Source organism: Gulosibacter sp. (genome assembly GCF_052090685.1).
GTDB lineage: Bacteria > Actinomycetota > Actinomycetes > Actinomycetales > Microbacteriaceae > Gulosibacter.
In genome coordinates this window covers 57672-113153 of record NZ_JBQDBE010000001.1, presented here as the reverse complement: position 1 = coordinate 113153, position 55482 = coordinate 57672, and the positions used below count along the sequence as shown (strand labels likewise).

Below are 55482 nucleotides of genomic sequence, written 5' to 3'. Positions count from 1 at the left end.
GGAAAGAGGACAGTCGCGTGAGGTGCCGCGACAGCAACGGTACCTTTCGCGCAATCCACGCGACACCGACCACCATTGCGAGTGCACCGGCGAGGATGCCGAACTGGTTGACAAAGGCGTCGAACACATCGAGCACATACATGCCGGATGAGGTCGGGAAGAGCATGAGCGAAATAATCGCCATTGGGATGACGACGATCGTCACCGCGGCCCAGCGCTTGATGCCAAGCTTGTCGCGGACACCGGCAATGACTACCTCAATGATCGAAATCATTGAGGTAAAGCCCGCGAAGAGCAGAGATCCGAAGAACAACACCCCGATCACTGATCCGAGCGGCGCTTGCGAGATGATCGTGGGGAAGGCCACGAAGGCTAAGCCGATTCCCGCATCCACCACATCGTTGATGCCGCTACCCGCCGCGTTTGCCATGAACCCGAGGGCCGCGAATACACCGACACCGGCGAGAATCTCGAAGCTCGAATTCGAGAACGCGACAACAAGGCCCGAGCCAGTGAGGTCGGTCTTACGGCGCAGGTAGGAGGCGTAGGTGATCATGATGCCGAACCCGACCGAGAGCGAGAAGAAGATCTGGCCGACCGCGGCTGCCCACACGCTCGGCTCCAGCAGTGCGCCCCAGTCCGGAGTGAAGAAGGCGTTGAGGCCGTCCATTGCACCGGGGAGGAACAGCGATACCACGACCATCGCGATAAACATCACGACCAGTAGCGGCATGAAGATGAGGTTCGCGCCGGCGATGCCCTTGCGGACGCCGAGCAACATCACCACGAGGACTGCTCCCCACACGAGCAGCTGTGGCCAGAACACACCCGGCACGAAGTCGAAGCCGACTTGCACTTCATCCGACAACTGCAGGAAGTTGCCGAAGAAGAAACCGTTCGCATCGTCACCCCACTGCTGGGTGACCGAGAAAATCAGGTACATCGCCGACCACGCGACGATCACGGCGTAGTAAATGCCGATGATCACGCACACGAGCACTTGCCACCAACCGAGGGATTCCATCCACCGTTGGATGCGCGCGAGCGACAGCGGCGAGGACCCGCCGTATCGGTGCCCGATGGCATAGTCGAGGAAAAGCAGTGGAATACCCGCGCACAGCAGTGCGACGAGATACGGGATGATGAACGCTCCACCACCATTTTCGTACGCTACATACGGAAACCGCCAAATATTGCCGAGGCCGACCGCCGAACCGATCGCCGCGAGAATAAATGCGTTGCGCGACCCAAAAGTCTCCTTCTTGGCCGCAGTTCTTTGCTTAGCCGCCATTGGCTTTACTCCTCAAGAACTCACTGCGTACCGATGCCCGGAGCGGGCCATCGGCGTTTTATCTCCCGGATAGTAGCAGTTCCTGAGCCCGTAATAGGGAACATTGTGGCTACGGTTTAAGCGGCCTGCTGTTCAGTTTTGCGCCAGCGGATGCCTGCGGCGATAAATTCGTCTATTCCTCCGTCAAAGACCTTGTCTGGGTTTCCACTTTCGAAACCCGAACGGAGGTCCTTGACCATCTTGTAGGGCGCAAGCACGTAGGAGCGCATTTGGTCGCCCCAGGATGCGGTGATATTGCCCGCGAGTTCCTTCTTTTGGGCTTCTTCTTGCTCGCGTTGCAGCAGCAGGAGTCGCGATTGCAACACTCGCATCGCCGCGGCACGGTTCTGGATCTGCGATTTCTCGTTCTGGCAGGACACAACCACGCCGGTGGGGATGTGTGTGATGCGCACTGCCGAGTCGGTGGTGTTCACCGACTGGCCGCCCGGGCCTGAAGAACGGTAGACATCCACGCGAATGTCGTTTTCGGGAATCTCGATCTCGTCGGTCTGCTCAATCATCGGCACCACTTCGACCGCAGCGAAGCTCGTCTCTCGCGACCCGGCCGAGTTGAAGGGGCTCATGCGCACGAGTCGGTGCGTGCCCGCCTCAACCGAGAGGGTGCCAAAGGCGTAGGGGGAATCGATTTCGATGGTGGCCGACTTCACCCCGGCCTGTTCTGCGTATGAAGTGTCGAGCACGGTCACTTTGTAGTCGTGGCCCTCGGCCCAGCGCACGTACATGCGCAGCAGCATTTCTGCGAAGTCCGCAGCGTCCACGCCACCCGCACCGGCACGGATCGTGATGACCGCCGGTCGTGGATCAAACTCGCCGTCGAGCAGTGTCTGCACCTCGAGATCACCGACGACCTTCGTGATCGCCTGAAGTTCGCGGTGTGCCTCCGCAGCGGTGTCTTCGTCGTCGGCTTCTTTGGCCATTTCGACGAGCACCTCGAGGTCATCGAGTCGCTGTTCGATTTCACGGATGCGCTTGAGATCAGCCTGGGCGTGCGACAGGTCGCTGGTCACCTTCTGGGCACTTTCGGGGTCGTCCCAGAGGTCAGGTTGCGAGGCTTGAGTCTCCAGTTCGGAGATCTTGGCCTCAAGCGCATCGGGGTCGAGCACCTGGCGAATGTCGTTGAACGTGGACCGCAGGTGGGCGATGTCGTCGGCGATATCGAGGTTGATCATGATCCCTCCAGACTACCCGCCGCCCCGTGCGATTCTCTGCACGCAGTCCGCCGCCGCTAATTTTGCGCATAGCTTCCCTGCAGCCTGGTCTGCACGGGAGTGTGCGCGGGGCGCGTTGCGCGCTTCGTCCTATTTGCGATCACGGCGCCGACAATGATGAGGATGACACTCGTCAGCGCGGTGACGCCGTACACGGTGGTCGGCGCGAGCGCATCCACGTTGGTGAAGAAGTTCAGTGCCGTCAGGGGTGCTGCGTGGGCGATGGCCGCAGGCCATATGCTCCCGAACCGGAGGGTGATGGCGCTGAGGAACATTCCCAAGGCAAAGAGTCCGAGGGTGGATGCTATTGCCACGTGCCACGGCAGGACGCCTTGCAGTGCCATGGTGCCGTGCAGTGGTACGTGGAAGAGCACCCAGATCACCGAGATCGTTGCCGAGGCTCGGAGGTATCCCCAGCCCTCGAAGGCTTGCTGGAGAAATCCACGCCAGGCAACTTCTTCACCGAAGGTGCTGATCGTGAACACGAGTGCCATCGGGATGACCATGAGCAGCATCTGGCCAATTACCGGCCAGGGGTGCAGGTCGATCCAGGCAATATTCGCGTAGAGATAGGCCGCGGCAAAATTGCTGCCCACGAGTGCCGCAAGTCCTATGAGTGAGCCGAGCGCGAATCGTGCCAAGCCGCCGGGCCGCAGCTGCCACCAGCGGGCAAGACCGCCGTCAAGCTTGTAGGCCCTAATCACGATGAGGGCCACAATCGCCGGAATCCAGCGACCAACGATCACGAACCACTCGGGAATCGGCTGGTTGAGGATGAGGAACGCTCCGCACACCAGGGTGATGGTGGCGAGGATTGCGGCGATGAAAGTCCAGGCCGCACGCTTCGTTGCGTTGAGTGTTGTGGTGTTCATGGCTCGAAAGTTAGCAATCCGACACCGCTGATTTCGACCATTTTGAGCTGGACTCCGGCTTGCTGCCACGAGGTGTGGGGAAACCCCGAAGACGCGGCTGTGGGCTTGCTACTCCATCGAGGCTTGCGCCGAGACTTCGACGCTCAGTGGCACCGAAATTGGGAAGAACATCCCACCGACTTCTGCGCGCCACTCCCCTTGCACATGCAGGGTCACCGTGTCGCCGTCCACGGTGGCGCTGACCAGTTCTGCGTCGGTGGATGCGTGGGTCAGCAGATACGATTCGGCTGCCTGGACGGCGTCGTCTTGCTGGAGCTGGATGCTCAGATTTCCCTCGGTTGCGGCGACATCACCGAGCTCGAAGGTATTGGCCGCGGTGAGCGCTGCGGCATCGGCGTGGGTAAACAACTGCTTGCGCTCGAGATAGAGATCCGCCGCGGCAAACAACAGCAGCGCGGCCGCGAGCGCGATCACGGCATAAATGATTGCCAAGGGCGTGATGGATCCGGAATCGGCACGGAGGGTGCGCGCCAGCTGCTTCAGCCCGCGGATCATTCGGGTAACCCTTCGAAGCGTTCGCGCGGGAAGGTGGCGTTTGCTTCGACGGGAACCGCAAGTGCCGCCCCGGGTGTAAACGGCAATTCCACGTCCACGCGCACATTGAGGGTGAGGGTGTCGCCAAGCACTGAGCAATCGGGGTTCGGGGCACAGGTCATGGTGATGTGCGCCGCATTTGGGTCAATGCCGTGATCCTGGAGTGCCCAGGCAATCTGCTCGGCCGCGAACGACCCATCGAGGGCGGGTTGCGCATCCACCACGAGCGTTCGCGCGCCGTTTCTCGCTGCCAGTTCGACCGCGAACATGGCCTGCTCGAGTTGCACGAGGGTGAGCATCCCGTAAGCGATGGGGACAAGTAGCAGAATCCCCACGCCGAGAAACTCGAGGCTCGCCGATCCGCGGTCTTGCTGGACGAACCTGAGCCACTTCGTGACCCGCAAGTCAAGCCACTCGGCCGCCTGCACCCGCATCCGCCCCGTGACAGGCAAGCGAAGCGACTGCGCGAGCTCATTCCACCGGTGCATGCGCGGTCACTTCCACTCCGTTCGGAAATCCGAGTAGCCCGATCAGCGGCAGAGGCGCGCGAACCGTCACGGCAACGAGGGTCTCGCCCCGATCCACCCGGATGTCATCGGCGTACTCGGGCGCAATCGCCGCCTCAATGAGTTGCTCTGTGCGAAGCTGCCCGTCGAATGCGGTTGCACCGTCCAGGCCCGCTTGCCGCGCGCCCTCGGCTGCGGCGTCAATGAGGGTGGTGCGAATATGCATTGCGAAGCCGACTTGCAGCACGGTGAGGAAAAGCAGCGTGAGCAGGGCCGCGACGAGCGTCCACTCGACGGATGCGGCTCCGCGTTCGCTCCTCAGCCTCGCCTTGAGCGATTGCACGATTAGAAGTTTGCGGTCACGCGGTTTATCGCGTCCTGGAACACTTCGGTCAGCAGCGGGCCTGCGACGGTCCACAGCAGGATGACGATCCCAGCAGACATGAGTGCGACCAAGACCCAGCCCGGTACATCGCCGCGGTCTTCGCGGCGGGCTCGGTCAAGCAGACGGTCGAATTGATTCTGGAGGTTGAGCAGCAGTCGCATAGTGGGGCCTTTCTCGTGGTTGGTTGGTGGCGCGGCTAGAACGTATTGGTGAGCACGAAGAATGATGGATACACGGCGAAGAGCACGGTGATGGGAAGAATGAGCATTACGAGCGGCACCATCATCCGTACCTCTGACTTGCCCGATTCCTCAAGCAATTCGCGCTTTGACAGATCACGGGCATCCTGTGCCTGGGCCCGGAGCGCTTCGACCAGGGGTGCCCCGCGTTCCATCGCGGTGACGATGTGGTCCAGGGTGCGGGTGAGCGGCGTATAACCGAGGTCGCGGCCGAGGGTCCGCAGCGCCGTGGCGATCGAGGTGCCGGAGCGCACGCGCACCACCACGCCCGCGAACTCGCGGGAGAGCTCGGAGTGACCCATCTTGCTGAGCCGAATCAGCGCATCCACAATGCCCTCGCCCGCGGCGAGAGAGAGCGAGAGGAATTCGAGCACGGTTGGGTACTCGCTCGCGATCCGGCGGATGCGGGCCTCGGCCGCACGGCGGAGGAGAAAGTCGCGAAGGGCAACGGCGCCGGCGGCACACAGGGGTGGAAGGATGATGGCACCGAGGAGGTACTGCGCGGAGCTTCGGAGCATCAGCACTGCGCCGAGTACACCAATAATCGCCCCGACGAGTGCCCACACTGCCTGTTCGGTGCGGAAGCGTTCGAGGGTCATGGCGCTGCCCGATTGCCGTAGGCGCACCCGAACGAGGTCATTGCCCCCGACGATCGTGTTTAGCGCACCGCTTAGCCAGGCAATCACCGGAGACACCAGTGTGCCAAGCACCGGGAGCGGATCAACGGTACCGCGGTTGACGTGGTTCCGTGCCTCGTCCGAGACATCGGTCACAAAGGGTGCGACGCGGTCGATCAAGCGCGGTCGTGCCAGGCGAGGGACCACACCGACGATCGACCACAACCCGAATCCGAGGGTGAGGCCGAAGAGCACCGCGAGTCCGAGTTCGGGGTTCATGCGAACCACCGTTCTTCTTCGCGGAGCTTGCCAAGAGCGAGCATAAGTCGATAGGCGATCACCGAGATCACGAGACCGATTCCAATCACGAGCACACCGCCCGGGGTGTTGTAGGCGGCAGCTGCCTCGGGCCGGGTCGCGAGCATTACCAGGACGATCCAGGGTGCTACGACCCCGAGTCGCGCGGCATTGACCACCCAACTCTGCCGTGCTTCCGCTTCGTGCCGGACCGCCTGCTCTTCCCGTAGGAAGGAGGAGAAGTCACGCAGTACCCGGGCCAGTTCCGTACCGCCCACGTCGCGCGCCATCCGGAGCGTTTCAAAGAGGCGGTCGGCGACCGGATCGGCGAGCCGCTCCTTCGATTCGTCAACGGCGAGGTTGAAGGATCCGGTGGCGCGGTACTGCCTGGCGAAGGCATCAAACTCGGACCGAAGCGTTTCCGGACCGGTTTTCGAAAGCTGTTCAATCGCATCCGGCATCCCGAGCCCCGAGCGCACCGAGGCAATAAGGTGGTCAACCACATCAGGCCAGTGCGCGCGATTCGCGCGGCGGCGCTGCTGTGCACGCCAGCGCATGAGCGCGATCGTTCCGGCGAATCCGGCAATCGCGCCGATGCCGCCGAGCACGAGGATTCCGGTGGCCAGCAGCGATATTGCGCCGACGATGCACCCCAGAATAAAGGCGAGTGCGAGGAATCCGGCAACGGGGATGCGTTCGAACCCGGCGCGCATTAGGTCCTCACGAAGGTGCCGCACGACCGCAAGTTCTCGCGTGGATTTGGAAGTCGCGGTTGCGGCTGGTGACCAGAAGGCCATCAGGATGAGGAGGACGCCTGCTCCGGCGAGGAGCCCGAGGGTAATTCCGGTCACCATTCCGGCACCAAGATTTGTGTCGGGTCGATCCCGCGTCGCTCATATTTCTCGAGCCGCGGTGGTTTGACGCCGGTTGCGACCAGCACGCCGTGCTGTCGGTGAAACAGGGTGGATGCTTCGATCACGCCCGCATGCACCGCGCCGGTGGGTGCGAGGAGTTCGTGCACTTGTCGGCGGCCCGATGGCAAGAGTTCAAGGTTCAGCACAAGGTCAATGCTGGATGCAATGGTCGGGACGACGAAACCTGAGTCGATATTTCGGCCGGCGAGTAGCGGCAGCGTCGACAGTTTCACGAGGGCGTCGCGCGCGGAGTTCGCGTGGATGGTGCACATGCCGGGAAGCCCGGAGTTCAACGCAATTAGCAGTTCCAGCGCTTCAGCTTCGCGTACCTCACCGACCACGAGTCGATCGGGCCGCATCCGCAAGGCCTCTTTCACGAGCCGGCGAAGCGTGATCTCTCCCGTGCCTTCCAGCGATGGTTGACGACACTGCATCGCAACCACATCGCGGGCAACGAGGTCAATTTCGAAGGTTTCTTCCACCGTGACGATGCGTTCGCTCACGGGCGCGGCACCGAGGAGTGCCCCGACCATGGTGGTTTTACCCGTGTGGGTCGCGCCCGAAACCAGGATATTTGCGCCGGCCTGCACCGCGGAGCGGAGAAATGTTGCCGCCTGCGCCGTGAGTGATTCCCGGTCTACCAGCGCGTTCAGGTCACGGATGCGCCGGGCAAATTTTCTGATGTTGATGGATGGGTACCGGCGAGAAATGTCCGGAATGACGACGTGAAGTCGAGAACCGTCCGGTAGCGAGGCGTCCACAAACGGGCTGGAAATATCGAGCCGTCGACCGGTGGACAACAGCATCCGGTCGACAAGATCGCGAAGCTCCGTTTCCGGGATCACCGCGGTGGTGAGTTCAGGAACACCGTCACGCGCTACGAAGATTCGGGAAGGAGCATTCACCCAGATTTCTTCGATTTCAGGATCGTCAAGGAACGGCTGAAGTGCCCCGAATCCCGTGATGTGCGCGAGGACTTCGTTGACCGTCTGCTGTTCGTCACGGATCTGCGGCATGTCACTGACGAGAGCACGTTCCACATATGCGCGCACTTCATCGTGCACGATTTGGTGTGCTTCCGCCGCGCCCGCGGATAGCTCAATGCGATCCCGGTGGACGCGATCGCGCACCCTGGCGGTGATGGTGGTAACAGCTTGGCTCACGAACGGCATAGTGCCGCATGGATCGGAACCTAAGAAAAGTTATCCACAGCCCATTGCGTCATCCAGCAACGAGTTGCCCCGCACACGACCGACCAAACCGTAATCAGGATTGATAGTCACTTGGATATGCAGCAATGAGGTCAGCGTCTGTAAACACCTGTACCGGGTTGGCAGGTGCGGGTGCCCGTTGAGTGCCGCTCATACCGGCACGACGTACAAGTTCGACAAGCTGAGTGCCGTCAATGAGTTCTACGGCCATAGCGTTCGCATAGGTGACGGCAGCAGGCGTGAATCGACTCGAAGTCATAAAGATGGCGCGTTCCGCTTGTTCGTGCTGCTGCGCTCCAACAAGTTTCTGGATGAGCGGACGACCCACCGAATTTGCTCTCGCATAGAGCTTGCATTCCACGACGCCGAGCCGACCGCGCTCATCAAAGAATCTAATATCGATTCCACCGTCATTAGCTGCCGCCGTAACGTGGACGTTCCGGAGCCCGTTGTTTCGTAATACATTCGCGCAAAACTGCTCGAACTCATACGGATCGTGCTGAAACCGTCGGAGAATTTCTTCGATCGAATTGACTGCAGCGTGAAGCTCTTCGCGCTCCCTAAACTGTCCCAATTTCGCTCGCTCCGCACGGGCATATGGGATCTCGCAGCCCCGGGTGCGAAGCATCGAGACAAGACGATAGATGGTTTTTGGATTCCGATAACGGACCACGAATTCTCCATCACTCACCGAACTCTCTTTGGTCACTATTGCGTTGTCGTTTTTCCGCCGATCGCGTGTACCGTCTCTTTTTGCGTATCGCCAATGCGGGAATCGCAATTCGAATTGTGGCGCCGTGCTAGAGCGACGCACTCGATAGCCCCTCGGCAGGTCCACATCCCATTTTCGTTTGAATGCCGAACGAAGTAGGGCCCAATAGACTCGGAGGCCGATCACGACAATGAGCACGGCAATTAATACCGCAATAACTGCGGGGAACAGCCACTCTGGGAGGCTTTCGATTATCTCTTGGATCGGTTCCACGTCACACCACAACTAAACGCTCAAACAACACTTAGTCATACCTTACGGCTCACTCGGCTCACTCAACGTCTCCGCGGTGTCCGTGCTGGGGCTCAGATACGGCTAGACTGTTCGCTGCGCGGGCGTGGTGGAATTGGTAGACACGCAGGATTTAGGTTCCTGTGCTTTACAGCGTGGGGGTTCAAGTCCCCCCGCCCGCACCAATCCAGCCGCTCTGCCGCGCCGCCCCTCAGCGAAGCCCGAGCGCGGAGCGCAGCACCGGTGCGAGCGCATCGAACGCGCGGCGACGGTGACTCACCGCATCCTTCTGTTCCGGGAGCATTTCGGCAGCCGATCGTGTAGAGCCCTCGGGGCAGAACACCGGGTCATAACCGAAGCCGCCCTCGCCCCGCGCACCGCGCAGGATCGTGCCGTGCCACTCCCCCAACACGGAATCCTCGAGCCGCCCGGGAAGCACGAATGCCGCCGCCGCGACAAACTTCGCGCCCCGCGCAAAATCGGGCACGTCATTGAGTTGCCAGAGCAGCAGCTTCCAGTTGTCGACGTCGCCTCGATCGGGGCCAGACCAGCGCGCCGAGAAAATCCCAGGCATCCCGCCGAGCACATTCACCGAAATGCCTGAATCATCCGCGATCGCGGGCAGTCCCGTGGCCGACGCCGCAGCACGCGCCTTAATCAGCGCGTTCTCGGTAAAGCTCAGCCCCGTCTCCACCGGCGCGGGACCGTCATAGCCCACCAATTCGAGCCCGGGCAGCGACGGTTCGAGGATGCGTCGCAGCTCTTCCAGCTTGTGTTCATTTTTCGACGCGAGCACCACCCGCGTTTTCGTGTCACTCACTGTGCCAACACGCTCGATTGGATGCGCGCGAGATCCGCATTGCCCTTGATCGCCAGCGCAAGCAGCTCGTTGAGCTCAGTGCCGTCGAATGGTTCCTGCTCGGCAGTGCCCTGCACCTCAATGAACTTGCCGGTGCCGGTCATCACCACGTTCATATCGGTGTCCGCGCGCACATCTTCTTCATAGGGCAGGTCAAGCATCGGCACACCGTCCACGATGCCCACCGACACGGCCGCCACCGATTGCTTGAGCACCTCGGCCTTCAGCTGCACGTGCTTGTTCGCGCGTGCCCATTCAATCGAGTCTGCCAGCGCCACAAAGGCACCGGTGATCGCGGCGGTTCGGGTGCCGCCATCGGCCTGCAGAACGTCGCAGTCAAGGACGATGGTGTTCTCGCCGAGCGCCTTCATGTCGATCGCTGCCCGCAGTGAGCGCCCGATGAGCCGGGAGATTTCGTGCGTGCGACCGCCGACTTTGCCCTTGACGGCTTCGCGCTGCGATCGCTCATTGGTCGCACGCGGCAGCATCGCATATTCAGCCGTCACCCAACCGGTGCCCTTACCGGTGAGCCAGCGCGGCACTCCCGGAGTGAAGGATGCGGTGCACAGCACGCGCGTGCGGCCAAAGGAAATCAGCGCCGAGCCTTCGGCCTGCTCACTCCAGCCTCGTTCGATGGTGACGGGGCGAAGTTCATCGAGTGCACGTCCATCGGCACGCTTGGTCATTTGCTGCTCCTAATTGAATTGTTGCGGATGCGGTGGGGAGGCACTGCCCGGCACGCGTTTGCGGCTCGGGTCGCACGACAAGTCTCCGGTCAGTTGCGAATCTGCGGGATTCGGCCGGTCTTCAGTTGCTCAACGTGACGAATATCGGCGCCGAGGAATCGGGTGGCGAGGCGCATGAACGCTTCGGTATTCGCTCCAGTGGCACGATAACTATAGGTGGGCTGTTCATCCCCTGAATTAAGCAGTCCTCGATCGGCCAACACGCGGTAGACATCCTGAGCCGTCTCGACGTCACTGGACACAAGCGACACGTCCGGACCCATCACGTAACCAATCACGCCCTTGAGGAATGGATAGTGGGTGCAGCCGAGCACGACCGTGTCCACATCCGCGTCTTGCAGCGGCTTGAGGTACTCTTGCGCAATCGTCACGAGCTCAGGACTCGTGGTGTCACCGCGTTCGACGAAATCCACGAAAGCGGGACAAGCCTGGGCCGTGAGCTGCAGATTCACGGCAGCAGCAAAAGCGTCGTGATACGCCCGCGAGCCAATCGTCGCTTCGGTACCAATCACACCAACGCGTCCGGTGTGCGTTGCGTGAACGGCCGCGCGGACTGCCGGCACAATCACCTCGACCACCGGCACGCTGTAGCGCTCACGCGCATCCCGCAGCATCGCTGCCGAGGCGGTATTACAGGCGATAACAAGCATTTTGACGCCCTCGTCAACAAGCTCATCAAGAATCTCCAGCGAGTATTCGCGAACCTGGGCAATCGACTTGGGGCCGTAGGGCGAATGAGCCGTGTCGCCGACATACGAGATCGATTCCCGCGGCAGCTGGGCCCTAATTTCACGCGCCACGGTCAAACCGCCAACGCCCGAGTCAAATATTCCGATGGGTGCACTACTCACAATCGCTGATCCTACGCGTCTCAGATGGTTATGCTTGTGCCCATGACGCAGGATTCGACTGTCCCCACGCCCGATATCCGCCCGGCAACCGCGCCATCGACGGCACTGCTGACCGACCACTATGAGTTGACGATGGTGGATGCGGCGCTTCAGGACAACACCGCCGATCGGGAATGCGTTTTTGAACTGTTCGCGCGCAAGCTTCCCAACGACCGTCGCTACGGTGTCTCGGCAGGGATTGGTCGCGCGCTCGAGTTGCTCGAGCATTTTCGGTTTACGGATGAAGAACTTAAGTTCCTGAGTGACAACAGGGTTGTCTCGCCGGTCACCATCGACTGGCTTGCGAACTATAAGTTCTCGGGTTCAATTCGCGGCTACCGCGAGGGTGAAGTGTATTTCCCACAATCACCGCTGCTCGAGGTCCGATCCAGCTTTGCCGAGGGCGTGATTCTCGAAACCCTGTTCTTGAGCATCTATAACTACGACTCCGCCGTGGCATCCGCTGCCGCCCGCATGGTCTCGGCCGCCGGCGGACGGCCCCTCGCCGAGATGGGGTCGCGACGCACCGGGGAACGCAGCGCAGTTGCCGCCGCGCGCGCCGCGTATATTGCCGGCTTTTCCGCGACCTCGAATCTCGAAGCCGGCCGCGGCTGGGGCGTTCCCACAATGGGAACAGCCGCGCATTCCTGGACGCTGCTCCACGAGACCGAGCGCGAGGCCTTCGAATCCCAGGTTGCGGCGCACGGCCCCGGCACCACCCTCCTCGTGGACACCTACGACGTGGTCGATGGTGTGAAGCTCGCGATTGAGGTTGCCGGTACTGAGCTCGGCGGTGTGCGCATCGACTCCGGCGACCTGCCCGTACAGGTGCGCGAGGTCCGCGATCTGCTTGACGATCTCGGCGCCGTGAACACCAAAATCACCGTGACCAACGACCTCGACGAGTTCGCCATCGCGGCCCTCGCCGCATCCCCGGTGGATTCCTACGGCGTCGGCACGAGCGTGGTGACCGGTTCCGGATCGGTGGCCTCCGGCATGGTCTACAAGCTCGTTGCTCGCAAGGATGCTGCGGGCGAGTGGGTGCCCGTGGCCAAGGCGTCCCCGGGAAAACACTCGGTTGGTGGCCTCAAATTCCCGGTACGTCGTCGCGACAATGGAATTGCCACGGGCGAGCTCATCTCAGTCGGCGGGCTACCGGTGGGAGACGATGACGACCGCGCCCTATACGTGGATTTCGTGACAGATGGCGAAGTCGACCACCAGTGGGTGGGACCCGAAGGTGTCACGCTCGCGCGCGAGCACTGCGCGGCCGCAATTGCCGAGCTCCCCCGTACCGCGCGTCGTCTTGGACGCGGCGAACCGGCACTGGCAACCTACTACATCGACGAGCACGGAAATACCTCGCTCGCGTAGTCGTTTGCTGGCAACGGCTAGGAAGTCAGCGTGACGCTGCGCGCTTCAGCATCTGTGCGATGCGGTGCTGCGCCTCGTCCTTGCTGATCGTGTTCGCGAATGTAGTCGCCTCCCGATCCAGTTGCACAGCGAGTGATTCGGAGTCGACCATGAGGCCGCGCTGTGCGGCCACGCGCACACCATCGCGAGGCACCATCCTGCCACCGAGCCGCTCGATCGCCTGACGCAGTTCCGGTTCCTCATCTATCAAGTCGATGAAGCCGGCTTCCTTTGCCTCGTCCGCTGACCAGGTCGAGCCGAGCAAGAGCCAAGCGCCCGCAACCGCATCCCCCATGGCGCGCCGGAGCATGGCCGACGTACCGACATCCGATGTGAGCCCCAGCGCACCGAAGCCTGGTAGGAATCGTGCCGTGGGGACTGCGTAGCGCAGATCGCACGCGCCCGCGATCCCCAGGCTCGCGCCCACTGCGGCACCGGTCATGAGTGCCACGGTGAGTTGCGGCTGCTGGAGGATGCGCTCAATCAGGGAAGAGTTGTGCCGCGTCCGACGCGCTACTTCGCCTCGCCCCTCCTCGGAACGCGCAAGTTCGGCAAGCGCCGACACCGCCTCCATTGAGCCGCCGGATGAGAACGCCTTGCCAGCGCCGCGGATCACGACGACGGTAACGTCGTCCCGTTCGGCGACCGCATCGAGGTTAGCGCGAATCGCGACAAGTGCTTCGTCGTGCAGTGCGTTCCGCGTCGCTTCGTCATTGAGTGTGATGGTCGCGACCGCGCCATCGATGTCCAGGTCAATTTTCACTTGTCGATTCCATTCTTATTACATGCCGGGGTATTGTCTGATCCGGGCGTCGTGTGATCGGGGTCGTGTTCGATCACCCGGTGGAGGAGCCTTGTCAGCTCGATGACCTCGCCGCGCGTAAGAGCGCTGAGCCAACGTTCCTGGCGCGAGGTGGATGCGTCCATGCCTTGCTTCGTGAATTCACGCCCCGCATCCGTCACCGTGACGATCGTCTCGCGACGATTGCGCTTATTGCGACGACGCTCGATGTAGCCATCGTCTTCGAGGCGCTTCAGGATGCTCGTCACCGAACCCGGCGCGAGGCCCGTGAGTTCGCTGAGGTCACCTGGCCGCAGCGGCCCGCTGACGTGCAGCGAAAAGAGCACGCGGTAGGTCGAAAGACTCACACCGAGCGGTCGACATGCGTTCAGGTCGAGATCTCGTTCGATTCGAGCCGTCGCTCGCGAGAGCGACACCGTGAGCGCGACCGCCGCCTCCGCATCCGGCCGACCGGTGCCCGCCATCGCCGATCGGGCCGCGCGTTCGAACGCCTTGTGAGTCGGTGCCGGACGCAATCCGTCAGGCGCCGGCAAGTTTCGAGTTGCCAGTGGTGGCGACCTTCTTCGACACAACCCCATGCATCGAAAGGTATGCCACGACTGTGCCATCGTCGTCCTGCACTGTCACATCGCAAATAATGTTGCGCCCGTACCTGTGCAGAATCTTCGACGTCGCAACCAGGTACTCCCCCTTGGCAGGCGCGGTGTAGGTCGTGTTCGACTGGTGCGTCACCATCGGTGTTCCGGATGCGGTGCCGCTGAACGCAAAGGCAGTGTCGGCGAGCAAATACGGGAAGCCGCCGTGCACGATACCGAAGCCGTTGCGCATCTCGTTGCGAATGGGCAGTCGCACCGTCACACCAGTTTCTTCGACTTCAAGGAATTCGATACCGAGCCACTGCACGGCGGCGTCGTGATCGATCTGGTGCTGGACTCGTTCGCGAGGCGTCTGACCGTCTGTGGCGTCTTGAATGTTGGTGTCCGACATGATTATTTCCCCTTCCAAACCGGCGCTCGCTTCTGCGCAAACGCAAGTGGCCCTTCATGCGCGTCTTCGCTCGCGAGAACCTCTGCGAAGAGTGTATGGCTGAGCGCTGCTTGCTCCCGCTCAGTGGTGTCGATGCCGTTCTCGAGCTGTCGCGCAATGCGCTTCGAGGCCATCACTGGTAGCGGCGCGTTCGATGCGATCTTGTTCGCGAGTCGCTCTCCCTCGGCGATCGCCTCACCCCGGTCCACGAGCCGACTCGCAAAGCCGAGCTCGTACATCCGCTCTGCGGAGATCGGCTCACCCGTGAGCAGCATGTCGAGCGCGACCGCGCGCGGGAGCCGTGCCGGAAGGCGATAGGCGCCACCCGCACCGGCGAAAATGCCGACTTTCACCTCGGGGAGTGCGAATTCGCGTCCCCGTTCGACGATGACAATGTCGGCCTGCAGCATCATCTCTACGCCGCCGCCATATGCGGAACCGTTCGCCGCTGCGATGATCGGCTTCGATGTCGTTTTCTCCGTACTGCCCCCGAAACCGTACTCCTGATATGGGGCTTCCTGAGGCACCACGTTTTCACCCGCTGCCATCGCCTTGAGGTCCGCTCCCGAGCTGAGTACTCGGTCGCCGGCTCCGGTGAAGAGCACGCATCGCACCTCCGGATCCTCTTCCGCACGGATAAGGGCGGCGGCAATCCCGCGCGCAACTTCGGCGTTCACGGCGTTCAGCGCGTCTGGCCGGTTGATCGTGATTCGGAGTACGTTGTCGCTCAGCTCTGTCAGTACTGCGTCGCTCATGCGTTCGCCTCGTTTCGGTAGTCGTAAAATCCCTTGCCCGTCTTGCGTCCGAGGTCGCCCGCCGCGACCATACGCTTCAGCAATTGCGGTGGCGCAAAACGCGGGTCATTGGACTGCTCGAAGATGCTGTTGCCGGCGCGCAGCGACACGTCCACCCCGGTGAGGTCCATCGTCGCAAACGGGCCCATCTTGTGGCCGAACGCGAGCTGGCACGCGCGATCGATTTCCTTCGGAGTCGAGAGTCCCTCCTCCACGAGACGAGTCGCTTCCTGCACGATGACCGTCATGAGCCGTGAGGTGACGAATCCGGCATCGTCGCGGCTGACGAGGATGGATTCCTTCCCGAGCTGTGACGCGAGCCCGAGCGCACGATCGACCGTGGCATCCGAAGTCCGATAGCCGCGCACGACCTCGACGAGCCCCATGGCGGGCACAGGTGAGAAGAAGTGCATCCCGACGATTCGTTCCGGACCAGTCGCCGTCGCGGCGATGTCCGTAATTGGCAGGGCTGAGGTATTCGTGGCCAGCAGTGTGTGAGGGCCGGCTGCCTCGGCGAGTTCCGCGAACACTTGCTGCTTGATGTCGATGAGTTCGATCACCGCCTCGACCACGGCGTCGCCGGTCGCCGCTTCGGCGAGAGTACCGACGGGGTGAATACGCTCGATGGCGGCATCAGCTTCTGCGCGCGTCATTTTTTCGCGCGCCACGCGCTTGTCGAGTTGCTTCGAGATGCCCGCGATGCCGCGATCGGCAGCGCCCGCTTGCGTGTCGAAGAGTCGTACCGTGATGCCCGCGACCGCCGCGACCTGCGCGATTCCCGAGCCCATCAGCCCTGCTCCGATAATTCCCAGCTCCTGTACGGCTGCCCTCACGGGGGCCCCCTGATCCTCTAGCTCCATTGCCATGAACATGCTCCTGCTGTCTTTCCCACTCCGGGTTGAAGTAGCTCCGCGTTGGACTCCGCGTCGAACCGACTCTAATCAATTCCGGCAATATCCGTCAATACATTGACATTTTGAATTCAGCGCGAGTACCTTTGGCATGACCGTGCAGCGGGGCACGGAACGGCCACGCCGTTTTCGACCACATTCTGAAGGGACAACCGTGTCGAAATACCAAGACAACGATGTCGTCATCGTGAGCAGCGCCCGCACACCGATCGGGCGCGCGCGCAAGGGCAGCCTCATCGATGTGCGTCCAGAAGATCTCCTCCTCACGGCAACGCGAGGGGCCATCGAGCGCGCAGGAAATATCACCACCGCCGATTTCGAGGATTTTCACGTCGGCTGCGCCGAGCCCGATGGCGAGTCAGGCGACAATATCGCTCGACGCGTGGCGGTCATGCTCGGTGACGACTCGCTGCCCGGCACCACGATCACTCGATTCTGCGCGTCGAGCATTCAGGCCACGCGGATGGCCTTTCACGCCCTCCGCGCCGGCGAGGGCGACGCGTACCTCATCGGCGGAGTTGAGCAGGTATCTCGCTCGATTCCGAATACCGCCGAGAAGCACCCCGCATTCGCATCCGCGCCCGTGAATGTCGATGAGCAGCTAGCGGGCGACACCTGGATCGATCCACGGGATCGAAACGAGCTCCCCGACTACTACCTTGCGATGGGCCACACCGCGGAATTCGTAGCCCGTGCCACCGGTACCACGCGCGCCGATCAGGACGAATGGGCACTGAATTCTCAGTCCCGGGCCGCAGCCGCCATCGAAAGCGGCTACTTCCGGGATGAAATTGTGCCGGTCATTCGCGCGGATGGCAGCGTCGTGGATGCGGACGATTCGCCTCGCCCAGGCACGACCTCCGAGGCACTCGCAGGCCTTTCTCCGGTGTTCATTCCCCACGGCACGGTCACCGCGGGCAACGCCTGCCCGCTCAATGACGGAGCCTCGGCGCTCGTGGTGACATCCGGCGCATTCGCTCGCGAACGCGGGCTCACGCCGTTGGCCAGGATTCGATCGACCGCAGTGAGCGGCCTCTCCCCCGAAATCATGGGCCTCGGTCCGGTCGATTCCTCGAGAATCGCCCTCGAACGCGCTGGAATCACCGCGGGCGATCTCGGCGCCGTCGAACTCAACGAGGCATTCGCCGCGCAGGTCGTGCCCACGGTTCGCCAGCTCGACCTTGATCCTGAAATTGTCAATCCGCACGGCGGTGCGATCGCCCTCGGTCACCCGTTCGGTGCGACCGGCGCACGCCTGCTCGGCACACTCGCCCACGAACTCGAGGTGCTCGACCGCGAGCTGGGCCTTGCCACGCTCTGCGTCGGTGGTGGCCAGGGTATGGCCGTCGTCATCGAGCGCATCGACCACTGACAACAATGACGTTCAAGAAAGTACCCATGGATCACGACAACATGCTTCCCGGACTCGATACCGACTACTACAACTACTGGAACGATTTCACGCCCGAAGAGCAGGAGCGCCTCACCGAGCTGCGCACCCTCCTGGAGCGCGAAGCCAAGCCACGCGTCAACGAACTCTGGGCAAACGAAGAGTTCCCCTACGACCTCGTCAAGCCGCTCGCCAAGCTCGGCATTTACGGAATGCTCTTCGATGAGAGCAAGCAATTCGAGTCGACGAGTCGCTTCCGCGGCTGGGTCACGCTCGAACTCGCTCGGGTGGATGCATCACTCGCGACATTCTTCGGCGTGCACGTCGGCCTCGGGATGAACTCCATCGGCATCCTCGGCTCCCCCGAACAGCGCGCGGAATGGCTCCCGAAAATGGCACGTGGCGAAGTCATCGGCGCGTGCGGAATCACAGAGCCGCTCTCCGGGTCGGACACCGCCAAGGGTATCCAAACCACCGCCCGCCGTGACGGCGACAACTGGATTCTCAATGGCCAAAAGCGCTGGATCGGCAACGCGACGTGGTCGGACATCACGATCATCTACGCCCGTGACGTGGCGGATGACCAGGTCAAGGGGTTCATCGTCCCGACTACCGCCGAGGGCTACAGCGCAGAGAAGATCCGCAATAAGCAGTCGCTGCGCATCGTGCAGAATGCTGACATCACCCTGACCGACGTCGTCGTTCCTGAATCACTGCGTTTGCCGGAGTGCAATAGCTTCCGTGACGTCTCGCGGGTCCTGCGCCACACCCGGAGCGAGAACGGCTGGATCGCGACCGGGCTGCAAGCGGGCGCGGTCGAACTCGCGCGCGACTACGCGCTCGAGCGCAAGCAATTCGGCCGCCAAATCGGCGGCTTCCAGCTCGTCCAGGATCTCTTGGTGAAGAGTCTCTCTAACGTCACGTCCTCTCTCGCACTGCTGGAACGCCTCGCTACCGTCACCGACCGCGGGGACCGCATCGACGAGATGGCATCCCTCTCGAAGGCCTACACGTCGGTTCGTGCGCGCGAGACGGTTGCGTGGTGTCGCGAACTCTTCGGCGGCAACGGCATCGATCTCGACTACGGCATCGCACGATTCTTCTGCGACGCCGAAGCGGTGCACACCTACGAGGGCACACGCGAAATGAACACGCTGATCATCGGCCGCGACTTCACCGGGCTCGCGGCATTCGTCTAAGGAGCACCATTGATCACGCACACCAACGACACACCGTTCACCTCGGTTGGGCCAAAGCTGCTGTTCGACGGTCGCAGCGTGCCCACCGACCAGACCCTGCTCACCGTATTCGCGCGTCGCGCGGTCGAGGCAAAAGACCGCGTCGCGTTGCACTTTTTCGGTCGCGACTTTACGTGGAGCGAGCTAAATGAGTCCAGCGACGCATTTGCCGCGTATCTCGAAGTATCCGGCATCGGCTCTGGCGACCGCATCGCCGTGCAGCTGCAGAACTCACCACAATTCCTGATCGCGACACTCGCCGCTTGGAAGGTCCGCGCCGCGGTCGCGCTGATCGGCCCGATGTACCGCGTCGAAGAAACGCGCCACCTGCTGTCGCTCTCGGGCGCGAAGCTCTTCATCACCCAGATCGATAATTGGGAGACCGACGGCCGCGAGGCGATCGAAGGCACCGAAGTGCACCGCGTGGTGACGAGCGACCTACGCGATATGGCAATTACGTTGCCCGAACGACTCAACACCGGGCCTCGTCCCACCAATCCCACCGATAGCACCGACTTCCTCGAGCTACTCGACCAATACGCTGGGCAATCCCCGAAGACGAGCGGCTACGCGATGCCCGAGGATCTCGCAGTTGTCGCGTTCACTTCCGGCACCACCGGCCCGGCGAAGGGCACACTGACGCGTCACCGCAATCTGCTCCACGGCGTGTCGACGTGGACGAGCTGCTATGGGGTCGACCATGACTCGCACGTGATGCTCTCACTCGCCCCGTTCGTGCACATCACCGGCGTCGTTGGCAACATTGGTGCGTGGATCTGGTCGGGCTGCAAGATGGTTTCCCAACCGCGTTTCGACCCCAGCGAGTCGCTGAAACTGGTCGAAGAGCAGCGCGTCACCTGGACGGTGGGAGCGGCAACGGTCTACACGGCGCTGCTGCACGCCCACGGGCAGCACGCATACGACACAACGACGCTCGTGTCCCTCATCTCGGGCGGTGCGCCCATTCCGGCGACGCTCGAGCAACGTCTGCTCGATGCGTTCGATGCCGAGCTTCGTCCCGGCTACGGGATGACCGAAACCACGACCGCAGGAACGCTCACCTTTGCGGGTCAGCGCCCCAGGACAGATCCGGAGACCGGGGTCATTTCAGTTGGTCAACCCGTGACGGGCGTCTCGGTTCGCATCCAGGGCGATGACGGTGAGATCCTCGGTCCCGGTGAGTCGGGACAGGTCCTGATGAAGGGGCCGAACGTCATCGATGGTTATTGGCAGTCGCCCGAGGACAGCGCCAAGACGTTCGTGGATGGCTGGCTGCGGACCGGCGATGTCGGTTTCCTTGATGAGGACGGCTGGCTATATCTCGTCGATCGCACGAAGAACATGATCATCGCGTCCGGCTATAAGGTCTGGCCTCGAGAGGTCGAAGAGGCCATCTACAAGTACCCGAACATCCGTGAGGCAGCCGTGATCGGCGTGCCGGATGATTATCGTGGTGAAACCGTCAAGGCGTACGTCTCGCTCCGGGACAAGGACGCCGACTTCGATACCAAGGCACTCACGTCGTTCTGCCGCGAACACCTCGCCGCCTACAAGGTGCCGCGCCTCATTGAGGTGATCTCTGAGGTCCCGAAGAATTCAAATGGCAAAATCCAACACCTCGAGCTGCGCAAACTGCACGCGGAGCAGACTGCGTCCAGAGATTAGTCGCTAAAACACTCGGACGAAGCGACAGGGGCGGGACACGAACTGTGTCCCGCCCCTGTCGCACCTCGACTGCCATACCACGACGGCACTTACCGCGCGAGCGAGTTCGCCTCATCTTTGAGCTGCAGGTGATTGATCTTCCCGTTCGGGTTCTTGGGCAGTTCGGAAAGCACTTCAACGGTGCTCGGCACCTTGTATGCCGCGAGGGATGCCTTGCAATGCTCACGGAGTTCGCTCGGTGATGTTTCCTCCTTGAGCGATACGTAGGCTTTGACGCTCTCGCCTCGATATTCATCGCGGACGCCGATCACAGCGGCTTCGCGCACGCTCGGGTGCGCGTACAGCACGTCCTCGACCTGACGCGGCCAGACCTTGTAGCCGGATGCGATAATCACCTGACTCCGCCGGCCGGCGATATACAGCCACCCGTCGTTGTCGAGGAAACCGACGTCGGAAGTCTGCAGCCAGCCGTCGTTGAGGAACGCCGCGGCAGTCGCCTCCTGATCGCGCCAGTATCCGGCCGCTCGGCCTGGCCCGGAGACCTGGATGAGTCCTTCATTTCCCGGCGGGAGAGCTTCATTACTATCGTTTACCACGCGGATCTCGACACCGGGAAGCGGCCTGCCGACCGAGACGATGCCAGTCTCCCGGTCCACGCGCGTCGGCTCGCCCACTCGCGTGGTCGTCACGGCCGCGGTCGACTCGGTCAGCCCGTAGCCGGGCCCGAGTTGCACACCAAGCGACGCTTCGACTTCGGTCGCAAGCTGCGGCGGAATCGGTGACCCACCGCATCCTGCATATCGCCAGCTCGATAGATCGAACTTTTCCGCTCCTGCCTTCATCATCGCGAGGTAAGCGGTTGCGGTGCCGGTGGCCCAGGTGACCCGTTCGTCCTGGATCGTTTGCAGGAACAACTGCGGCTCGAACCGGTCGGCGAGCACGAGGCGGCAGCCGGTGGCGAGCCATGAACCGATGTGGAGTGAGAGTCCGGTGATGTGTACGAGCGGCGCCACCGCGAGCAGGACTTCGTCTGCGGCGTCAACGCCGCTCGCCTCTGCGTAGGCTCGGCCAATGCTGATCAGATTCGAATGCGGGATCACAACACCTCGTGGGCGTCCCGTCGACCCGGACGTGTAGGCAAGCACCGCTTCATCACCCGCCGAAAGTTGCGGTGACAACGGCGAGGCGGAATCTTCCCTGGATTTATCGCGCTGTTCCTCAATTCCGGCGGCAAGGCTGATGGCGTCGCGTGGACCATTGCCGTCCTCGGCATCCGCGATCCTCGCTGGCGCGCCGGCGACAAACTCACTCGTACGCGCAGTGAGCAGGATCCGGATACCCGTGCCCGTGACGGTGTCCTGCCCCTGCCCATCCCAAATTTTTGGCGTCATGAGCCAAGCCTTGGCCTCACTGTCGACGGCAATCTGCCGAACCTCCTTGGCTCGATACATCGGGCTCACCGGAACGATCGACGCCCCGAATGACCACGCCGCCAGCGCCGCGATCAGAAACTGCGGCCCATTCTGCTGCTGAACAATCAGCCGGTCCCCGCGCTGCAAGCCCACGTCCTGCAGGACCCGCGCCGCAGCCCTGATATCCCGGTCGAGTTCGGCATACGTCCACGAACGACCGAAGCTCACCACCGCGATCGCGTCAGGTTGTCTGGCAACCGAAGCGGATAGCACACCGTAGGCGGTGAGTAACTTTTCGGACGCCGCGACTTGTCCTACCGATTGACATTCGTTCAACACTCGAGATCTCCTTTGATCCTCTTCTATTGCCGCAAGGACTGTACGTTTCGCAATCTTATTAGCCTTCTAGCTAGACATCTAGGTATATTGGAAGGGTGTGACATCGCGGTCACTGAAAGGAACGATATGCAGCACGAAGATATTCGCCGTTCGCCGACCACCCTCAAATCACTCCCCGGACTCGAAACCGATCGATTCGCACGCTGGCTCGAATCGGCGCATCCCGAGCTTGGCGCGGTCGTCGGCGCGAAACGCCTGACGGGAGGCCACAGCAACCTTTCGTACCTCCTCGACACGGAGACGGGGCAGTACGTGCTCCGGCGACCTCCACTCGGCCACGTCATGGCGACCGCTCACGACATGCAGCGTGAATTTCGTGTGCAAGCGGCGTTGCACGACACGAGCGTACCGGTACCTCGGATGCACTTCCACGAGCCGGCTGATTCCGCGGGTACCGGCGTGGACACCGAGTTCTACGTCATGGACTTCGTCGAGGGGACCCCCTTCGGCGACAAGTCAGTCAACGCAGGGCTCACCGCTGCGGCAGCCCACTCGCTCAGCCTCGAAACCGGTCGCGTCCTGGCTCGGCTCCATTCGATCCGGCCAGATGCGGTCGGCCTCGCCGATTTTGGACGGCCATCCGGTTTCCTCGCCCGCCAAGCGAAACGTTGGAACCTGCAGCGCGAAGCCTCGCGTTCGCGCGAAATTCCGAACACGGAACGACTCGGTGAGCTACTCGGCAGCACCGCACCCGAAGACAGCGACTCCGCCATCCTCCACGGCGACTACAAGCTAAACAACGCGCTTGTTGATACCACTGCCCCCATCCCGCGTATCGCCGGTCTCCTCGACTGGGAGATGTCAGCACTCGGCGATCCCCTCACCGACCTCGCCGTCCTCGGCGTGTACTGGCGAATGGCCGAGATTCACCCGACCACGGCCGAAGCATTCGCGACGCCTGTGGACATTGCCGCGGGCTACGCATCCTTCGACGAAGTCTCGGCCGCGTATTTCGACGAGCGAGGCATTGCCGAACCCGAGAACATGCCGTGGTATCACGCGCTGGCCGCGTTCAAGATCGCGGTGATCACCGAGAGCCTTCACTACCGATTCGTCACCGGCAAGGCGGTGGGCGATGACTTCGCACGCATGGGCGCAATGACGGAGCCCATCGCAGCTGAGGGCCTACGACAATTCGAGACACTGAACTAGAGAGGGACATCCGTGGAGTTCTCCATCGATCACAAGACCGCCGCGCTCGCTGAGAAAGCATCGCGTTTCCTTCACGAGGAAGTCATCCCCGCGGAAGCAGAACACGCCGCGGAGATTCGCGCCGCTATCAGTCAAGACGGCGGGAATCCGTGGGCACGCACGAATACTGTCAAGAGGCTCAGCGCTCGGGCGCGGGAACTTGGACTGTGGAACCTTTTCCTCCCGGGCGAGGATGGCGCCGGCCTCACGCAGGTGCAATACGCCACCCTCGCCGAGATTTCCGGATGGAGCCCTAACCTCATGCCCGTTGCCATGAACTGCGCGGCACCCGATTCCGGCAACATGGAGATGCTCCGCGATTTTGCGGGCCCGGATGAGAAATCGCGCTGGCTCGAGCCGCTGCTGTCGGGCGATATTCGTTCCGCGTTCTGTATGACTGAGCCCGAGGTCGCTTCTTCGGATGCTCGGAATATCCAGGCTTCGATCACTCGTGATGGCGATGAGTACGTCGTCAACGGGCGCAAGTGGTTCTCGAGCGGTGCGATGAACCCCGAAGCCGAGATCTTCATCGTGATGGGCAAATCCGACCCCGATGCTGAGCCGCACCGTCAGCAGAGCATGATCTTAGTGCCGCGCGACGCCCCCGGCGTGCGCGTGCTCCGCCCCCTATCAGTGTTCGGTTATCTGGACCACGACCACGGCGGCCACGCCGAGGTCGAATTCGAGAACGTCAGGGTCCCCGCCGCCAACATGTTGAAGGGCGAGGGCGAAGGATTCGCAATCGCACAGGCACGTCTGGGCCCCGGCCGCATCCATCACTGCATGCGACTACTCGGCATGGCCGAGCGAGCACTCGACCTCGCCGGTCGACGCGCGTGGGATCGAGTCGCGTTCGGAAAGCCGCTCGCCAAACACGGCACCGTGCGAGAATTCATCGCCAACGCTCGCATCACGGTGGAAAGCCTGCGGTTGCTCACGCTCAAGACCGCATGGCTCATGGACACGGTCGGAAACCGCGAAGCCCATACCGAAATTCAGGCCATCAAGATTGCGGTACCGCGCGAAGTGCAGTCGATCATCGACGAGGCGATCCAGCTTTTCGGCGGCGCGGGACTGACCCAGGACACTCCGCTCGCGGAGCTGTTCGCCGCTGCCCGCGGACTGCGGCTCGCGGACGGACCGGATGCCGCGCACCTCGCGTCGCTCGGACGCAGCGAACTGCGCAAGTACGAACCAGGACGCGCCCAACAATAATGCGGCACGCATAAACGCGGAGGGGGAGGCAACAAATTCGTTGCCTCCCCCTCCGCGTTCACGGTGCTCGACGACTACCCCTCAGGACTCACGAGCCCCAACCCACCATCGATCGCGATGATCTGCCCGGTAACCCAGGCCGCCGCATCCGACAGTAGGAAGGAAACCGGCCCCGCCACATCTTCGGGAACACCGAGTCGATTGGCCGGATACGCCGCGGCGAGTTCCGCCTCCCGACCTTCGTACATTGCCTTCGCGAAGTCGGTCTTGATCGCCGCTGGAGCAACCGCGTTGACGCGGATCTCCGGCGCAAACTCCACCGCGAGTTGCCGCGTGAGCGCGATCAGCGCGGCCTTGGAGACGCCGTACATGCCGATTCCCGCGCTCGGACGCAGCCCCGCAAAGGAGCCGATGTTCACGATGGCACCGCGTCGCTCGCGCATCCCGAGTGCATACGCCATCTGACTGAGCCCCAGCGCGCCAACTACATTCGTGTCCAGAATCTTGCGCGCGATGTCGGAATCGAGGTCGGCGAGCGACCCGAACACCGGGTTCATGCCGACATTGTTGACGAGAAAATCGATTCCACCGTGCTCCTGCTCGATCAGCCGACGCAGGGCATCGTCGTGTTCCGGCTGGCCGAGCTTGCCAGCTACGGCCTGTGCCCGCTCCCCCAGACTGGCAAGGGCGGCGTCCAACGACGCTTGCTTCCGCCCCGTGATGATGACTTGGGCGCCATTTTTCACAAGGTCTTGAGCGATCGCGAGGCCGATTCCCCGACTACCACCGGTCACCACTGCAACCTTATTCGCAAACTTCATTCTGCACCTCCAGCTTCATTCTTCCGATTTCGTCACAACGGTGACGTTCCAACCCTGCGGATCAAACGACACCACTGCAACGAAACGGCGCCGAGACCTCGCGCAATTTGCACAGGACCACAACGCCGCTTCGTGTTCAGCGCTTAATTAGTCGTTCGTCACCGCGGGGTTCGAGTAGAGTCCGTCGACTCGCGACGCGATGCCGCCCGGTGCATTTGGATCGAGTTCGATGATGAATTCCTCCAGCGTCGGCGACTTGCCCAGCTGCGTGTAGTCCATTTCCGGCATGACACCATCAGAGGTCAGCGTGCCGAGATCGTTCTTCGCCGCAACTACGCCCTCCGGAGTAAGGTCACCAAGTTCGCATGCCCTGTCGAGGATTTGGTGCATCATGGCAGCCGTACCGTATCCCATCGGCACCTGGTTGGTCTCCGGCGTCGAACCGAACATCTCCTCATACGCCGGGAGAATCGGCTCACCGGTGGGCAGGTCGAAGGTAGTCGCCATCGAGCCTGCCGTGAAGTGCTCCTGGAGGTACTCACCGCCGGTGTTATTCATGAGCGAGGCGGTGTAGGACGGCCACGAGCCTGCCATAGCGATGTCCTGACCCGAGGCTTCGAGGACGGTGGCAACCGAGCTCGTGTGCGCCGGTACCGAAGCAATGAAGACGGCCGACGCATCCTGGTCGAGTGCGTTGTTCACCGCAGCCGTCATGTCCGAGTCGGTTGGTTTGACGAGCGAACCGACAACCGTGATGTTGTGGCGCTCGGCGAAGGCCTCGACGCCGACGTGCGCCGACTCGCCGTAGTCGCCTTCGAGGTAGACCAGACCGATCGTGTCGCCCTCGGCGATCGTGCCTTGCTCGAGCATGTACTCGAGGACAAGTTCCGCATCGAGGTTGTAAAGCATCGCAGGGGTGAGGACGACGTCGGATTGGGCCAGGTGCTCGGTCGCCGAACTCGGCACCATGAGTCGGTTGTCAGCCTCGGCCTGGTCCAGCACTGCAGCACTCATCGATCCGCCCACGAGCGCCTGATAAGCCAGCACATTTGGCGTCATCTGGTTATACATCGACACGGAGTTCTGGACGTTATAGCCGTGATCCTTTGTGTCGAACGCAACATCGTATGTGCCGCACACGCCGCCTTCGGCGTTAGCCTGCTCCCAATACAGAATGCTGCCGTTGTTCATTTCAGTGGTCAAGGCCGCGAAAGGTCCCGTCAGGTCGCCGAGCAGGCCGAGTGTGATGGTCGTGCCCGAGATTCCTGGTCCGGTAATCACCTCGTCGGCTCCGCCCGTTCCTGCGGTTTCGGCTTTGGTACTACACGCCGACATGGTCGCAACCAATGCTGCGGCGCCCAGCACGGCACCAGCTTGGCGGATAATTTTCTTGTTCATTGTCACTCCGTCGTGAATGGATGGTTGGTGAATATTGGATTAGATGATTGGTATTGAATGTGGGGACTGATTCGGCGTGGAGTCGGACCCCGCTATTTCGCGATGGCGACCACGCTCTTGGTCTCGAGATCGACATCGTCATCAGAATCTCGTTTGGACCGACGCCGGATCCATTTACCGAGGTCGTGCCAGAGTCCAGCGATACCTGTGGGCTTGAAGATGAGCACGAGGATGATCGCGGCACCGTAGATGTAGTTCGCCAGATGGGCAGTAGTGATCCCGAATTGCGTGATGAATGTGAGTGCCGCCGCATTTGCCTGCAACACTTGTGGCAGCGCGATGACAAAGGCCGCACCGACTACGGCACCACCGATCGAGCCAAGTCCGCCGATCACGATCATCGCAAAGAACTCGAGCGATAGGTTCATATCAAAGGACTGCGGCGCAATGCTTCCGATGGCGAGCGCGTAGAGGACGCCACCCATACCCGCATAGATCGACGAGAGGAAGAAGACCTTCCCCTTGTTCTCCATGACTTCCACACCGACAACCGAGGCGGTCAGAGGCGAACTATCAATCAGCTTGAGTGCGCGACCCGTTCTCGACTTGAGGAGGTTTTTTCCGAACCATATTCCGATTGCGAGTACGACCAGACCGAGGTACCAGTGCAATTCGGCTTTACCGAACGGAACACCCAGTATCACGATCGGATTCTCACTGGCACCGAAGACGAGCCCGAACAGTTCGAAGGTGGGCGCGGCCCGACCATTAAACCCGCCCGAAAGCGCGTGCGCGGTGTTGAGAACATGCACCCCGATGAAGACCAGCGCGAGGCTCGCAACCGCGAGGTAAATGCCGGAAAGTCGCGCGGAAAGTGGTGAGAAGATGAGTCCCGCGATTCCCGCAATGATTACTCCACCCACCATCGCAAGGACCGGTGGCCAGCCGAATCCGATAATCGGACCGAGCGAGGTCTCGGCGGGCTCGCCGGCGAGAACCACATAAGAGAGCGCTCCGAGGCCCATAAAGAACGGGTGCGCCATAGAGAGCTGCCCTGCCGTACCGGTCAGAATATTTAGACCGATCGCACCGATTGCGAGCGACGAGACCAAAAATCCGAGCTGTAACCAGTAGGTGCTGATGTAAAGCGGCAGGATGAGCAGAATGACTGCGAGGACGATGAGCGATCCGGCCTTCACATAGTCGAACGTGGTGCGCTTCTTGCGCAGAATGTCAGGCACGAGCTATCTCCTTACGCCCAAAGAGTCCTTGCGGTCTAATGACGAGAACGATGATCAGGACGATGAAGGGCATCACGTCACCGATACCGCGCCCTAGGAATTCCAATTGCGACTGGTAGCCGGTCGCAATGGCCTCTGTCAGACCGATGATCATGCCACCAGCCAGGGCACCACCTACCGAATCCAGGCCGCCGATGATCGCGGCGGGGAATGCCCTCATCGCGACCGCGGCCAGTGTTGGGGCCAATCCCGGTGTTGGCGCGCCGGTGAGGAAGATACCCGCTATCGCGGCAAGTGCACCCGCAATGAGCCAAGACATGATCGAGATCTTGCCCAGCCGCATTCCGAGGAGCTCCGCGGTTTCGCGGTCTTCAGCGGCCGCCCGCATCGACACGCCCCAAGAGGAATAGCGGAAGGCGAGCAGGAAGACGACGACGATGACCACTGCCGTAGCGATTGCCACCAATCGGTTCACAGGAATGGCCGCACCGAGAATCATGATGGAAGAGGCACCCCACGGTTGACCGAGCGGAAGGATATCCACACCGATCTGCCGAACGAGTTCGGTGTTCAGGATGACTTCGAGCCCGATCGTCATGATCGTCAATGAAATAATGGAGGCATCTCGAATTGGTCGGACGAGAACTCGCTCGACGATCACTGCAAGCAACGCCGCACCGAGGATGCCTGCGACCACGGCACCAAAGAATCCGAACACCTCGCTCGTACGAGCGGTGATGTAGGCGCCTGCGACCACAAACGAGCCGTGGGCGAAGTTGAGGACCTCTGAGGTCTTGTAAATAATGACGAAGCCAAGCGCGACGAGCGAATATACCGCGCCGAGCGAGAGGCCAGCAATGAGTATGTCGATCACGGCATTTCCTTCGTAGCCGGGGTGCCGAGATAGGCACCGATGACGTCAGGGTTCTCTTGGATTTCTTTCGGCACTCCGCTTGCGATACTGCGCCCAAAATCGAGGACGGTGACTTGATCGGAAATGGACATCACCATTTCCATGTCGTGTTCGACGAGAAGTATCGTCACGTCGAGGGACTCAAGCACAACTTTGAGCAGCGAACCCACATACCGCTTCTCGTTGGCGTTCATGCCTGCAACCGGCTCGTCGAGGAGGAGCAGCTTTGGTTCCATGGCGAGGGCACGTGCGATTTCGACTCGCTTCTGTCCACCGTAGGAAAGCTCACCGACGGGATTATTGAGAAAGTCGCTGAGGTCCATGAAGTCGGCTATCTCGTGGACCCGCGCACGGTGACGCTGTTCTTCCCGTACTGCCGACGGCAACCGCAAGCCATTCGCAATGAAACCCGATTTCATCAGCGAGTGGCGCCCCAGCATCAAGTTGTCTTCCACGGTCTGATCACCTGAGAGGGCGATGTTCTGGAAAGCGCGACCGATGCCGAGGCGCGTGATGCGGTCGGCTCGCATTCGCGTGATGTCTTTTCCGTCAAATTCCACCCGTCCAGCACGAGTGCGATACACGCCCGAAAGGACATTGAGGAGCGTCGACTTGCCAGCACCGTTTGGTCCGATCACTGAATGGATTGTGCCGGGCTGGACGGAGAAGGTTACTCCATCCAGTGCCTTGACCGCACCGAAGCGGACTTCGACCCCTTCGAAATCGAGCAGAGCGCTCATCGAGTTCCCTCCCACGGTGCAAGTTTCTTGTCAGCCACGGCGTTGATAGCCGTGGTGTCCACCGCAGCGTCGCCACCACCATGACCGAGATAGAGGTGCTTGATTTCATCGGTTTGACGCAATTCGTGAGTGTCGCCGTCTAGCGATACCCGGCCACCTTCAAGCACGTAGGCATAGTCCGTAACTCCCAGCGCCATGTTGGCATTCTGCTCAATCAGGAGAATTGCGGTGCCCTCGACATTGATCTTCCGGATAACTTCGCCAACCTGCTCCACGATGAGGGGAGCCAGACCAAGTGAAGGCTCGTCGAGCATGAGCAACTTCGGCTTTGCCATCAACGCTCTCCCGATGGCGAGCATCTGCTGTTCTCCACCGGACAGGAGCAGCCCGCGCTGGTTCGCCCGTTCCTGCAGTCGAGGGAAGAGGTCGTAGACATGTTCTCGCGTCTCTTCGAGTGACCTGCGGCCTTGCCGCAATCCGCCGATGCGGAGGTTCTCCTCCACGGTGAGGCGTCCGAAGATACGGCGCCCTTCCGGCACTTGGACAACTCCCATCCCCACTATGGATGGTGTGTCGCGCTTACTGAGCAGTTCGCCATCGAACCGAATCTCCCCACCGACGATTTTCCCGCTGTGTCGCTTGAGGTTGTTCGATACCGAACGCAGCAAAGTAGTTTTGCCCGCGCCGTTGCTTCCTAGCAATGAGACCGCGCCCTTCTCCGGCACTGCGATGCTCACATCCTTCAGTGCCGGAAGGGTCCCGCCGTACGTGACAGCGAGATTCGTGATTTCGAGCATGTTGCTCCCTTTCAAAACTGCATTGTTCCAAGGGTGAACTTAATCTAGTTAGACATCTAGCTAGAGTTCTTACAAGATAGCATTGAGTCGAATCGCCTTCAACCTTCCATTTCGAACTGCCTTGATGGCGCGGTGATCGACTCAACACAGCGAACACTTGCTGCCCAAGGGGGAGAATTAGCCCATGAACCAAGAATCGACAACGGCGCCGAAGAGTCGACGCATCTCGCCCGGTGAGTACGAAGCTCTCGCTCGTGAGGCAGCGCTCGACATGTCGGATGGCACGGCGGACCTCGTGATGACGAGCTTGATTTTCAACCTCATGCGCGCATCGAACCGCATCGTCCGAGATTTTGAGGTCGCGGTCTACAACACTGCCGAACTGAGCTGGGCCGGATATCAGTTGCTCTACACACTGAAATCGATCGGCCCCACGCATCCGAAATCGCTGGCACGAATCGCAGGTGTCTCAACCGCGTCCATGTCGAGCCTGCTCAATACGATGACGAAAAAGGGACTCGTGCATCGACAACCGGATCCCGATGACGGAAGACGGCAGATTATCTCCCTCACCACCGGAGGCGAAACAATTCTTCAGGTGATGTACCGCGAGAATCAGGATCGGGAGGAAGCCTGGGGCGAAGCACTCACTCGCGATGAAGCGGAGCAGATGGTGGGACTTTTACAAAAGATGCTCCTGCATCGACCTCGCCCGCACCGGCGTGCTTAGTCGGCAACCTTGCTGGAGCGGGTACTCAGTACCCGCTCCAGCAAGTGCGTAAGCTGCTCAAGTTCGCTCGGAGTGAGGCCCCCAAACCATTCTTTGGCTACGCCGATCTGACCACTCAACGATTTCTTCGCGACCTCTCGACCTCGATCGGTGAGCTCAATAACAAATGTGCGTCGGTCCTCACCGGTGGTGCGGGTGATGAAACCGTCACGCTCGAGAGTTGTGATGACGAGCGAGACCGCCTGACGGGTCACACCGATGATTCGTGCCAGGGTGCGTGCCTCGAGCTTGCCGAAGATCGACAACGCAAACACGGTCGAAAACCCAGTCCACCGCAAGTCCAGCGGTCGATGCACTTGCCGCTCCGATTCCTGTTGAAATGCGTTCGCCAAGCGGAGCACGAGTAAGCCCGACTGCAGCATGGCCTCATCGGACTCTGGAAATTCTTTGCGAAGGTACTCATTCGAGGCACGGGTGAAATCCGCTGCCCGAATTATCGTTGGTGAGACTTCTCGATTGGGGTCGTCCGTCACGACCTAACCGCGCATCCGCTCATAAATCTTCTTGCAGTCGGGGCAGATCGGGAACCGGTCCGGATTTGACTGCGGCAACCACTTCTTCCCGCACAGTGCACGCACGGGCTTACCGGTCACGGCTGCCTCGGTGATCTTTTCTTTGCGAACGTAGTGCGCGAACTTATCGTGATCGCCCTCGTCGATCTGCTCGTCTTCGAGCAGTTTCTCGAGCTCGCGGTCAAGCACATCGGTGCCGCCGGCGGGCGAATCGCTACCTGGATCGAACGTGGGGTTGTTGGGAGCCATACCCCTCAGTCTACGAGAAATCGAGTCCCGGCACGCGACCTTGCCAGGGCTCTAATAGCTCTGCGAGAACTCGAGCAGCCGCCAAGCACGCTTGTGAAACACCCAGCCGCCAACGTATAGCCCAATCATGCAAAGGATCGCACCGCTAGCTAAGCCCAGGCCAAGCGTTCCCCAAGCGAGGTTCCACTCGGCATCCCGCACCGCGAGAATCGACAGCCAAATCACCGGACCACACAGCACAATCTCGATGAGCCCGGCAAAGGGATGCGCGACCAAGGCCGGACCCCAACTTCGGATCGGTTGCGAGAACGGTGAATCACCCGGTCGGGCCACCGGATACGGCCGCCACGCGGACATGATTGCGGAACCGCCAGTGGCACTGCCCAACAGTGCTAGCGATACTCCGAGGGTGGTCACACCCGTCATGAGTTCACCCGTAAACCACACGGTCACCCCGGATCCAAGGATCACCACAATGGCGCCAAACGCGAGTCCCGGGATCGATCGACCGACCCGGTCAACCACGCCGCGCATACCGGCTGTCACGTGCAACCATAGCGCCGTCGAATCATAGGCGGTGTCGTTGTGGAGCGACCAGCCAAGGAGGAACGCAAAAATTGGCACCGGCAAGAGCGATAGCCAGGCAAGCGGGAGCCCACCAATCGCAATTGGGATCACAAACAGCAGCGGCACCACGATGACGGTCGACAGCACGACACCGTAGCGACCGTCCCGAAACCAGGCAAGCGCGATTCGGGCAGCAATGGCTCGGGTGCCGGAGCCTGCCGCATTCCGGAAGAATCCGAGCCTCGTGCTGCCGCCCGGGGTTACATCGCGCATGGCACGTCGCGCAGAATATGTTCCGACACTCACTTCGATCAGCAACAGCACGATCACCAGCGCGCCGGTGCTCAGGAAGGCAATCAGCGGCCGCGAGATTTCAGCGGCAAGCAGCACATTGGCTGGCGGAATCCACTCGATAGACTGGGTCGCTGCTTGACCACCAATCTCGAGCGCCTCCTGCCACGGCAAGAACAGGAGTGCATAGGACAATGGCGCGAGGACCAGCAGCAGGCAATAGCCCGCCAGCCTCGACGCTTCACGACCCCACCGGTGCCCGCTCATCCCCCGCCCGGTGCGCACTCCGAGCCGTGCGAGCAGCAGCCAGGTCAGCCAGACGAGCGCCACGGCCGCGGCAATCAACCCCGGCTCGGCGTCGGGCATTGAGACTGCGACCACTACCGCGGAGAGGCCTAGCAGCACCAGCGGCGCTGGAGTCAGGATGCTCGCAAGCAAGGTTCCGAAGGCAGCTCGCCCCGGGGCCTTCCCCAGGAGTGCCACCGCCCGCTCATCGAGGGGGTCGGCAGGATGCGTGATCGCTCCGGTCACGAAGCAACCGATACCGATACCCACCACGAGCCCACCGCGTAGTAATCGGTCGGTTGCAATCGGAGTGTCACGAAGCAGCATCAAGACGGCCGTAATGAATGCCGTCCCAAGCACCACGATAATCAGTCCCAGCCAGGCACTCCCGGCGACTTGAGCACGTGGCGAAAAGGACTGGGCGATGCTTCGCCAAGTCAGCGGAACGAGATGTCGAGCCAATCCAGTCCTTCCGTCTCTTCCGGACCTCGAACGATATGGCGGAAGCGCTCCTCCAGTGTGAGCTCCCCGCGGACCTCGTCCATGTCCCCCTCGGCGATGAGTTTTCCATCCACAATCACGGCGATGTGATCGCTCACTCGCTGCACGAATTCCATCGAGTGACTCGACAACAGCACGGTTCCCCCGCGGTTCGTAAAGCTCTCGAGCACCTCAACGATGGTGGTTGCCGATACCGGGTCGATTGCGTCGAGTGGTTCGTCAAGGACCAGCAGCTCCGGTTGGTGGATGAGCGTGGCCGCAAGCCCGAGCTTCTTCCGCAAGCCAGAGGAGTAGTCAACGACGAGCCGATTCGCATTGTCCCGCAAATCGAAGGCGTCGAGCAGGCTCTCCGAGCGACTGCGCACATCCTGTTTGCTGAGCCCACGAATCGATCCGACGTAGGCGAGATACTGCGCGCCGGTGAGCTGGTCGAACATCCGCAACCGATCCGGCAGCACACCAATGCGTCGCTGCGCGGCGGCGCGATCGCGCCAAACGTCATCACCGAGCACCTCGACACTGCCGGAACTCGGCGGTAGCAGCCCGGAAATCATTGACAGCGTCGTCGTCTTTCCGGCACCGTTCGGCCCGACGATGCTGGAGAACGATCCGCGGGCGACGGTATAGGTCACATCCTCAACAGCGCGAGTGCTGCCAAATCGCTTCGACAGGCCGCTGAGGCGCAGCGCGACATCGCCCTGCGCGGGCGCGTGCTTTGGCGCCTGGTCCTGCTTCGAATCAGCCTCGTCACTCATTCAGTCAACGCTAGCAATATCCGGCCAAAAACAATCTCGGCTGGCCGAGGATCTCAGTCAGTCGTGGGGATGACTCTCGCTCCGCCATATCGACGAAGGCGCAGTGCTGGATTCTGCGTCCGGGTGGCTTCCAGTACTGCCGGATCAAGCCAGGCCACCGCAATGCCGGGATCCGCACCGAGCGCGGCAATCTCGATACCGCGCGGGTCGATAATCGCAGAGCGACCGACCGCAACCGGTGGAGTCTGGTCAGCCCCGAGCACGTAGGCAGTGTTCTCGATCGCCCGGGCCTGCAACAGCGTGTTCCAGTGGAACTCCTTGAGTGGCCCGCGGACCCACTCCGCGGGAACGGCCAGGACATTCGCCCCGGCATCAATGAGCCTGCGACTCACTTCCGGGAATCGCAGGTCGTAGCAGGTTTGCAAACCCACCCGGAAGCCGGCCACCTCGACCACGACGGGCGCCGCATCCGCATCACCTGCCGCGAGCCAGTCGCTCTCCCCTGCACCAAACGCGTCGTAGAGGTGCACCTTTCGATAGCTGCCGAGCAACTCGCCCGAAGGCGCCACTGCAAACACCGTGTTGAAGGGTTTGGATGCTGTTTCATCACGTTCCAACAGGCTCGCGATGATCGTGAGACCGAATTCACGGGTGATCCGCGCCACCCCCTCGAGGAAGGGCCCGTCCAGTGGTTCCGCCGCGTCATGCATCCATTCGCCGAGCTGCTTATCGAAGGCTGCGGCATATTCTGGGGCCACTAAAAGCTTGGCCCCGCGCTCAGCAGCAAGCTGCGCGTGCTCGCGCAACGTGGCGAGATTTTCGGTGCGGTCTAGGGTCGGAGAAAACTGGCTGACAGCGCAGGCAAAGACATCGGACATGCCGCCAGGATACGCACTGGAGACTGGCCGAGCCCGAATGCTTGTCGACAGCCATTTTGCGCGCTAGCGTCAGTGTCGGGCGGTGCACGGGGCATCGCGATCGAGAGGATGCTGTCATGGCGAAATATGCCGTACTCATGCGCTACGAAATTGTCACTGGTTTGGTCGTCGAAGCAGAGAGCGAGGACGAGGCCGTGGAGCTTGCTACTCAATTCGAAGAACGCGTGCACGACACCGCGGTAGATACCGCAGCGATCGGAGTCTCCGCTCGAATTTGGGGTGGCGGTACGGTCGATCTCGAGGCAGCTGAGGATGAGGACGACGCCGAAGACCTGCTCGAAGAGTGGATCGACGAACTCGATGACATGGATGACCTCCTCGACGAAGACGAGTACGACGACTCGGATGATGACGACGAGTCGGACGACGACCAGGACGAGCAGACCCGCTAAAGGGTCGCGTTCGCCCCGCACCTAAGACTGGGCTGGGATGCACACTGTCGTGTGCATCCCAGCCCAGTCTTGTTCCAGCTGTGACGCTGAACGACGAAGATTAGCCGAGCATTTGCTTGTCCGAAAGGACCGCGCCCTTGATATTCGCGAATCGATCAAGCAGGTCGTCGACGGTGGTTTTCTTCTTCTCTTCGGCTTCGATCGTGTGAATGATCTGCCCCTCGTGCATCATGATGAGTCGGTTCCCCAGCTCAATGGCCTGCGCCATGTTGTGGGTCACCATCAGCGTGGTGAGGCCAGATTCTGACACGATCCGTTCGGTGAGCTGGGTCACGTGCGCCGCACGTTGCGGGTCGAGTGCGGCCGTGTGCTCATCAAGCAGCAGGATGTTCGGCTTCGTGAACGCTGCCATGAGCAGCGAGAGTGCCTGCCGCTGACCGCCCGAGAGCAAACCCACACGTGCAGGCAGTCGATTTTCAAGCCCGAGCCCGAGCATTTCCAATTGCTCCCGGAAAAAAGCCCGGCGTTTGGCGTTGAGCCCGAGTTTGAGGCCGCGGCCCTTTCCTCGTTCCAGCGCGAGCGCGAGATTCTGCTCGATCGTGAGGTCGGGTGCGGTCCCTGCCATCGGGTCCTGGAAAACGCGACCGTAGTACCTGGCGCGCTTGTAGTCGGGCATCCGCCGCACCGGGACGTTGTCGATGAAAATCTCACCCTCATCGATCTTGAGGCGACCGGTAATGGCGTTCAACATCGTGGACTTTCCGGCACCGTTCGAACCGATCACGGTGACGAAGTCGCCCTTTTCGAGGTTCAGGTTGAGGTTCACGAGCGCGCGACGCTCATTCACGGTGTTGGGGAAGAAGGTCTTCGAGATATTGGTGAGTCCGAGCATTAGTTCTTGCCTCCTTCCGAAGCGGTGGCGATATTCGCCGTAACGCTCTGTTCAACCGGCGCCCCGTCAGATGGTGGGGTGGTGCCCGAGCCTCCCGCGGCCCTCCGCAGGCCCGACAGTCGCTTACCGATTCCGAACCGTGGCAGTAGCAGCGCGATTACCACGATGATTGCGGTAATAAGCTTCATGTCGTTCGGGTTGAGGCCACCGTAAGTGAGCGCCGCAAAGATGATGAGTCGGTAGAGCAGCGCACCGATGATCACACCGAGGGTCGCGAGCCACACCCGACTATTGCCGAAGAATGCCTGACCGATGATCACCGAGGCGAGACCGATCAGGATCAAACCAACACCCATCGAGATATCTGCGAAGCCCTGGTACTGCGCAACGAGCGAACCACCGGCAGCAACCAGACCGTTCGACAGCGCGAGGCCGAGGATCTTCTGGTTATCGGTGTTCGCACCGAGCGAGCGAATCATTTGCTCGTTGTTACCCGTTGCCTGCAGTGCGAGGCCACGGTCCGTTGCGAGGAACCAATCGATGAGGAGCTTGAGCACAAACACACCGCCGAACAGCAGCAGCGGTCCGAACCAGGTGCCGAGCATTCCCGCCTCACGCAGCGGTGTAAAGACGGTGTCGGCCCGCAGCAGTGACACGTTGGCGAGACCGGGACTAATCCCCTCGCCGGTTTCGGTGTTGATCGTGGAGAGTCCCATGAGCCGCAGGTTGATTGACCACAACCCGATCATGGTGAGAATCCCAGCCAACAGACCGTCAATCTTGCCCTTGGTGTGGAGCAGGCCGGTCACGCAGCCGGCGAGTGCACCGACGACAAAAGCAATCAGTGTGGAAGTGATTGGGTCAAGCCCCATGGTGATGAGGGTCGCTCCGGTAGCGCCACCGGTCGTGAAGCTACCGTCTACCGTGAGGTCTGGAAAATTGAGGACTCGAAACGTGAGGTACACGCCGAGCGCCACCACGGCATAGATGATGCCGAGTTCAAATGCGCCGATCATTGCGGCTTCCTTTCTGACGACAATCAGCGCCCGGATTCAGGATCACTGTCTCCGGGCGCTGATTCACGTCACTACTCGATTACGGTGTCCGCGCGGTCCAGCACGGCCTGGGGCAGTTCGACGCCCTGTGCCTCTGCTGCGCTTGGCGAGATGAACAGCTCAAATTCGGTCTGCGACTCGACCGGCATCGATGCCGGGTCCTCGCCGTCAACCAGTATCTTGATTGCCATTTCGCCGGTCTGCTGACCGAGCTTTTCGTAGTTCAGACCGAGGGTTCCGATAGCACCGCGTTCGACGGTTGCGGTGTCTCCCGCAAAGAGTGCGATGCCATTGGATTCGGCGTGCTGCACGACAGTTTCAAAGCCAGACACGACCATGTTGTCCGTGGGCACGTAGATGGCGTCAACGTCGCCAAGCGACTGCATGGCCGTCGGCAGCTCGTTCACGGCAGTAACGGTTGCTTCCGAAATCTCAATGCCGAGTTCGTCCGCCTTCTCCTTCGCAATGTCGACCTGGATCTGTGAGTTGACCTCACCCGAGGAATAGACGACACCGATGGATGCGACATCCGGGACGATCTCCTGGATGAGTTCGATCTGGTCAGCGACGGGGTTCATGTCGTTCGTACCGGTGACGTTACCTCCCGGCGCTTCGTTGCTTTCCACAAGCTCAGCCGAAACTGGGTCGGTCACCGCAGTGAATAGCACCGGCTTGTCACCGACTGCTTGCGCCGCAGCCTGTGCCGCGGGGGTCGCGATTGCGAGGACGAGGTCCATATCCGCATCGGATGCGAAGGTGTTCGCGATCGTCACCGCGGTGGCCTGCTCACCATTTGCGTTCTGCACATCGAATTCGACCTCGATACCCGCATCCGTAAATGCCTGCTGGAAGCCGGTGGCCGCGGCGTCGAGCGCGGGGTGCTGCACAAGCTGCGAGATACCGATCTTGTAGCTCTCCCCGGTACCCCCGGCCGGGCCGGTTTCCCCGTCCTCAGTTGCTGTGGGTGAACCGCCGCCAGCACAGCCCGCAAGCGCGAGCGAAGCCGCCGCGAGCAGACCGATACCGGTGACGAGTTTAGAGGTGCGCTTCATTTGGACTCCTTTGTCAGAATGAGAAGCTTCCCAAGTTTGGAATTAACGAATGAAACTATCAGTAAGTTGCCCAATACTCATAGTCGGTTGTACATTCTTACAACACTGTTGCCAAATTGAAGTACAACGGAGTACTAAGCAAATGGACCGTCTCGACTATTCCATCATCGAATTATTCACTCGACAACCGGGTATCAGCGTGCTGTCTGCGGCCCGCGAACTCGGCGTTGCACGCCCAACTATCCAGGCTCGTCTGAATCGTATGCGCGAACGAGGACTGCTTGTAGACATTTTGCCGAAGCTCGCACCGGGGCCAATGGGCTTTCCGGTGCAAGCAATGACAATGTTACAAATTGATCAACGCGTCGGACATAGCGGATTGCACGATGAGTTGCTTGCAATCCCTGAAGTCATCGACTTCTCCACGATGGCCGGGCCGTGGGACATCCTGCTGCGGGTCGTCGCCCAATCGAATTCGGACCTGCAGCGAGTCATCGACAAGATTGCGCGACTCGAGGCAGTCTCCCGCACATCCACATCCATCGTGCTGCGCGATCTCGCAAGAGATCGGCTCATTCCGCTCATGGACGATGCGACTGCCGACTCCAAAAGGACAGCGGAGGCCAAACGGCTAAAGTAATTCCCATGAAGCAAGAGGAAGAACCGCGCTGGCTTTCCGACCGTGAGCGCGGCGCGTGGATGCGCCTGGTCGCGGTGCTAGAGCTCCTTCCCGCGAGTATCGACGCTCAGCTCCGCCACGATTCTGATCTCACGTATACGGAGTACTACGCGCTGGCCATGCTGTCGGAAGCACCGGACCGGCGGGTCCAAATGAAGCGGCTCGCGACCCTCACAAATACGACCCTGCCACGGTTGTCGCGGGTCATCTCTGGACTCGAACGTGCTGGCCACGTGGTTCGAGAACCGAATGAGCGGGATGCTCGCGCCACCGATGTTGTCCTTACCGAGCATGGCTTCAAATCGCTCGAGGCCGCTGCGCCGGGGCATGTGACGAAGGTGCGTGAATTGGTCTTCGATCCGCTCTCCCCCGACGGGCTGGAAGCCATTATTTCCTTTTCGGATGCGTGGCTCGATGTCCTCGATCCGGATCGGAAGATGGTACGAGACCCGCAAGCTTGGCCGGATCAATCGGCCTGTGAGGAGCTAGACACTGACGTGACTGACACGGCAGAGCGTTAGCCGCAAAGCGCATCCTGCGCGCACATGATGGCGGTGTCGCTGACACTTATTCGCTTGCACCCAATGTCTTATTCGCGTGCGTGCATTAACCAGATTTGCGAACTGGTGCCACAATGTTCAAGTTCCACAACAATGACGTAAACGAGGATTTGTCATATGGAATCGCCCGCAACTGGAGCCATCCCAACAGTCGATGTCGTGACTGCCAAAATGAACCAGCCCGTCCAACGCAAGTCGGCCGGGCACCTTATTGTCGACACCCTTGAAGCGCACGGTGTCAAACGGGTCTTCGTGGTTCCGGGCGAGAGCTATCTCGACGTGCTCGATGGCCTTCACGATTCCACGATTGAGACCGTGGTGTGCCGTCACGAGGGTGGTGCCGCGTATATGGCGGAGGCGGACGGCAAGCTGCTGTCTGTCCCGGGTGTCGCAATGGTGACGCGAGGTCCGGGCGCCGCAAACGCCCACGTCGGCCTGCACACCGCGTGGCAGGACTCGACGGCGATGGTGTTATTTGTGGGGTTGATTCCCTTCGAGCACCGCGAAAAGGAAGCCTTCCAGGAGTTCGATCCCAAGCAGTGGTTCAACTCGGGTGCAAAGCGAGTGATGGTGCTCGACCACCCGAACCGCGCAAGCGAAATTGTTGCTGAGGCAATGTTCGCCGCTTCGGCAGGCCGCCCCGGACCCGTGGTTGTGGGGCTTCCTGAAGACATCATTAAGGAAGTTGTGGAGGCGCAGGTGCACCCCCAAATTCCGATTGCCAACGGTGGCATGACCGTGGGTGACTGGAAGTCGCTGCGCGAATCGCTCCTCGATTCGGAACGGCCTCTGTTCGTGACCGGTGGCAATGACTGGTCGAATGCTGCCGCGGTTGAACTCACCAAGTGGCTTGAGGAACACTCGCTCCCCGCCGCCGCCGAATGGCGCACCCAGGGGACGATCCCCTTCGACTCCCCCTCCTACGTCGGGCCGCTTGGCTATGGTCGTCCCAAGTTTTCAAACCACCTACTCGAGGAGACCGACCTCATCGTGTTTGTGGGGACCGTTCCGGGCGACGTCATCACCTCGGGGTTCACGGGCCGCCAGAACTGGAATCAGCGCAACTTCATTGTCACGATCGATCCGTCCCTGCGTGGTCGTTCAGGACCGATTTCGCACCAAATCACCGCGAAGCCGCACAACTTTGTCCGCGATCTGATTCGCATGGATCTGCCCGTCCGCGAATCTTGGCGCGACTGGACACAGGGGCTCCGCGCCCGCCAAGAAGAGTGGGCGACACTTCCTCCCACCGAACCAAACGGTGGGCCCGCCTCGATGGCCTGCCTCATGGCAAACCTGGTCGAGCGGCTTCCCGAGGACGCCATGGTTACCTTCGGTGCTGGCGAGCACACGAACTGGGCGCATCGGTACTTCCCGACCCGAGGCTACGCATCCATGATCTCGGCTCGAAATGGCTCAATGGGCTATTCGATCCCCTCCGCCGTTGCCGCATCCCTGAACTATCCCGACCGCGTGGTGGTCACCATCGCGGGCGATGGCGAGTTCCTCATGAATGGCCAAGAGCTGGCAACTGCACGCCAGTACGGTGCGACGCCGCTCGTGATCGTGATGGACAATGCCGAGTACGGCACGATCCGTAGCCACCAGGAGGCGGACTATCCCGAGCGCATCTCGGGTACGCAGCTGGTGAATCCCGACTTCGCGCTCATGGCAGAAGCCTTTGGCGGCGTCGGCATCCGTGTCGAAAAGGATGCGGATGTTCCGGCCGCGGTTGAAAAGGCGCTCGCCGCCGTCCAGGAGAACAAGCAGTTCGCCCTCATCCATTTGATCGTGGAGCAGCGCGTCAAGGCGTTCTAGCCCGGATCGGTGCGTCGAACACTGTTTACCTGAAGGTGATGAACTTCCCCTCACGCGATTGCGCGACGGGAAGGCCTCACTGTGAAACTCCGCACACCGCACTTTATTGGCATCGGCCTGGTTGTCCTAGGCATTGTTGCCGTGCTCGTGGTGCAGCTGACCGGACTCGGCCGTGGTGGCACACCGAAATTCAATCTCACCACGGTCGAGGGGGTCGTTGGATCCGAGAAGGTCGCGTTCTTTGAGGACCCGGCCGTGCGCGAAATCTTCGAAGGCCACGGCTACGACGTCCAGGTCACTTCTTCGGGCTCTTGGCGGATGGCCTCGCTCGATGGCGTGACCGAGAACGACTTCGCGTTCCCCGCATCCGAAATCGCCGCCGAACACCTGTCGACCACCCACGGTGACGCGGTCGTATCCACTCACAAGCCCTTCTTCTCCCCGCTCGCGATCGCCACCTTTGAGCCGATCATGACCCTGCTCGAGCAAAATGGCGTCGCCTCGCAGGATGCTTCGGGGCGCTGGAATCTCGACATGGCGGCCTATCTCGACATGGTCGAAGCCGACACCCGCTGGAATGAGCTCGAGGGCGCAGCAAACCTGTACAACTCACCGCGTAGCGTGCTGATCACCTCAACGGATATTCGCACCTCCAACTCGGCCGGTATGTACCTCGCGCTGTCTTCCTTCGTGTTGAACGGCAACAGCGTGGTCTCGAATCAATCGCAGGCCGGCGAACACATGGATTTGCTCACGAAACTTTTCGTCTCCCAAGGCTATTCGGGCGCCAGTTCCACCGCGCCCTTTGAGGACTACCTCTCGCAGGGAATGGGAGCGGTGCCCATGGTGATGGTCTACGAAGGCCAGTTCTTGGAGGAGCAGCTCAGCGAACGCTCCCGCATCCAGGACGGCATGGTGCTTGCCTATCCGTCACCCACGATCTTTTCAGTGCACACCGGCGTGACCTTCTCGGAAGAGGGGCAGGCGGTCATGGAACTATTGGAGACGGATCCCGAACTTGCCGAACAGCTTGCCGCACACGGATTCCGGCCTCAGGGAGCCAATGGCGCCGCCTTCGACACGTTCTTGCAAGAGCAGCAAATCACTGCCTATCCGAGTACGTCAGAGTTCGTGAACATTGCCGCGGAACCGAGCTATGAGGTGCTCGACTACTTGCTGCAGCAGATCAGCGCTGCCTACGACGTCTCCGGGGCTCCGCCGCCGGAACCCGAGGGCGAGGAAGATTTGCCACCGGATGGGAATGAAAACGGCACTGAGGAAGGCACCCCGTGATCAAGACACTTCGCCGCGTTTCGAAGCAGGCTGGACTGCGACTTTCCGCCGTCCTAACGCTCTCACTCACGCTGCCGCTCGTTCTCGCCGGCTGTGGTTCCTTTGGCTCGGGAGATCCGCTTCGCATCCTGGCCGGTTCCGAGGTGCGCGACCTCGAACCAATCATTGAAGAAATGTCCCGCGAGACCGGCGTAGACATTGAGTTCGAATACATCGGTACGCTCGACGGCACCGAGGCACTCTTGGAAGCGGGCGATGACCTGCCGTGGGACGCCACCTGGTTCCCCTCAAACCGCTACCTCTCACTCTTCCCCGAGGGTGCTGATCTCGTGCAGACCAGCGAGTCGATCATGCGCTCCCCGGTGGTGCTGGGGTTGAAGGCCGAAGTCGCTGCCTCCCTCGGTTGGTCTGAGGATGCGCAGCCAACCTGGCAAGACATTGTCGATGCGGTCAATGCCGGCGAACTCAGTTATGGCATGACGAGCCCGATTTCCTCGAACTCCGGCTTCACGACGCTCGTGCAGATGGCTACTGCGCTGTCCGGTACCGGTACCGTGCTCGAGACTGCGGACATCACCGAGACCGCCGAGCCGCTGCAGCAGTTCGCCCAAGGCCAGCAAGTCGCATCGGGCTCCTCCGGCTGGCTGGTCGATAAGTTCTTGGAAGACCCGACGGTCGTGGACGGCATCTTCAATTACGAATCGGTACTTGAAACTGTAGAGGTCGATGGCGAGCCGCTGACCCTGGTCATTCCATCCGATGGTGTGATCACGAGCGACTACCCGTTGACCTTGCTCAGCGGCGCGGATGAATCCACCGCCGAGGACTTCAGCGCAATAACCGATTATTTGCTCACCGAACCCGTCCAGCAGCAGATCTCCGATGACACGCATCGCCGCACGAGCGTGACTCCCCCGGCCGCCGATGCGAACGTGTTTGAGTTGCCCTTCCCGAACCAGCTCGACACCGTCCAAACGCTGCTCGAGACCTGGCTTTCGGAAGCGAAGAAGCCCTCGAATATGGTCTTCGCGATCGATACTTCGGGGTCGATGACCGGAGATCGCATGGATGAGCTGGGTACCGCACTGGAGGTGCTCTCCGGGCTCGAAAACGACGGCACCGGCGCTTTCTTGCGGCTGCAGCCGCGCGAGCAGATCACCTTCCTGGAGTTTGCGGATGCCGTGAAGTCGAATGAGACCTTTGCGCTTCCCACCGATCCGTCGGCCTATGAGCAGGCGATGGGTGACATCGACAGCCATATCAGCGGCTTCGGTCCCGGCGGTGGTACCGCCGTCTACTCGACACTCACCGAGGCTTTCGAGATCGCCGTGAACGCGTCAAACGAAGAGACCATTTCCTCGATCGTGCTATTTACTGACGGTGAGAGCAACGAGGATATGGACTTCGGTGAGTTCGAAGATTGGTACGGAGACTTCGCCGCAAGTAACCCCGAAGCATCGACGATCCCGGTATTCACCGTCCAGTTCGGTGACTCGAACCGAGACGAAATGGAATCGATCGCGGAACTGACCGGCGGACGCCTCTTCGACGCCACCGAAGACTCTCTGGCTGCGGCCTTCCGCGAGATCCGAGGCTACCTATGAGTGCAGGCAAACGCACCCTCACGCAAATTCTGATCGGTGTTGGCGCTGGCGTTGCGACCGCCGCAGCCTGCGTGTTTCTCCTCGGCATCACTTGGCCACTCGGTGTGGGCATCGGCGCGGTATTCGGGATCGGCTGTGGCATGTTCATGGCGCCCTATGCGCCAAGCAAACTCGAAATCGAAAGCGGCGCCACGCCGATTACTGTCGAAGACTCGCTGACCGCGGTCAACCAGCGCGTGACAGCAATGGATGGCGCCATGCGTCGACTTTCCAGCCGCCCGCTGTGGACCGGCACCCGTGTTGACGAGCAGATCAACGCGCTGCTTGGACGCCTGCGATCAATGACACAGCTACCCGAAATTCGACAGCGCACCCAGATCGACGGGGATGTGCACATGCTCTACGTCCTTGCCACGGACTACCTCCCTACGATCGTGAATCACGCAATAGAAAATGACCGGATGCACACCGCCTTTTCCGGCACCGGCTCACGCAAGCAAGTTGAGCAGAACGTCCATGCGCTCGAAGATCAACTCGTTATCCTCTCTGAGGTGATGGATCGCATCGAAACTGATGTCGTCCGCGGCAAGACCCAAAGCATCCAGGAACACGCTGCATTCTTGAAGCTGCGCTTTGAACAGGCCGGCACGAACTCCGTGCTTGACCTGAAGCAACCACTTGAATAGACCATCCGACGCAATTAAGAAGTGAGTGACTCATCTATGAACCAGAAGCTGCAACCGCCGTCGCCAGAAGAGCTCGAGCCGATCGAAGCCGCTCCCCCCGTTGAGGAGGTCGAGCCGAAGTCAGCCCACGCGATGCTGCCGGATGTCAACCCGGAAACAGCCCTCGACCTTCGCCACCGAGCCGACACCTGGGTGGGTCACCTCGCTGAGCTCAAGCCAAAGACTCCCGAATACACCGAGCAGGTTCGCGCGATTTCGCAGGTGGCTCGGCAGGAGATTCAACAGACTTCGAACTCATCCGGCCGGTTCTTTGACCGCAGCCTCGCGCAGGCGAAGTCGGATGGTGACGGTGGCAACACGGTCGAGGTCTCGAAGTCGCTTGTTGACCTCCGCAATATTGTTGAAGATCTGCAGCCAAATGAGCAAGGCGCCTTTGGCCGGTTCTTGAGCAAACTGCCGGGCTCGCGCGGTGTGAAGCGCTATTTCCGACAGTACGAATCCAACCAGGAGCAACTGAACTCGGTGCTCCACGCACTCGAACGAGGGCAAGATTCCCTGCGGAAGGACAACGCGGCGCTTGCCGTTGAACGCCGGAACCTGTGGGACGCGATGATTGAGCTCAACAAGCTCAGTGCGCTGCTCACGGAACTCGACGAAGCGGTGCTGCGGAAGATCGATCAGTTGCAGGGTCGTGGGGATGCTGAGGAAGCGAAGGCGCTCGAGCAAGACGTACTCTTTGCGATTCGCCAGCGCCACGTGGATGTGCAGACGCAGCTTGCGGTGAGTGTGCAGTCCTACCTGTCGATGGACCTCATTCAGGACAATAACCTGAAGCTGGTCGACGGTGTTGAGCGAGCGAAGACCACCACCATGACGGCGCTGCGGACCGCGGTGATCGTGGCCGAGGCGCTCGAGAACCAGCGACTCGTGCTGGATCAAATTGATGCCGTGAACGCAACGACGAATTCCATGATCGAGCACACCTCGGCGCTGCTGCGCGATAATTCGGCGCGCATCCAGGAGCAGGCGGTGAACTCCGGCGTCACCATGGAAACGCTGCAGAAGGCCTACGACAACGTCTTTACCGCGATCGACCAGGTCGAGCAGTTCCGCACCACCGCGAACCAGAACTTCGCCACGAGCATTTCGGCGCTGAGCGCGCAGCTTGAGCGAGCCACCCCGTACCTTGAGCGCTCGCGCGAAAACGAGCTTGCTCGCGAGGCTGAGAACAGCGGTCAGCTCCAAAACGGCAAGCTGCCGCCCGAGTTGACCCTCTAGGCAGGCTGCCGGCGAGCCACCTGCGCTCTGTTCGTCGGGAAAATCCCGATTGGGGGCTGTGGGCTGGAGATGTCACCGAGTTAGGTGATATCTCCGCCCCACAGCCCCCAAAGTGGTTTTCGCACCAGAGCGGATGCTGCGCCGGCGCGGGTACTGCACCGGCGCAGTCGCCAGCTACACCCAGTCGCCCTGTTTCTCGGCGCCGATGGTGGTGTCCGGGCCGTGACCGGTCTTCACGACGACGTCATCGCCCAGCGAGAACAGCTTCTCGCGAATGGACTGCTCAATCGTGGGGCGATCGCTGTAACTACGGCCGGTCGCGCCGGGTCCGCCCTCAAAGAGGGTGTCGCCGCTGAACAGCACACCGAGTTCGCGTGCGAAGAGGCATACGGCGCCGGGTGCGTGCCCCGGGGTTGCGATCACTTCAAGTTGGGTGCCGCCAACCTCGATGACCTGACCGTCGGTGAGATCACCGTCGGGCTGGCGGTCGGGGTGCGTCATGTCCCACAGCACGCGATCTTCCGGGTTGAGCAAGATCGGCGCCCCGGATGCTTCCGCAACCTCGGGTGCAAAGCGCACGTGGTCATCATGGCCGTGGGTGCACACGATTGCCTTGAGTTTGCGGTCCCCCACGAGGTCGAGGATCGCCTTCGGGTCGTGCGGCGCGTCAATGATGACGCACTCGTGGTCATCGCCGACTACCCAGACGTTATTGTCCACGTCAAAGGTCTCCCCATCGAGGGAGAACGTGCCGCTGGTCACGGCGTGGTCAATGCGAGCGGTCATTACTTCGATTCCTCCAGGACAACGACGGAGCGCAGCACGTCGCCACGACCCATCTTTTCGAATGCGGCGTCAATGTCGTTGATGCCAATGGTTTCGGTGACGAACTTGTCGAGTGGGAATCGACCCTGCAGGTAGAGGTCGGTGAGCATGGGGAAGTCACGCTCGGGCAGGCAGTCGCCATACCAGCTCGACTTGAGCGAACCGCCGCGACCAAAGACTTCGGCCAGTGGCAGCGTAATTTCCATATCCGGTGTGGGCACACCCACGAGCACCACTCGACCGGCAAGGTCACGAGAGTAGAAGGCCTGCTCGTACGTCTCGGGGCGGCCCACTGCCTCGACCACGACGTCGGCGCCGAAGCCACCGGTCAGTTCGCGGATGCGCTCTACTGCGTCTTCGTTCTTCGAGTTCACAGTCTCGGTGGCACCGAACTCGCGCGCCTGCTCGAGCTTGCGGTCATCCACGTCAACCGCGATGATCTTGCTCGCACCGGCAAGCTTTGCACCCGCAATTGCTGCGGTACCGACGCCACCGCAGCCGATGACTGCGACCGACTCGCCACGGCGAACCGCACCGGTGTTGATGGCCGCACCGACTCCGGCCATGATGCCGCAGCCGAGCAGACCTGCCGCTGCGGGCTCAGCCCCAGCATCCACCTTGGTGCACTGTCCCGCGGCGACGATCGTCTTCTCAATGAAGGCACCGATACCGAGCGCCGGCGACAGTTCCGTGCCGTCTTCGAGGGTCATCTTCTGCGTTGCGTTCTTCGTGGCGAAGCAGTACCAGGGCTCACCGCGGTCACAGGCCCGGCAGTCGCCGCACACGGCGCGCCAGTTCAGGACTACGTAGTCGCCAACCTCGACATTGGTGACTCCTTCACCCACCTGCTCGACGATGCCAGCGGCTTCGTGACCGAGCAAGTACGGGTAGTCGTCGCCAATTCCGCCCTGCACATAGTGCAAGTCGGTGTGGCACACACCGCAGGCCTGGATGCGGACAACCGCTTCGCCAGGACCGGCATCAGGGACATTAATATTGACCAGTTCGACCGGGGCATCCTTTGCCCGCGAAATGACACCTTTAACCTGCTGCATCGTTGCTCCTTATATATCGTGTTGGCTGCCTATTATCTTGCAGTCGTCGCCTTAACGCCGCTTCCAAGCGATTGCGGTAGTAACGGGTCTGTACACACGAATCGGCCCCCGCATGAATGCGGAGGCCGATTCTACAATTTTATGAATTAGTCGTTCTTGCCGCGAAGGTTGTCGATTGCGTCGGTGACGCCGTCCTTTACATCTTCGATCTTGTCTTTGAATCCTGCTGAAGCCTGGTCGGCCTTACCTTCACGACGAAGCTCGTCGTTGTCGGTTGCGGCACCAAATGCCTCCTTGGCACGGCCTCCGAGGTCTTCGCCCTTGTTTTCTGCGCGGTCATCAATACCCATATGCGTCTCCTATCGGTCGAACCATCGGCGCCGTTGCGCCATGAACAAGGAATACTCTCCCATCTGCTTCTGGACGAAACATGCGGGTTGCATTAGAGAGGCTGTGACTTCCTCGCTGAGTTTTGCTTCTCAGGTTCGTTGCAGCAGGATGACACCATCTTCCAGCGTTACCGAGTCCCCATTTGGGCCGGTCGCAGCGCGATTTCTCGTTTCCGCAATGACGGTCGTCCAGGATGCGCTAGGTAAGTCGAGTGCAGCAACCTCTTCTTCCGGGGTCAAGAAGGTGTGGTGGTGAGGGTGCTCGGCGGCGTGATCGGAAAGCCACTCCGGTGCCGAAGCGTGCGTGATGATCAACAGGTAGCCCCCTGCTCCCACCAGAGTGCTGGCGCGCCGCAGAATCTCGGTGCGCGGCAACTCGACGGTTGAATGCAAGAAACTTGCGGTCACCAGGTCAAACTCTTGATCGAATTCGAAGCTGGATGGATCGGACAGGTCCGCTTGCTTGAAGCTGGCGCTGCCGTCCTCGAGCCCGGCCCGGGACGCTGCGGCTCGAGCACGCTCGATCGCGGTGGCAGAGATATCGAGTCCGGTCGCCTGCCAACCCGCTTGCCCGAGCCAGATGACATCCGCGCCCTCCCCGCATCCGAGATCCAGTGCGGTTCCGGGAAGCTCTGCACCCGATTGCAGGCGGGTCACTACGTCCACGAGCGCCGCATTTGCCTTCCCGGACCAGATGCTCTCTTTTTCGGCATAACGGTTTTCCCAATAGTCCACCGGCGCGATCTCGGGCCATTGACCCTGTGCTTCGCCCACCGCGCGGTCGAAGGCTTCCGTAACCAATGACATGTTCACCTGGGCCGCGGTGAACATCCCGTCCCCTGCCGCTTGCGGTAGCGCAGCGCCGGGATTCACCACATTGCCCACGGCCCATATTCGCTCGGCACTGGTCTTGCCAAGTGGATCCACTGCAATGAAGGATCCCATCGGAGTATCCGCGCGCTCGAGCGCTAAGGACGCAAGGAAACCATCCTGGGGCTGCGCATCCCCGAAGGTGAAGATCGCGTCGATCGGAGTGAGTGCGCCGTCGGCGGTCTTCACCATGCTGATGGCGTCACCTTCCCCAATCACCTCGGTCACTGGGGAGGCGAGGATTTTCACACCGCGAGCACGGAGCCGCTCGGCATCAGCGTCGGGCAGTTGAACTGGATTGGATGCGTTATCCGCAACAACCCCACCCGAAAACAAGGTGATGTCATCGCTCCATTGCCGCACGAGCTGCGCTTGGTGCAGTGCCATGGGTGAGAGCGCCACAATTCCGAGTCGCTGATCGCGCACCTCCCAGCCGTGACAGTACGGGCAGTGCAACACGCTTTTACCCCAGCGGGCCCGCAGTCCAGGTACGTCCGGGAGCGTATCGGTGAGCCCGGTTGCCACGATCAGTGCACGTGCCTCGTGCAGCTGTCCTGACGCGGTGCTGACCCGGATGCTGCGGTCACGTTCTTCCACGCCAGCAACCGAGTCGTCGAGCAATTGAACGCCATATCCCTCAGCTTGCGCACGACCAGTCGCCACGAGATCGCTCGGCGAGATGCCATCGAGTGCGAGCATGCCGTGTGCGTGCTCTGCGAAGCGATTGCGAGGGCTGCCCGAATCAATCACCAGCGTCTGTTGCCGCGCACGGCCGAGCGTGAGCGCGGCACTCAACCCACCTGCCCCGCCGCCAATGATGATTACGTCCCAATTCGAAATTGTCATGCCTCAATGATGCGGGTAGCCTGCAGTAACAGCAATCCTGTTTGCTAATTCAGCAAGGAAATACATGCCTGACTCCGCCCTCACCAACCTCGGACCTCGACTGCGCGCAGCTCGCCAGGCGCGCAATCTCACCCTCGCCGAACTCGCCGCAAGAGCAAACATCTCCTCAAGCACCCTGTCTCGACTCGAGTCAGGAAAGCGCCAGGCAACTCTCGAGCTACTACTACCGCTCACTCGAGTTCTCGACATCCGCGTTGATGACCTTCTCGAGCACCAGGCGACTGACCCTCGGGTGCAGCGAGCCCCAATTCGACGCAATGGCCTCACGATCGCGCCACTGAGCCCCGAACACTCACCGATCGAGACCTACAAGATTTCCTATCCGCCAGTTGACGAGCTCCCCGTACTTCGAGTGCACGATGGCTTCGAATGGCTCTATGTCCTCGACGGCCAGCTGCGGCTTCGACTTGGCGAGCAGGACATTATTCTTGGTGCCGGCGAAGCCGCCGAGTTTGACACGCAGATCCCACACGCGATGTCTGCACACGGCACTCGTCCGGCCGAGGTGATCAGCATCTTTAACGCCTCCGGTGTTCGGATGCATACGCACCTGCCCGACACCGAACACTAGACCTCGCCCAGGTAATACCAGCGTCCAGACTCGCGACAAAACCGACTCGTCTCGCGTTGCATCCCGCGCTGAGTCTCACCCTGCGCATCCTCTTGCCGGTAGCGCGCCTCGAACTCGACGATCCCTTCCGCATCGAAGGGGCCACCGGCTTCGGTGCGAATCACGTCGAGCCGCCGCCACTGGATGCTCAGGTCGAGATCGAGACCTTCGGGTCGCGTACTCGGGCGCCAGGTTTCGAGGAGGTATTTCGGCAGCCCCAGCGCGAAGGCAGAATATCGGGAGCGCATGAGTGCCTCCGCGGTCGGCGCAGCCTCCCCGCGATGCCAACGCGCGCAGCATTCCCCGTAGGTCATTCCTGTACCACAGGGGCAGCGCGCAGCGTCATCTAGCATGAGCCAATTCTAGTTGCGAGGTAGCTACCTCGAACTCACGAGGGCACGAAAAGTGCACTCATGCAACCTTGCACTTGTGCATTCTTGCATTAGTGCATAGAATTCATCAGTGCATACTTCAGACATGAGCCTTCGCGAGCGCAATCGCGTGGATACGTGGACGGCGATCCATAACGCCGCAGCCGAGCTCGCGCTCGAACACGGCTGGACAGCCACCACCGTCGATAAGATTGCTGCCCAGGCTGGGGTCTCGAAGCGAACCTTCTTCAACTACTTCCCCAGTAAAGAAGACGCCATTCTCGGCGCGCAGGACCCGACACTCCCCGATGCGGATCTCGCAGCGTTCTACGCGAGCGAGGAAGACCTCATCCATCGCACCGTGACCCTCACCATGGCGGTCATGCGCGCGAGCTACCCCTACGATCAGAATCGACCGCGTCGGCGAGAACTTATCAAGAAGGTGCCGGAGCTGAGCTCCCGAATGAAGCACCTTGCCGCTGCCGTCGAACAAGTTGTGGAACCGGTCGTGCGTGCAGAACTCGAGCGTATCGCCGAGGATTCACAAACACAGTTCAACCAGAGCACTGAAGACGCGGCCCAAGCGCTCACGCTCTATGCCACCACCATCATCCGCTTCGCATTTTCTAAGAACCCGACGACGCTTTCCGAAACCGGAACAGATTCGATTTCGTCGGCCATCACCACGTTTCGAGAGGTAATTCAGACTTCAACATGGCTGAGCTAAACACCCCGCTAGCGCCAGCGTCCCCGAAGTCGCCGCGCAGCATCGTTCCCCTATTCATCACGCTGATGGTCATCATGCTCTTGGCGTCCCTAAGCCAGATGGTGCTCTCAAGTGCACTGCCCACGATCGTCGGCGAGCTTCACGGCGTCGAACACATGATGTGGGTGACGACGGCGTATCTCCTCACCGCGACCATCATGATGCCGATTTACGGCAATATCAGCGACCTCTTCGGGCGCAAACCGATCCTGATTGGCGCGATCAGCATTTTCTTGATCGGCTCCGTAATCGGTGGCCTCGCCGTCAATATGGAACTGCTCATCCTGGCGCGCCTCATCCAGGGCGCCGGCGGTGGCGGGCTCATGATCCTCTCGCAAGCCGCGATCGCCGATGTCGTCCCCGCCCGCGAGCGCGGGAAGTACATGGGCATCATGGGCGGCGTGTTCGCGTTCTCCTCGGTTGCCGGGCCGCTGCTCGGTGGCTGGCTGACCGAGGGTCCGGGTTGGCGGTGGGCCTTCTGGATGAATGTGCCGCTCGGTCTCATTGCGCTGATTGCGACGGTCGTCCTCCTTCACCTCCCGAAGCACACGAATAAGGAACGTCCCAAGCTCGACTACCTGGGGATGACGCTAATGGCTGCTGCCACGAGCTGTCTCATCCTGGTCGCCAGCTGGGGTGGCGCAACCTATCCGTGGCTCTCACCACAGATTATTGGGTTGGCCATCGGCTTCTTTGTGTTCGCCGCGCTCTTTGTGTTCGCGGAGATCAAGGCCGAGTCGCCGATCATTCCAATGTCGATGTTCAAGTACCGCAACTTCACCTTGCCGACCATCGCTGGTCTATTCATCGCCGTGCCGATGTTCGGCACGATCGGGTACATCCCGACCTATTTCCAGATGTCCGTTGGCGCGAGCCCCCAGGATGCGGGATTCCTTATGATCCCAATGATGGCGAGCATGCTCATTGTGTCCACGTTTACCGGTGTGCTCATGTCTCGAACCGGGCGGTACAAGATTTGGCCAATCATCGGGATGGTGGTGCTCGCGGTGGGTGTTGCCACGCTGTCGTTCGTCACGCACGAAACCCCCACCTGGTTCGTGTGTGTGCTCCTGGCATTGATCGGCGTCGGGCTCGGATTCTCGCAGCAGGTACTCACCCTGATTGTCCAGAACACCTTCCCCAACCGGGTGGTCGGCACCGCGACCGCAGCGAACAACTATTTCCGACAGGTTGGTGGCACGCTCGGTTCGGCGATCGTCGGTTCACTGTTCGTCAGCCGATTGAGCTCGATACTCTCGCAGAACCTACCGGCGGATGCCGCCCCGGCCGATGGCGTGAACTCACTCACTCCTGAGGTGGTGCAGTCCATGCCGGCGGACGTGCAGTTGACTGTGGTGACCGGCTATAACGAGGCGCTCATGCCGATCTTCCTGTTCATGGTGCCGCTCATCTTGGTGAGCCTGATCATGGTTCTGTTCGTGAAGGTCGTGCCGCTTGCGACCAAGATTGAGCGCGACGATGTGGTGACCGATTCGCTCACCGATGGGCAACTACCGGTGACCACCGGAGCAATCCGGATCCAGGAAGCATACGAGGTGGAAGGCCGTGGCGATGACGGTGCACTGCCCCACGACCGGCGCTAACCACTGTTCGGGGCTTCGAGCTCATCCCGCCGCGTATTTCGTCGTACCCTAGCGAGTAGATCTCTCCGGACTACGACGAAGTACGAGGCCATCCCGTGACAACCTGGCGCATCCGCGACCTGCAACCATCCGATATCGACGGATTTCTCAAGCTCTGGGAAGAATACCGCGCTGGCGGTACCGAACCGGTCTACTCCTTGAGCGAGGTGCTCGCCTCGACCCGGGTCGACACCGCCGTGGTCGCGGTGGTCGGAGACGAAGTCGTGGGCGTGACCGTGGCACGCGCGGCGCACGACCAGGGCTGGATCGTGTTCTTCGCGGTCGCCGAGGCCTGGCAGCGCCGCGGCATTAGCCGAGCCATGCTTGCCGCGACCGAACAGCGGCTCGCGAGTCTCGGCATCCAGCGAGTCTCAATTCTGGTCCCGGACGGCGAAGAGCACGTCCAGTCACTCACCAGAGCGGGCTTCGCCGATAAGCGTCACCTGCGCTATTTCGAGCGCCATGTGCCGGTGCGCCAAGAAGAGCTCAATCTCCTGCGCGACCTTGGCGGCCGGATGCTCGCGCGCGATCGCTGGGACAATATCGGCGGGATGCAGCAAGAGAAGCAGGTGCTCGAGCGTCGCCTCGTGCTGCCCCTCGCGGACCCAGATCTCGCGCAGGACTTTGGGGTCGTACCGCCGCGAGCGATCGTGCTGTTTGGTCCGCCGGGAACCGGTAAGACCACCTTCGCGAAGGGCATTGCCTCGCGGCTCGAATGGCCATTCGTTGAGGTATTTCCGTCTCGGCTCGCGGCGTCCCCGAAGGGCCTCGCGGGCGAGCTTCGTGAAACCT

The 55482-nt window shown here is 61.1% G+C and carries 58 protein-coding genes and 1 tRNA gene (2 of these 59 running past the window's edge); 20 read left to right on the top strand and 39 right to left on the bottom strand.

Annotated features, from left to right (window positions below):
- From ACTHXA_RS00545 to ACTHXA_RS00495, 11 genes are all read right to left on the bottom strand, one after another.
- A protein-coding gene (locus tag ACTHXA_RS00545) for a sodium-dependent transporter (RefSeq protein WP_441668267.1) crosses the window boundary here: on the bottom strand, positions 1-1291 show its 5' portion. The gene continues 338 nt to the left of window position 1, outside the view; the window shows 1291 of its 1629 coding nt (coding positions 1-1291); its start codon is at positions 1289-1291; its stop codon lies off the left edge, out of view.
- Between the two features lie 116 nt (positions 1292-1407).
- Complete coding sequence (gene prfB, locus ACTHXA_RS00540; RefSeq protein ID WP_441668265.1) at positions 1408-2520, bottom strand: peptide chain release factor 2; 1113 nt, start codon at positions 2518-2520, stop codon at positions 1408-1410.
- Positions 2521-2576: 56 nt separating this feature from the next.
- Positions 2577-3431 (bottom strand): CPBP family glutamic-type intramembrane protease, encoded by an 855-nt coding sequence (locus ACTHXA_RS00535; RefSeq protein WP_441668263.1) that lies wholly within the window; start codon positions 3429-3431, stop codon positions 2577-2579.
- A 108-nt stretch (positions 3432-3539) separates the two neighbouring features.
- The gene (locus ACTHXA_RS00530; protein ID WP_441668261.1) at positions 3540-3986 is read right to left on the bottom strand and encodes a pilus assembly protein TadG-related protein; all 447 of its coding nucleotides are present in this window, start codon (positions 3984-3986) and stop codon (positions 3540-3542) included.
- Positions 3983-4513 (bottom strand): TadE/TadG family type IV pilus assembly protein, encoded by a 531-nt coding sequence (locus ACTHXA_RS00525; protein ID WP_441668259.1) that lies wholly within the window; start codon positions 4511-4513, stop codon positions 3983-3985. Before ACTHXA_RS00525 ends, ACTHXA_RS00530 begins: the two co-directional genes overlap by 4 nt.
- Positions 4497-4874, bottom strand: coding sequence for a TadE/TadG family type IV pilus assembly protein (locus ACTHXA_RS00520; protein WP_441668257.1), 378 nt, complete (start codon positions 4872-4874; stop codon positions 4497-4499). The genes ACTHXA_RS00525 and ACTHXA_RS00520 overlap by 17 nt, the downstream gene beginning before the upstream one ends.
- Before the next feature lie 2 nt (positions 4875-4876).
- Complete coding sequence (locus ACTHXA_RS00515) at positions 4877-5077, bottom strand: hypothetical protein (protein ID WP_441668255.1); 201 nt, start codon at positions 5075-5077, stop codon at positions 4877-4879.
- Between the two features lie 35 nt (positions 5078-5112).
- Complete coding sequence (locus ACTHXA_RS00510) at positions 5113-6051, bottom strand: type II secretion system F family protein (protein ID WP_441668253.1); 939 nt, start codon at positions 6049-6051, stop codon at positions 5113-5115.
- Entirely contained in the window at positions 6048-6923 is an 876-nt protein-coding gene (locus ACTHXA_RS00505; protein WP_441668251.1) for a type II secretion system F family protein, read from the bottom strand. Before ACTHXA_RS00505 ends, ACTHXA_RS00510 begins: the two co-directional genes overlap by 4 nt.
- On the bottom strand, positions 6917-8146 hold the full coding sequence (locus tag ACTHXA_RS00500) for a CpaF family protein (protein WP_441668249.1): 1230 nt from the start codon (positions 8144-8146) through the stop codon (positions 6917-6919). The genes ACTHXA_RS00505 and ACTHXA_RS00500 overlap by 7 nt, the downstream gene beginning before the upstream one ends.
- A gap of 103 nt (positions 8147-8249) precedes the next feature.
- Positions 8250-8885 (bottom strand): restriction endonuclease, encoded by a 636-nt coding sequence (locus tag ACTHXA_RS00495; RefSeq protein ID WP_441668247.1) that lies wholly within the window; start codon positions 8883-8885, stop codon positions 8250-8252.
- A 412-nt stretch (positions 8886-9297) separates the two neighbouring features.
- On the opposite strand from ACTHXA_RS00495, the gene ACTHXA_RS00490 reads away from it, so the two are divergent.
- Positions 9298-9382: transfer RNA gene (locus ACTHXA_RS00490), tRNA-Leu, on the top strand.
- 26 nt (positions 9383-9408) lie between these two features.
- On the opposite strand, the gene rdgB is transcribed toward ACTHXA_RS00490, so the two are convergent.
- From rdgB to murI, 3 genes are all read right to left on the bottom strand, one after another.
- A complete protein-coding gene (gene rdgB, locus ACTHXA_RS00485; protein WP_441668245.1) occupies positions 9409-10017 on the bottom strand; it encodes an RdgB/HAM1 family non-canonical purine NTP pyrophosphatase in 609 nt (202 codons plus the stop codon).
- Positions 10014-10742 (bottom strand): ribonuclease PH, encoded by a 729-nt coding sequence (rph, locus tag ACTHXA_RS00480; RefSeq protein ID WP_441668243.1) that lies wholly within the window; start codon positions 10740-10742, stop codon positions 10014-10016. The genes rdgB and rph overlap by 4 nt, the downstream gene beginning before the upstream one ends.
- Before the next feature lie 89 nt (positions 10743-10831).
- Positions 10832-11653 (bottom strand): glutamate racemase, encoded by an 822-nt coding sequence (gene murI, locus ACTHXA_RS00475; RefSeq protein WP_441668241.1) that lies wholly within the window; start codon positions 11651-11653, stop codon positions 10832-10834.
- 42 nt (positions 11654-11695) lie between these two features.
- Here murI and ACTHXA_RS00470 point away from each other — a divergent pair, with 42 nt between their 5' ends.
- The gene (locus ACTHXA_RS00470; protein WP_441668239.1) at positions 11696-13066 is read left to right on the top strand and encodes a nicotinate phosphoribosyltransferase; all 1371 of its coding nucleotides are present in this window, start codon (positions 11696-11698) and stop codon (positions 13064-13066) included.
- A gap of 25 nt (positions 13067-13091) precedes the next feature.
- Here the strand turns inward: ACTHXA_RS00470 and ACTHXA_RS00465 are convergent, their stop codons facing one another.
- The 5 genes from ACTHXA_RS00465 to ACTHXA_RS00445 are packed head-to-tail and all read right to left on the bottom strand — an operon-like array spanning position 13092 to position 16593.
- A complete protein-coding gene (locus tag ACTHXA_RS00465; protein WP_441668237.1) occupies positions 13092-13868 on the bottom strand; it encodes an enoyl-CoA hydratase/isomerase family protein in 777 nt (258 codons plus the stop codon).
- Complete coding sequence (locus tag ACTHXA_RS00460; protein WP_441668235.1) at positions 13865-14440, bottom strand: MarR family winged helix-turn-helix transcriptional regulator; 576 nt, start codon at positions 14438-14440, stop codon at positions 13865-13867. Before ACTHXA_RS00460 ends, ACTHXA_RS00465 begins: the two co-directional genes overlap by 4 nt.
- Positions 14427-14894, bottom strand: a complete 468-nt coding sequence (locus ACTHXA_RS00455) for a PaaI family thioesterase (RefSeq protein ID WP_441668233.1) — start codon at positions 14892-14894, stop codon at positions 14427-14429. The genes ACTHXA_RS00460 and ACTHXA_RS00455 overlap by 14 nt, the downstream gene beginning before the upstream one ends.
- A gap of 2 nt (positions 14895-14896) precedes the next feature.
- Complete coding sequence (locus ACTHXA_RS00450; RefSeq protein WP_441668231.1) at positions 14897-15688, bottom strand: enoyl-CoA hydratase-related protein; 792 nt, start codon at positions 15686-15688, stop codon at positions 14897-14899.
- Positions 15685-16593 carry a 3-hydroxyacyl-CoA dehydrogenase family protein gene (locus tag ACTHXA_RS00445; protein ID WP_441668229.1) on the bottom strand — a complete coding sequence of 303 codons (909 nt, stop codon included), beginning with the start codon at positions 16591-16593 and terminating at the stop codon, positions 15685-15687. The genes ACTHXA_RS00450 and ACTHXA_RS00445 overlap by 4 nt, the downstream gene beginning before the upstream one ends.
- 199 nt (positions 16594-16792) lie before the next feature.
- On the opposite strand from ACTHXA_RS00445, the gene ACTHXA_RS00440 reads away from it, so the two are divergent.
- The 3 genes from ACTHXA_RS00440 to ACTHXA_RS00430 are packed head-to-tail and all read left to right on the top strand — an operon-like array spanning position 16793 to position 20931.
- Entirely contained in the window at positions 16793-18010 is a 1218-nt protein-coding gene (locus ACTHXA_RS00440) for an acetyl-CoA C-acyltransferase (protein ID WP_441668227.1), read from the top strand.
- A gap of 5 nt (positions 18011-18015) precedes the next feature.
- Positions 18016-19227: an acyl-CoA dehydrogenase family protein gene (locus ACTHXA_RS00435; RefSeq protein ID WP_441668225.1), complete on the top strand. Its 1212-nt coding sequence runs from the start codon at positions 18016-18018 to the stop codon at positions 19225-19227.
- Positions 19228-19236: 9 nt separating this feature from the next.
- Entirely contained in the window at positions 19237-20931 is a 1695-nt protein-coding gene (locus ACTHXA_RS00430) for a class I adenylate-forming enzyme family protein (RefSeq protein ID WP_441668223.1), read from the top strand.
- A gap of 89 nt (positions 20932-21020) precedes the next feature.
- Here the strand turns inward: ACTHXA_RS00430 and ACTHXA_RS00425 are convergent, their stop codons facing one another.
- A complete protein-coding gene (locus ACTHXA_RS00425) occupies positions 21021-22682 on the bottom strand; it encodes a class I adenylate-forming enzyme family protein (RefSeq protein ID WP_441668221.1) in 1662 nt (553 codons plus the stop codon).
- A gap of 126 nt (positions 22683-22808) precedes the next feature.
- Between ACTHXA_RS00425 and ACTHXA_RS00420 the strand changes: the two genes are divergently transcribed.
- Together ACTHXA_RS00420 and ACTHXA_RS00415 are read left to right on the top strand one after the other, a co-directional pair.
- Entirely contained in the window at positions 22809-23894 is a 1086-nt protein-coding gene (locus ACTHXA_RS00420; protein WP_441668219.1) for a phosphotransferase family protein, read from the top strand.
- A 12-nt stretch (positions 23895-23906) separates the two neighbouring features.
- A complete protein-coding gene (locus ACTHXA_RS00415) occupies positions 23907-25148 on the top strand; it encodes an acyl-CoA dehydrogenase family protein (RefSeq protein WP_441668217.1) in 1242 nt (413 codons plus the stop codon).
- Positions 25149-25222: 74 nt separating this feature from the next.
- Here ACTHXA_RS00415 and ACTHXA_RS00410 read toward each other — a convergent pair whose 3' ends face one another.
- The 6 genes from ACTHXA_RS00410 to ACTHXA_RS00385 all read right to left on the bottom strand — a co-directional run bounded on the left by ACTHXA_RS00410 (position 25223) and on the right by ACTHXA_RS00385 (position 31058).
- Positions 25223-25969, bottom strand: coding sequence for an SDR family oxidoreductase (locus ACTHXA_RS00410; RefSeq protein ID WP_441668215.1), 747 nt, complete (start codon positions 25967-25969; stop codon positions 25223-25225).
- 147 nt (positions 25970-26116) lie between these two features.
- Positions 26117-27367 (bottom strand): ABC transporter substrate-binding protein, encoded by a 1251-nt coding sequence (locus ACTHXA_RS00405; protein WP_441668213.1) that lies wholly within the window; start codon positions 27365-27367, stop codon positions 26117-26119.
- Between the two features lie 92 nt (positions 27368-27459).
- The gene (locus ACTHXA_RS00400) at positions 27460-28608 is read right to left on the bottom strand and encodes a branched-chain amino acid ABC transporter permease (protein ID WP_441668211.1); all 1149 of its coding nucleotides are present in this window, start codon (positions 28606-28608) and stop codon (positions 27460-27462) included.
- Complete coding sequence (locus ACTHXA_RS00395; RefSeq protein ID WP_441668209.1) at positions 28601-29482, bottom strand: branched-chain amino acid ABC transporter permease; 882 nt, start codon at positions 29480-29482, stop codon at positions 28601-28603. Before ACTHXA_RS00395 ends, ACTHXA_RS00400 begins: the two co-directional genes overlap by 8 nt.
- A complete protein-coding gene (locus ACTHXA_RS00390) occupies positions 29479-30261 on the bottom strand; it encodes an ABC transporter ATP-binding protein (protein ID WP_441668207.1) in 783 nt (260 codons plus the stop codon). The genes ACTHXA_RS00395 and ACTHXA_RS00390 overlap by 4 nt, the downstream gene beginning before the upstream one ends.
- Positions 30258-31058, bottom strand: a complete 801-nt coding sequence (locus ACTHXA_RS00385; RefSeq protein ID WP_441668205.1) for an ABC transporter ATP-binding protein — start codon at positions 31056-31058, stop codon at positions 30258-30260. The genes ACTHXA_RS00390 and ACTHXA_RS00385 overlap by 4 nt, the downstream gene beginning before the upstream one ends.
- A gap of 184 nt (positions 31059-31242) precedes the next feature.
- Here ACTHXA_RS00385 and ACTHXA_RS00380 point away from each other — a divergent pair, with 184 nt between their 5' ends.
- Positions 31243-31788, top strand: a complete 546-nt coding sequence (locus ACTHXA_RS00380; RefSeq protein ID WP_441668203.1) for a MarR family winged helix-turn-helix transcriptional regulator — start codon at positions 31243-31245, stop codon at positions 31786-31788.
- On the opposite strand, the gene ACTHXA_RS00375 is transcribed toward ACTHXA_RS00380, so the two are convergent.
- Genes ACTHXA_RS00375 through ACTHXA_RS00355 form a run of 5 tightly spaced genes read right to left on the bottom strand, consistent with a single transcriptional unit; the run spans position 31785 to position 35886 of the window.
- Entirely contained in the window at positions 31785-32321 is a 537-nt protein-coding gene (locus ACTHXA_RS00375; RefSeq protein WP_441668201.1) for a MarR family winged helix-turn-helix transcriptional regulator, read from the bottom strand. The genes ACTHXA_RS00380 and ACTHXA_RS00375 overlap by 4 nt on opposite strands.
- Positions 32322-32324: 3 nt before the next feature.
- Positions 32325-32609, bottom strand: a complete 285-nt coding sequence (locus ACTHXA_RS00370; RefSeq protein WP_441668199.1) for a DUF3039 domain-containing protein — start codon at positions 32607-32609, stop codon at positions 32325-32327.
- A gap of 51 nt (positions 32610-32660) precedes the next feature.
- Positions 32661-34214, bottom strand: a complete 1554-nt coding sequence (locus ACTHXA_RS00365) for a hypothetical protein (RefSeq protein WP_441668197.1) — start codon at positions 34212-34214, stop codon at positions 32661-32663.
- Entirely contained in the window at positions 34190-35008 is an 819-nt protein-coding gene (locus ACTHXA_RS00360; protein ID WP_441668195.1) for an ABC transporter ATP-binding protein, read from the bottom strand. The genes ACTHXA_RS00365 and ACTHXA_RS00360 overlap by 25 nt, the downstream gene beginning before the upstream one ends.
- 53 nt (positions 35009-35061) lie before the next feature.
- A complete protein-coding gene (locus tag ACTHXA_RS00355; protein ID WP_441668193.1) occupies positions 35062-35886 on the bottom strand; it encodes a carbon-nitrogen hydrolase family protein in 825 nt (274 codons plus the stop codon).
- A 116-nt stretch (positions 35887-36002) separates the two neighbouring features.
- Between ACTHXA_RS00355 and ACTHXA_RS00350 the strand changes: the two genes are divergently transcribed.
- Positions 36003-36338 carry a hypothetical protein gene (locus ACTHXA_RS00350; RefSeq protein ID WP_441668191.1) on the top strand — a complete coding sequence of 112 codons (336 nt, stop codon included), beginning with the start codon at positions 36003-36005 and terminating at the stop codon, positions 36336-36338.
- Positions 36339-36438: 100 nt separating this feature from the next.
- Here the strand turns inward: ACTHXA_RS00350 and ACTHXA_RS00345 are convergent, their stop codons facing one another.
- From ACTHXA_RS00345 to ACTHXA_RS00335, 3 genes are all read right to left on the bottom strand, one after another.
- Positions 36439-37230 (bottom strand): ABC transporter ATP-binding protein, encoded by a 792-nt coding sequence (locus ACTHXA_RS00345; RefSeq protein WP_441668189.1) that lies wholly within the window; start codon positions 37228-37230, stop codon positions 36439-36441.
- The gene (locus tag ACTHXA_RS00340; protein WP_441668187.1) at positions 37230-38246 is read right to left on the bottom strand and encodes an ABC transporter permease; all 1017 of its coding nucleotides are present in this window, start codon (positions 38244-38246) and stop codon (positions 37230-37232) included. Before ACTHXA_RS00340 ends, ACTHXA_RS00345 begins: the two co-directional genes overlap by 1 nt.
- 71 nt (positions 38247-38317) lie before the next feature.
- A complete protein-coding gene (locus ACTHXA_RS00335; protein ID WP_441668185.1) occupies positions 38318-39337 on the bottom strand; it encodes an ABC transporter substrate-binding protein in 1020 nt (339 codons plus the stop codon).
- 142 nt (positions 39338-39479) lie between these two features.
- Here ACTHXA_RS00335 and ACTHXA_RS00330 point away from each other — a divergent pair, with 142 nt between their 5' ends.
- The 7 genes from ACTHXA_RS00330 (at position 39480) to ACTHXA_RS00300 (ending at position 47255) form a co-directional block, all read left to right on the top strand.
- Positions 39480-39977 (top strand): Lrp/AsnC family transcriptional regulator, encoded by a 498-nt coding sequence (locus ACTHXA_RS00330; RefSeq protein ID WP_441668183.1) that lies wholly within the window; start codon positions 39480-39482, stop codon positions 39975-39977.
- A gap of 5 nt (positions 39978-39982) precedes the next feature.
- A complete protein-coding gene (locus ACTHXA_RS00325; protein ID WP_441668181.1) occupies positions 39983-40537 on the top strand; it encodes a MarR family winged helix-turn-helix transcriptional regulator in 555 nt (184 codons plus the stop codon).
- A gap of 210 nt (positions 40538-40747) precedes the next feature.
- On the top strand, positions 40748-42394 hold the full coding sequence (locus tag ACTHXA_RS00320) for a thiamine pyrophosphate-dependent enzyme (RefSeq protein ID WP_441668638.1): 1647 nt from the start codon (positions 40748-40750) through the stop codon (positions 42392-42394).
- 81 nt (positions 42395-42475) lie between these two features.
- A complete protein-coding gene (locus ACTHXA_RS00315; protein ID WP_441668179.1) occupies positions 42476-43687 on the top strand; it encodes a hypothetical protein in 1212 nt (403 codons plus the stop codon).
- Positions 43684-45291 (top strand): VWA domain-containing protein, encoded by a 1608-nt coding sequence (locus ACTHXA_RS00310; RefSeq protein ID WP_441668177.1) that lies wholly within the window; start codon positions 43684-43686, stop codon positions 45289-45291. Before ACTHXA_RS00315 ends, ACTHXA_RS00310 begins: the two co-directional genes overlap by 4 nt.
- Positions 45288-45977 carry a hypothetical protein gene (locus ACTHXA_RS00305; RefSeq protein ID WP_441668175.1) on the top strand — a complete coding sequence of 230 codons (690 nt, stop codon included), beginning with the start codon at positions 45288-45290 and terminating at the stop codon, positions 45975-45977. Before ACTHXA_RS00310 ends, ACTHXA_RS00305 begins: the two co-directional genes overlap by 4 nt.
- A gap of 36 nt (positions 45978-46013) precedes the next feature.
- On the top strand, positions 46014-47255 hold the full coding sequence (locus ACTHXA_RS00300; RefSeq protein ID WP_441668173.1) for a toxic anion resistance protein: 1242 nt from the start codon (positions 46014-46016) through the stop codon (positions 47253-47255).
- A 174-nt stretch (positions 47256-47429) separates the two neighbouring features.
- On the opposite strand, the gene ACTHXA_RS00295 is transcribed toward ACTHXA_RS00300, so the two are convergent.
- From ACTHXA_RS00295 to ACTHXA_RS00280, 4 genes are all read right to left on the bottom strand, one after another.
- Positions 47430-48041, bottom strand: coding sequence for an MBL fold metallo-hydrolase (locus ACTHXA_RS00295; RefSeq protein ID WP_441668171.1), 612 nt, complete (start codon positions 48039-48041; stop codon positions 47430-47432).
- The gene (locus ACTHXA_RS00290) at positions 48041-49135 is read right to left on the bottom strand and encodes an S-(hydroxymethyl)mycothiol dehydrogenase (RefSeq protein ID WP_441668169.1); all 1095 of its coding nucleotides are present in this window, start codon (positions 49133-49135) and stop codon (positions 48041-48043) included. Before ACTHXA_RS00290 ends, ACTHXA_RS00295 begins: the two co-directional genes overlap by 1 nt.
- A gap of 146 nt (positions 49136-49281) precedes the next feature.
- Complete coding sequence (locus ACTHXA_RS00285) at positions 49282-49485, bottom strand: CsbD family protein (RefSeq protein WP_441668167.1); 204 nt, start codon at positions 49483-49485, stop codon at positions 49282-49284.
- 129 nt (positions 49486-49614) lie between these two features.
- Positions 49615-51240, bottom strand: coding sequence for an FAD-dependent oxidoreductase (locus ACTHXA_RS00280; protein WP_441668165.1), 1626 nt, complete (start codon positions 51238-51240; stop codon positions 49615-49617).
- Positions 51241-51304: 64 nt separating this feature from the next.
- On the opposite strand from ACTHXA_RS00280, the gene ACTHXA_RS00275 reads away from it, so the two are divergent.
- A complete protein-coding gene (locus ACTHXA_RS00275; protein ID WP_441668163.1) occupies positions 51305-51871 on the top strand; it encodes a helix-turn-helix domain-containing protein in 567 nt (188 codons plus the stop codon).
- Here the strand turns inward: ACTHXA_RS00275 and ACTHXA_RS00270 are convergent.
- A complete protein-coding gene (locus tag ACTHXA_RS00270; protein WP_441668161.1) occupies positions 51868-52263 on the bottom strand; it encodes a YchJ family protein in 396 nt (131 codons plus the stop codon). The genes ACTHXA_RS00275 and ACTHXA_RS00270 overlap by 4 nt on opposite strands.
- A 109-nt stretch (positions 52264-52372) precedes the next feature.
- Here ACTHXA_RS00270 and ACTHXA_RS00265 point away from each other — a divergent pair, with 109 nt between their 5' ends.
- The 3 genes from ACTHXA_RS00265 to ACTHXA_RS00255 all read left to right on the top strand — a co-directional run.
- Positions 52373-53008, top strand: coding sequence for a TetR family transcriptional regulator (locus tag ACTHXA_RS00265; RefSeq protein ID WP_441668160.1), 636 nt, complete (start codon positions 52373-52375; stop codon positions 53006-53008).
- Entirely contained in the window at positions 52996-54651 is a 1656-nt protein-coding gene (locus tag ACTHXA_RS00260; protein WP_441668158.1) for an MDR family MFS transporter, read from the top strand. Before ACTHXA_RS00265 ends, ACTHXA_RS00260 begins: the two co-directional genes overlap by 13 nt.
- A gap of 95 nt (positions 54652-54746) precedes the next feature.
- Positions 54747-55482 carry the 5' portion of an ATP-binding protein gene (locus ACTHXA_RS00255; RefSeq protein ID WP_441668155.1) on the top strand. 542 nt of this gene lie beyond the right edge of the window, so 736 of the gene's 1278 nt are visible here — the first part of the coding sequence; the start codon lies at positions 54747-54749; its stop codon lies beyond the right edge, outside the window.

What these genes read in the sequence shown, in the direction of transcription:
- ACTHXA_RS00330 (WP_441668183.1), top strand. Translation starts at nt 39,480, where the DNA reads ATGGACCGTCTCGACTATTCCATCATCGAATTATTCACTCGACAACCG.
- ACTHXA_RS00420 (WP_441668219.1), top strand. Translation starts at nt 22,809, where the DNA reads ATGCAGCACGAAGATATTCGCCGTTCGCCGACCACCCTCAAATCACTC.
- ACTHXA_RS00300 (WP_441668173.1), top strand. Translation starts at nt 46,014, where the DNA reads ATGAACCAGAAGCTGCAACCGCCGTCGCCAGAAGAGCTCGAGCCGATC.
- ACTHXA_RS00470 (WP_441668239.1), top strand. Translation starts at nt 11,696, where the DNA reads ATGACGCAGGATTCGACTGTCCCCACGCCCGATATCCGCCCGGCAACC.
- ACTHXA_RS00385 (WP_441668205.1), bottom strand. Translation starts at nt 31,058, where the DNA reads ATGCTCGAAATCACGAATCTCGCTGTCACGTACGGCGGGACCCTTCCG.
- ACTHXA_RS00325 (WP_441668181.1), top strand. Translation starts at nt 39,983, where the DNA reads ATGAAGCAAGAGGAAGAACCGCGCTGGCTTTCCGACCGTGAGCGCGGC.
- ACTHXA_RS00380 (WP_441668203.1), top strand. Translation starts at nt 31,243, where the DNA reads ATGAACCAAGAATCGACAACGGCGCCGAAGAGTCGACGCATCTCGCCC.
- ACTHXA_RS00510 (WP_441668253.1), bottom strand. Translation starts at nt 6,051, where the DNA reads ATGAACCCCGAACTCGGACTCGCGGTGCTCTTCGGCCTCACCCTCGGA.
- ACTHXA_RS00450 (WP_441668231.1), bottom strand. Translation starts at nt 15,688, where the DNA reads ATGAGCGACGCAGTACTGACAGAGCTGAGCGACAACGTACTCCGAATC.
- ACTHXA_RS00290 (WP_441668169.1), bottom strand. Translation starts at nt 49,135, where the DNA reads ATGCAGCAGGTTAAAGGTGTCATTTCGCGGGCAAAGGATGCCCCGGTC.
- rph (WP_441668243.1), bottom strand. Translation starts at nt 10,742, where the DNA reads ATGACCAAGCGTGCCGATGGACGTGCACTCGATGAACTTCGCCCCGTC.
- ACTHXA_RS00505 (WP_441668251.1), bottom strand. Translation starts at nt 6,923, where the DNA reads ATGGTGACCGGAATTACCCTCGGGCTCCTCGCCGGAGCAGGCGTCCTC.
- ACTHXA_RS00390 (WP_441668207.1), bottom strand. Translation starts at nt 30,261, where the DNA reads ATGAGCGCTCTGCTCGATTTCGAAGGGGTCGAAGTCCGCTTCGGTGCG.
- ACTHXA_RS00305 (WP_441668175.1), top strand. Translation starts at nt 45,288, where the DNA reads ATGAGTGCAGGCAAACGCACCCTCACGCAAATTCTGATCGGTGTTGGC.
- ACTHXA_RS00350 (WP_441668191.1), top strand. Translation starts at nt 36,003, where the DNA reads ATGGCGAAATATGCCGTACTCATGCGCTACGAAATTGTCACTGGTTTG.
- ACTHXA_RS00455 (WP_441668233.1), bottom strand. Translation starts at nt 14,894, where the DNA reads ATGTCGGACACCAACATTCAAGACGCCACAGACGGTCAGACGCCTCGC.
- prfB (WP_441668265.1), bottom strand. Translation starts at nt 2,520, where the DNA reads ATGATCAACCTCGATATCGCCGACGACATCGCCCACCTGCGGTCCACG.
- ACTHXA_RS00295 (WP_441668171.1), bottom strand. Translation starts at nt 48,041, where the DNA reads ATGACCGCTCGCATTGACCACGCCGTGACCAGCGGCACGTTCTCCCTC.
- ACTHXA_RS00445 (WP_441668229.1), bottom strand. Translation starts at nt 16,593, where the DNA reads ATGGCAATGGAGCTAGAGGATCAGGGGGCCCCCGTGAGGGCAGCCGTA.
- ACTHXA_RS00260 (WP_441668158.1), top strand. Translation starts at nt 52,996, where the DNA reads ATGGCTGAGCTAAACACCCCGCTAGCGCCAGCGTCCCCGAAGTCGCCG.
- ACTHXA_RS00345 (WP_441668189.1), bottom strand. Translation starts at nt 37,230, where the DNA reads ATGCTCGGACTCACCAATATCTCGAAGACCTTCTTCCCCAACACCGTG.
- ACTHXA_RS00405 (WP_441668213.1), bottom strand. Translation starts at nt 27,367, where the DNA reads ATGAACAAGAAAATTATCCGCCAAGCTGGTGCCGTGCTGGGCGCCGCA.
- ACTHXA_RS00360 (WP_441668195.1), bottom strand. Translation starts at nt 35,008, where the DNA reads ATGAGTGACGAGGCTGATTCGAAGCAGGACCAGGCGCCAAAGCACGCG.
- ACTHXA_RS00435 (WP_441668225.1), top strand. Translation starts at nt 18,016, where the DNA reads ATGACGTTCAAGAAAGTACCCATGGATCACGACAACATGCTTCCCGGA.
- ACTHXA_RS00535 (WP_441668263.1), bottom strand. Translation starts at nt 3,431, where the DNA reads ATGAACACCACAACACTCAACGCAACGAAGCGTGCGGCCTGGACTTTC.
- ACTHXA_RS00280 (WP_441668165.1), bottom strand. Translation starts at nt 51,240, where the DNA reads ATGACAATTTCGAATTGGGACGTAATCATCATTGGCGGCGGGGCAGGT.
- ACTHXA_RS00275 (WP_441668163.1), top strand. Translation starts at nt 51,305, where the DNA reads ATGCCTGACTCCGCCCTCACCAACCTCGGACCTCGACTGCGCGCAGCT.
- ACTHXA_RS00355 (WP_441668193.1), bottom strand. Translation starts at nt 35,886, where the DNA reads ATGTCCGATGTCTTTGCCTGCGCTGTCAGCCAGTTTTCTCCGACCCTA.
- ACTHXA_RS00285 (WP_441668167.1), bottom strand. Translation starts at nt 49,485, where the DNA reads ATGGGTATTGATGACCGCGCAGAAAACAAGGGCGAAGACCTCGGAGGC.
- ACTHXA_RS00335 (WP_441668185.1), bottom strand. Translation starts at nt 39,337, where the DNA reads ATGAAGCGCACCTCTAAACTCGTCACCGGTATCGGTCTGCTCGCGGCG.
- ACTHXA_RS00515 (WP_441668255.1), bottom strand. Translation starts at nt 5,077, where the DNA reads ATGCGACTGCTGCTCAACCTCCAGAATCAATTCGACCGTCTGCTTGAC.
- ACTHXA_RS00530 (WP_441668261.1), bottom strand. Translation starts at nt 3,986, where the DNA reads ATGATCCGCGGGCTGAAGCAGCTGGCGCGCACCCTCCGTGCCGATTCC.
- ACTHXA_RS00410 (WP_441668215.1), bottom strand. Translation starts at nt 25,969, where the DNA reads ATGAAGTTTGCGAATAAGGTTGCAGTGGTGACCGGTGGTAGTCGGGGA.
- ACTHXA_RS00340 (WP_441668187.1), bottom strand. Translation starts at nt 38,246, where the DNA reads ATGATCGGCGCATTTGAACTCGGCATCATCTATGCCGTGGTGGCGCTC.
- ACTHXA_RS00370 (WP_441668199.1), bottom strand. Translation starts at nt 32,609, where the DNA reads ATGGCTCCCAACAACCCCACGTTCGATCCAGGTAGCGATTCGCCCGCC.
- ACTHXA_RS00270 (WP_441668161.1), bottom strand. Translation starts at nt 52,263, where the DNA reads ATGCTAGATGACGCTGCGCGCTGCCCCTGTGGTACAGGAATGACCTAC.
- ACTHXA_RS00525 (WP_441668259.1), bottom strand. Translation starts at nt 4,513, where the DNA reads ATGCACCGGTGGAATGAGCTCGCGCAGTCGCTTCGCTTGCCTGTCACG.
- ACTHXA_RS00320 (WP_441668638.1), top strand. Translation starts at nt 40,748, where the DNA reads ATGAACCAGCCCGTCCAACGCAAGTCGGCCGGGCACCTTATTGTCGAC.